Genomic DNA, 56,810 nt, shown 5'->3' with positions numbered 1-56,810 from the left:
CGCGTCTGAAGACGGCCGCCTCACGGCCTGCGTGCCGTCAGTTCGCCGAGCGCAGACGGTCCAGCTCGTCCCCGATCGCCTTGCGCAGCGAGTCGTGCTGCGGACCGAGTGCGAACTGCTCGTCGGTCCACCTGTCGCGGGGATAGAGCCACACCGGCACACCTACCAAGTCGGTCGGCTCCCACTCGAACCGTGGTCATACGTGCGCATGCAAGAACCCGTCGGTGTTGCCCAGGATCTCCAGATTGACCCTTCGGAAAGCCGCATCCATGCGACGGGATGCTCGCTCGACTGCTTCTCCGAGCAGGTCCATGTCGGACAGAAAGGCCAGCCGCTTGTCCCTGGGCAAGTCCGACAGTCTCTCCACCTTGGGATCGTCCACCAGGAGCACCGAGTAGCCCGGTAGAAACGCACATCGCCGATCACTGCGAACCCCGCGTTCAAGCGCCGCAGAACGGCGGGGTTTTCGCCTCGCAGAGCGCTGCCGATCCGATCCCTCCGCGAGTCATCAACCATGGCCAGAACCTACCCGGCCGCGATCCCTCCCCCCTCAGAGGCTGCCTGGGGGCATCACAGTCGACGGGCGTTTCCGAGCACTTCGCAAACGCGGCCACGACGTCGAGGTCGAGCACCTCCGCATCCACCTCCTTCGCGTGCTGAACAAGGCGTCCCCATGACCCGTCACCGGAGTCGCAGGACGCCAGGAGCGCGATCGTCGAAGATCTCGACCAGCCAATCAAACACAGTGGTTCCGCACTCTTCTCTCGCCGCGGCAAGGTCGGCGCTGACAGAGGGACGGTTCGTGGGGTGACAGCGCGACAACCGGATCTCCAACTGGCGAGCTGTCTCCGAATAGCCGAGATGATCGCGAGACACCTGGTGGTCGCGCCACTCAACCACATAGTCCTCGTCGTCGGGCGTCCCGAAGCCACCGCTGAGACAGTCGGCGAAGGCGTCGAGGTTCCGACCGAAGTAGCCCCCGGGACCGTTGATCGCTTCGCCGATGACTCGCCAGAAGTCTTCCAGCGTTCTGATCTGCCTGCCGTCCAGCACATATACCGGTGTCACGGCTCGGAGGATACGTGCGGCTCCGCGCAGTTTATGGATTGGCTTGATCGAGTGGCATAGCCGACGCGGTGGACGAACAACGGCGTCCGGGCTCCGCACAAGCCGCTGCTCCTGCTGTACGCACTCGGTACCTATCAGCCGGATGTCGACACGAGTTGCGCTATGGCGAGGTCGAAGGTGAGCTCAAGCGGTTGCTGACCGAGTACGGGCCATCGCACCCGACGCCCCCCGCATACCCCTTCCATCACCTTGTCAGCGATGGCGTGTGGGAGGTCAGAACCGACCAGGGACCGGGAAGCCCCGGAAGTAGAGTCGGGCTCCTTCGTTCCAGCGGAGCCACCTGGCGCCGCGCGCCCGGTCTAAGGGCCGCGCTCGCAAAGGAGCCGTCACTGCTGAGACGGCTCGCCAGAGTGCTGCTGGACACCCGCTTCCCACCGTCCCTGCACATGGATCTGTGCGAAGCCGCGGGCCTCGACCTGGAGCTCGCCGAGACCGAGTCCGTACACGGCGCGGGCGCCGCGACCCGGCGGCAACGCGATCGACGGATGCGTGAACTCATACTCACCGCCTACGAGTTACAGGCCGATGATCGACCGCTCCGGAGCCGACCGGCGTCGATGGCTGGGGGAGCTGATTCCCGGTCCCACGCGTCTCAGCAGAGGAGTCGAGTGACGGGGGGGGGACCGACGTGACTGTGACACTCGCCTAGGAGATCATGCTGCTGTCGCTGGACGATGAGTCCGGCGCGGTGCGGGAGCGGCAGGCATGCCAGTGGGCGGCGGCGGGCGGGATCGTCCTCGATCTGGTCCTGGCCGGCCGTGTATCCGTGGAGCGCGGACGGATCACCGTGATCGACACGGCCCCGACGGGGTTCGGACTGCTCGACGACCGGCTCAGGATGATCGATCTCTGGGCGGCGGGGAGGAGCGGTCCGCCAAAAGGATCAGCTCCAGGGAGCGGAGGGCGGCCGACAGGGCGCGGTCGTCGCCGTCCCTGACCTGCCGCCGCGAGAGGCTCGGCGTCGGCGTGTTGCGCCCAGGCCGCGGCGGCGTCAGGCGTCCTTCTCCATCGTCGGTCGCAGGCGTTGCAGCAGGGCGTAGAGCGTCGCGCTCTCGGCTTCGTCCAGGGTGTCGAGGGCGCCGTGGGTCTGCTGCATCTCCTCGCGCACGCGGCGGATGATCTCGCGGCCCGCGTCGGTCGCGACGACGTTCTTCACCCGACGGTCCGCGGGGTCGGCTTCGCGGCGGACCAGCTCGCGGGCTTCCAGGCGGTCCACGATCCCCGTGACGTTCGACGCCTCGCACACCAGCAGGGCGGCGAGGCCGCGCATCGGCAGCGGGCCGTCGAGCTGGGCGAGGACCTTGGCCTGCATGGCGGTGAGGCCGTGATGGGCTGCGGCGGCGGCGAAATCGCGCCATTGGGCGGTGCCGATGGCAGCGAGCAGTTCCAGCAGCTGGAGCTTGGTGGGGGCCTGCGAGGTGGTGGCGCTCATAGCTGGAGCGTACCCAAGGTGCTTCATGTCATCAATTATTTACTTGACCACTTTAACTATCTCGGTCTACCGTCTGCGAAGTACTTGATGTCATTAAACATCTATGATCTGAAGCATTGAGAAGGTCCCGCAAGCCATGAGCCACGCCGCCGCATCAGCCCCCGCCGCCGGGCGACGGAACGAGACGGTCATCGTCCTCGCCCTCAGCCTGGCCGCCATGGTCGTGTCGATGATGCAGACCCTGCCCGTCCCGATCCTGGGCCTGATCCAGCGCGACCTCGGCACCTCGACCGCCAACGTCAGCTGGGTGACCACCGCCACCCTGCTGTCCGCCGCCGTCTTCACCCCGCTGCTCGGCCGCTTCGGCGACCAGCACGGCAAGAAGCCCACCCTGGTGGCCGTGCTCGTCGTCATGGTCGCGGGCTCCGTCATCGCCGCGCTCGCCAGCTCGCTGCCGCTGCTGATCCTCGGCCGGGTGCTCCAGGGCGCCGCCACCGCGATCTTCCCGCTGGCCCTTTCCGTCCTGCGTGAAGAGGTCCGCTCGCAGAAGCTGCCCGGCGCCATGGCACTGGTCAGCGGCACCCTCGCCTTCGGCAGCGGGCTCGCGCTCGTCGCCACGGGCCTGCTCACCTCCGGCGCCGACGCCGACTACCGCAACGCCTTCTGGATGGCGACCGGCTTCGCGGTCCTCGCCCTGCTCGCCGTCGTCTTCCTGGTCCCGGCGACCCGGCACAAGACCGGCGGACGCACCGACTTCCTCGGCGCGCTGACCCTCGGCATCGCCCTTCTGCTGCTCCTGCTGCCGATCTCCCAGGGCCACGAGTGGGGCTGGTCCTCCGGCCGAACGCTGGGCGCCTTCGCCGGCGCGGTCGTCATGATCGCCGTCTGGGTCCTGGTCGAACTCAAGGTCCGCGAGCCCCTCGTCGACATGCGGATGTTCGTCCACCGCCCGGTCCTCATGGCCAACCTCGCCGGCATCCTCGTCGGCTTCGGCATGTTCGCGAACTTCCTCGGCGTCTCCTACCTCGCCCAGATGCCCAAGGCGCTCACCGGCTTCGGCTTCAACGCCTCCATCCTGCGCGCATCCGTCGAGTTCCTGCTGCCCGGCGCGATCGTCTCCCTGCTCGCCTCACCCATCGGCGGCCGGCTCGTCCGGCACCAAGGCCCCCGGTACGTGCTCGGTATGGCTGCCGCATTCGGAGCCGTCGGCTTCGGCTGGCTGGCCCTCGACCACGCCCACACCGCCTCGGTCATCGGAGCCGGCCTCCTGACCGGCGCAGCCGTCAGCTTCGGCTACGCCGCCATGCCCGCCGTCATCATGGCGAGCGTCCCGCACCACCAGAGCGGCATCGCCAACGGCATCAACTCGATCTCCCGCTCCACCGGCAGCGCGATCGGCAGCGCCGTCGTCACCACGATCCTGGCCTCCAAGACCATCGAGCACCTGCCGGCGGGCGTTCCGCCGCTGCCCGCCGAATCCGGATTCACCCTCACCTTCGGCATCGGCGCCGCCGCCTTCGCGCTCGTCGCGGTGATCAGCTTGCTCGGCCTGCGCGGACAGCACGGCCCCCGGGTCGACGAGGCAGGCACGGCAGACGCGGACACCTCGTCAACTCCGGTAGCGGAGACGGTCGTTGCCGATCCGGTGGCTGATCCGGTTGCCGGTCCGGTTGCCGGTCCGGTGGCTGATCCGGCTACCGAGCCTGCCGTCCAAGCCGATGCGGTCCAGGTCGATTCCGTCCCGGCCGGTGCCGGGTTCCACGGCCTGGTGCGGGACGCCGCAGGTGAGGTGCTGGGCGGTGCCGCTCTCACCCTCATCTCTCCGGACGGACGGCAGGTGGGCCGCACGGCCTCCCAACCCGACGGCCGGTACGCGCTGCACGCCCCGACAAGCGGCCCGTACGTCCTGATCGCGACCGCCGACGGCCACCAGCCGCAGGCAGCCACGGTCACGGCAACGGACACCCCGGTCCCCTACGGCGTCAGACTCCCCCGCGCCACAGGACCGGCCGGTGTGCAGGTGCGGGGCACCGTACGCGCCGGGGAGGGCGCCCGTCCGCTGCCCGACGCCCGGCTGACGCTGGTGGACGCCGCGGGGAACGTGGTGCGCACCACCCTCACGGACACCGATGGCGCCTACGCCTTCACCGACCTGACCGCGGGCGAGTACTCGATCATCGCCAGCGGCTACCCGCCCGTGGCATCGACGCTGGCCGTCGAGGGCCGCGGTACGGACAGTTTCGACCTGGCGCTGGCACACCCCGCGGCGCAATAGCCGGCGGTGTCCGGGAACGCAGGCGGCCCGCCGGACAGGCGGACTGCCGCGACCTCCCGGACACCCAGCCCCCACACCCATGCAAAGCACGCTGCACACACCTACCGATACCGATACATACAAGGAGCTTCCCCATGACCGCCACGGCACCCGCCGCCTCCCGCGCTGCCGAGATCCTCTCCCGGCCCATCGCCCTGAACGGCCTGACCGTCCCCAACCGCATCGCGATGGCGCCGATGACGCGGATGTTCTCCCCGGGCGGCGTCCCCGGCGAGGACGTGCTCTCGTACTACGCCCGCCGTGCCGCCGCGGGTGTGGGACTGATCGTCACCGAGGGGACCTACGTCGGCCACGCGTCGGCCGGGCAGAGTGACCGTGTGCCGCGCTTCCATGGCGAGGAGCAGTTGGCCGGGTGGGCGAAGGTCGCCGACGCCGTGCACGCCGCCGGCGGCACGATCGTGCCGCAGCTGTGGCACATCGGCATGGTCCGCAAGCAGGGCGAGCCGCCCTTCGCCGACGCCCCCGCCGTCGGCCCTTCCGGCATCCGCGTCGACGGCACCGAGGGCGGTGGCAAGGCCATGACGCAGCGCGATCTGGACGACGTCATCGGCGCGTTCGCCGAGGCCGCCGCGGCGGCCGAGCGCATCGGCTTCGACGGCGTCGAACTGCACGGCGCCCACGGCTACCTCCTCGACCAGTTCCTGTGGGCGGGCACCAACCGCCGTACCGACGCCTACGGCGGCGATCCGGTTGCCCGTACGAAGTTCGCGGCCGAGATCGTGGCAGCCGTCCGCGAGACCGTCTCCCCCGACTTCCCGGTGATCTTCCGCTACTCGCAGTGGAAGCAGGAGGCCTACGACGCCAGGCTCGCCGAGACCCCGCAGGAGCTGGAGGCGATCCTGGCCCCGCTCACCGCGGCCGGCGTCGACGCCTTCCACGCCTCCACCCGCCGCTACTGGCTCCCGGAGTTCGACGGCTCGGACCTGAACCTGGCGGGTTGGACCAAGAAGCTCACCGGCAGGCCCACCCTCACCGTCGGCTCGGTCGGCCTCGACGGCGACTTCCTCCGTGCGTTCGCCGGCGAGGGTGCCGCGGTGGGCAGCATCGACAACCTCCTCGACCGCCTGGAGCGCGACGAGTTCGACATGGTCGCCGTCGGCCGCGCCCTGCTCCAGGACCCGCAGTGGGCGGCGAAGGTCCTGGGCAACCGCATCGAGGAGCTCCAGCCCTACGACGCGGCGGCGCTGAAGACGCTGAGCTAGGTAAGAGGCGCCGGCCAGCGGGCCCGATCGCGAAGGGTTGGGGTGGGTGGGGGGGGAAGTCAGGTCAGTCTGGTTGTCCGGGTGAAGTGCCACGTGCTGGCGGTCAGGAACAGTGCGCACCACGTGGCGGCGCAGGCCCCGGCGGAGGCCCAGTGATCTGTGCGAAGCCGTAGGTCTCGATCTGGAGCTCGCCGGGACCGGCGCCGTGCACGGCGCCGGTCCCGCAGCCCCGCAGCCCCGCAGCCCCGCAGCCCCGCAGCCCCGCAGCCCCGCAGCCCCGCAGCAACGTGATCGACGGATGCGTGAACTCATACTCACCGCCTACGAGTTCCCGTGTGTGTGTTCTGTGGTGACGACGGGGCTCTCCCATCGAGTCGACGTTCGCCACCGTCCGCCTGCGCACCGAGTTCACCAAGGGCGCCGGCAGCCGATCCGCCGCCCTTGCGATGGTCTTCAGCTCTCGAGTCCGCCCAGGACCGCTGGCGGGCCGTGAACGCGCCCCACCTCGTCGCCCTGGTCCGCGCCGGAGCCGTATCGAATGCGGACGCCTTGTGGAACGTCCGCAGCCTTCTGCAGCGTGAACACCCCAGCTGGCCGTGGCACTTGGCAGGCGGGGCGTATCACCGGATGGCTCGGCAGCACACCATCGGCAGCAGTGATCTTCATCGTGGTGACCAGGCCGGAGCAGACGTAGGGTGCCGCGCCATGAACAGCGAGACAGTCAGCGAGCAGTTGTCGGCCATGGCCAGTACCGCCGGGTACGGCGAGGCAGCGGAGGCTCTTGCCGAGCAGTACGAGAGCGTGACCTTCGCCGACGTACACCGCGAGGTGCTGCACCTGTTCCCCTCCCAGCCAAGCTCCGTGTTGGATGTTGGGGCGGGCAGCGGGCGCGACGCGGCGGCACTGGCCGCCCGGGGACACCGGGTCGTCGCTGCCGAACCCACCGCCGAGCTGCGCGCGCTGGGCCGGCGCCTCCATGCCGACCAGGAGATCGAATGGGTCGAGGACGCGCTTCCCGAGCTGCCCGAGCTGACAGCACAAGAGCGCCGCTTCGACCTGATCTTGCTGACCGCGGTCTGGATGCATCTCGACGAACGACAGCGCGCCTCGGCCATGGCCCGCCTGGTCGGCCTGCTTGAGAGTGGGGGCCGGGTGGTCCTCTCCCTGCGTCATGGCCCGGTCCCGGCGGGCCGCCGTATGTTCCCCGTCTCCGCCGAGGAGACCATCGGCCTCGCCCAGAGCTGCGGCCTGGACGTCGTCCACCAAGCTCAGCGCGAGGATCCGCACGGACGCCCGGGAGTGGCCTGGACCTATCTCGGCCTCCAGCTCGATGCGGGACGGGAACCTCCTGGCATCATCACCCGGCAGTAACCACTGTCTCTCCGCGTTTCCGACCATCCACGGGAGGTGACAATTCCTCGACCGCAAAGGCACGGTCTGCTGATGGTGGACACCGAGAATCCCCAGTGGTGGACAAGTTGGGTTTCTGAGCTGTGGCGACGCTCTGTAAGTGTCTTCGTCACGGCACGCTGCTCTCTCCTCTGTCGGGAGGGCTGGGCCTTCCGCTGGTGTCTCACGTGGAGTGCGTCAACTGACCTCCGAACGCGAGTGGTTGAAGGTTTTCCTGGTGCCCGCGTACTTACCGGAGCTGAACCCGGTCGAAGGAGGTGTAGGCGCAGGGCCGCTACGACGACGGGCGACAGCAGCCCGCCCGGCTCCCAGGGTCAGTCCCAATCCAACAGGCACCTGGAGAAGCCGAACGGATCCACGCCGAACATGGCCAGACCGAACAGCCGGGAGCGGAACCCGTCGGGCGGGCCGAAGTCATCCGGATCGGCGCCGCCCCGATCGTCGTCACTCCGATCGTCGTCATCCCCATCGAAGTTCCCCGGACCGACACCGCCCAGACCAGAGCCATCATCGTCACCGCGGCACTCGTCGCACCCGTCGCCCCGATCGCGGGCACTCCGATCGCCGACTCCCCCGCCGACGTCCCCCGGACCGACACCGCCCAGACCAGAGCCATCATCATCACCACGGCACTCGTCACACCCGTCGCCCCGATCGCCGCGGCCGTGGTCACCGTTCGCCCTCACGGCTCGGCCCTGAGGGACGCCCTGGGCCGGGGCGGCGAGCGAGGCGACCATCGCTGCGGCGAGCGCCGCAGCGGCAAGCGAACGGACTATGTACGTGCGCATCGCGTTTTCTCCTGGTCGGGGGGAAATCGGACGCGGGATGAGTACCTCGGCACGCCGGATCTCAGGCAGGCGCGCCGATTTCCCACTCCAATGGCTGGCAAAGTTGCTCCGCTCGTGGCCCTGCGGCTGCTCACCGCGGACCCGTCGCAGACCCTCTGGGAGCTGCACCAGCAGTTCAACGGCCCGATTCCCGGAATCGAGGTGCGGCGTCCAACCCTTGAGGACACCTACCTCGGCATGGTCGGCGCCGACCTTCCCGAGGGGTCCGAAACCGGCCTCACCGCCGCCCGTACGGAGGCGTCGTGAGCGCATTCCGCCTCGGCCTGCACCGCGGCGCCACCGAGCTGCGCCAGGTCCTGCGCACCCGCAAGGACCTCTGCGTATCTGACGACTCCCGTGGTCTTCCGGGGTATCGGCTACTGGCGGGCCGGCGGACACAAGGGCGAGATGACCCAGCTGTCCCTGGCCGGCGGCATCGCCTCGACCATCGTCATGTTCGGCCTGATGACCGTGCCGCAGTTCCTCTTCGGCGACCGGGAGGACGGAACGCTGCTGCGACTGCGTGGCATCCCCGGAGCGATGACGTCCTACCTGACGGGCAAAACGCTCTTCGTCCTGGTCAACTTGACTGCTTCGGCTGTGTTATGGCCGAAACGGCCTACTGATGCGGCGGGGCGGGCCTGCACAGGCTGTTGCCCGTGCAGGCCCGCCCCGGGAGCCCCGTCAAGCGCTGATGTACTGCCGTGCCACGAGGGCGGCTTCGGTTCGACTCGTCACGCCGAGGCGGCTGCGGCGGCCCGACAACCGTGACCGTGCCTGGCGACCGGGCGCGGGCGGTGGTCGTCATGGAGACTGCCAACCGCCCTTGTGCTCCATGGTCGTTCACCCACACCAATGGATAATGTCCTGTCACGGCAGCGATCACGGGATCGCAGGGCAAGGGGGGCATGATGCTGGAAGAACTGATTCTGGCCGGGGGAACCACCGTGGTCGGGGCCATGGCCACGGACTCCTGGGCGGTTGCGCGCGGCGGGATCGCGCGGCTGTTCCGCCGCCGGGGACAGGATCAACAGTCGGCCATCGAGGCCCAACTGGACAGCCACATGGCCCTGGTCGAGCGGGCAGGCGACGCCGAGCGGGTGCGCGAGAGCCTGCTTCCCGTGTGGCAGCTGGAGCTGGAGTCGCTGCTGGACGAGCACCCGGACGCTGCCGGTGACCTTCAAGAGCTGATCAACGAGATCCGGGACCGCCTGCCCGAGGACCAGCGCGCATGGGTGCAGAACAATGTCGCCAAGGACGGCGGCCAGGTCTTCGCTGTCCAGGGTGGCAACGTCATCGTGCACCAGATGCCTCCCGGACCGAGGGGCGGTAGCGGAGCCGCGCATTGAGCCGCATGGGTTCGGGATCCCGGCAAGAGGTCCGCGTCGAGAACGGTTTCGGGTATGGCGTCATCGGTGCCGATCTGCACGTCTTCCCCGACCGGGGCCCGGTCTACCTGCTCTCCGAGTACGGTCCGGCCGCCGCCCCCGCGGGCCAGGATGCCGCGTGGCTCACCGCCCAGCCCAGCCGTCTGCTCAATGCCCGTTTCCAGGTCGTGGACTTCACTGGCCGCGACCGGGAGCGGGCCGGGCTGGCCGCATGGCGGGACGGCGGCGGTCCGCGCCTCGCGGCCACCTGGCTGCACGGCCCCGGCGGGCAGGGCAAGACCCGGCTGGCGGCCCGGTTCGCCGACGACAGTGCCGCAGCGGGCTGGAAGGTCGTCACGGCCACCCATGGCTCCGGGACGATCCAGCCGCACCCGGGAAGCCAGGACTTGCGCCTCGCCGGTGCCGCCGGGCTGCTACTGGTCGTCGACTATGCCGACCGCTGGCCGCTCTCCCACCTGACCTGGCTGCTCAACAACCGGCTGCTCCACCATCCGCTGCCGACCCGGGTGTTGCTGCTGGGCCGGTCGGTCGCCCCCTGGCCCGCCGTGCGGGCCGCCCTTGAGGATGCGGAGGCCGGGACGAGCGACCTGGCGCTGCCCCCGCTCGACGACCGGGGCGGCGAACTCGGTGAACGGCGGGCCATGTTCACCATCGCTCGGGACTGCTTCGCCGCCCGGTACGGACTCGCCGACCCGTCCGTCATCGAACCGCCCGGCTGTCTGCACCGGCCGGACTTCGGGCTCGTCCTGGCGCTGCACATGGCCGCGCTGGTGGCGGTCGACGCCTACACCCGGGGCAGCCGGCCCCCGCAGGACATGGCGGGCCTGTCCGCGTACCTGCTCGACCGCGAACGCCGGCACTGGACCCAGCTCTACGAGAACCGTCTGGAGGGACTGGACTACGCGACACCGCCCGGCGCCATGGGCCAGGTGGTCTTCACCGCAGCCCTCACCGGAGCCACCGCGTACGCGAACGGCACCGCACTGCTGAGCAGTCTCGGCCTGGAGCATCCCGGACGGCTGCTGGCCGACCACACCACGTGCTATCCGGCAGAGGAGTCCGGTGCCGTCCTGGAGCCGCTCTATCCCGACCGGCTCGCCGAGGACTTCCTCGCCCTGAGCCTCCCCGGGCACGAGGCCACCGGCTACCCCGCCGCGCCCTGGGCGGCGGACACCACCGGCACGCTCGTCGCCCGCGACGGGCAGGGCGCGCCGCCCGCGCACACCGCCCGCGCACTGACCTTCCTGGCTTCGGCGGCGGCGCCGCACCGCTGGCCCCACGCGGTCCGGCACCTCGAAGCCGTGCTGCGCGCCGACCCGGCCCTGGCCCTCGCCGCCGGCGCCGCCGCCCTGAGTGCGCTCGCCGCCTGCGACCTCGATACCGCCGTCCTGGAGGCGATCGACGCGCACGTCCCCCCGCACGGCCAAGTGGACCTCGACGCCGGGATCGCGGCCCTCACCCAACGCCTCACCCGCCATCGGCTCGCCGCCACGGACGACCCTGCCGAACACGCCCGGCTGCACCAGAACCTCGGGTTCCGGATGACCCGGGCGGGACACCGAGAGGACGCCGTGGCGGCCACCGATCAGGCGGTCGGCATCTTCCGGCGGCTCGCGGCCACCGACCCTGGCAGGTTCGAACCCGAACTCGCCGGCGCCCTGACCCAGCTGAGCGAGTGCGCCTTCAAGGCGGACCGCATGCAGGCGAGCCGCCGGGCCGCCGAGGAGGCGGTCGGCATCTTCCGCGGACTGGCCGCCTCTGACCACAGGGCCTACGAACCGGGCCTCGCGCTCTCCCTGTCCCATCTGGGACACGGCATGTCGGAGGAGCGCGAGCAGGAGGAAGCTCTGGCCGCCGCGCAGCGGGCCATGGGGATCTTCCAGCGGCTGGCCCCGACCGATCCGGCGGTCCACGAACCGGGCCTGGCCATGACACTGGCTCAAACCGCGGTCTATTCCTGGCGGTTGCGGCGCTGGGAGGATGCCCTCTCCGCGGCGGAGCGCTCGGTCGAGATCATGCGACGGCTGGTGGCCGACGGGCCCGCGGCACCCGTAACCGACCTCACTCGCTCCATGGTGGTGGAGGAGTCCGACCTTGCGACGGGCCTGGGCAACCTGGGGTTCTTCCTGTGGGGCGCACGCCGCCGCGACGACGCGCTGGCCGCCCTGCGCGAGGCGGTCGCGATCGAGCGGCGGTTGGCGGATGTGAACCCGGCCGCCCATGAGCCTTCCCTGGCCGAGACCTTGACGACCCTCGGCACGTATCTCGCGCTCAGCGGGCACGCGAAGGAAGCCCTGGCCGTCGCCGGGGAGGCAGTGGAGATCTTTCGGCGGCTCGCGGAGGTGCGTGCCGCCGAGTTCGAGAAGCCGCTGCGGAAGGCGCGCAAGGCTTACGAAACCGCACGGGACCGACTGGCCGACGGGGGACCCCGGTCCTGGACCATGGAGGAGCACTACGTGACCCTCCTCAACCAGGACGAGGTCTGGCAGGACGCCAAGGACCGCCGCCACCGCCTCGACGACATGGAGCCGCGGTATTGCGGCAACGTGCTGGGCTTCCTCCTCCGGCAGGCCGACGACATCTTCGCGACGCTGGTGAACGGACTTGCCGCCTCCCCCGAAGCACTGGGCCGGTGGGAGGGCGAGGACGCCGGGGCGTGGCTCGCTCGGCAGCCGCTCGCGGTTGCACTGCGCCGTCGCTCCGAGGGCAAGCCCGCCCGGTCAGGGCTCTGCTACTGCGGATACGCGATCCAGCCCGGATGGAATCATGATCATTGCTACCCGGGCATCATCGTCGACTGACACACGCGGCCGGCCGGGCCGGCAAGGGGGGAAACTCGTGGGGGATACGGCCGAGTTCGGCCAGACGGTCGTGGAAGTCGTGCAGGAACGCTGGGGCGTCGCGCTGGAGGGCACCGGGCTCATCGACCGCTTCACCGAACCGGGGTGGAGCTACGAGGAGGAGGTGCCCCGCACCTGCCCGGAGTGCGACGGGCGTATGTACGCGCTCCGCAGACCGTACGAATCGGGCGGGCGCGTCTACCGCTACGTGGCCGTCGTCTGCCCGGTCTGCCCCGCGGCGTACACGCTGGCCGACCTCGGCGTGAAGACCTACGACAAGCTGTGGCCGCGTCCCACGGCGAAGAAGACCGCGGCCCCGCGGCTCAAGGTGACCGGACCGGCGCTCGTCGCCAGCGCCGAGGAGGCGCTCCTCGGCCCCTGTCCCGTGGAGCCCGGTGTCACCATCACCCCCATCACCCCTCTCAGGGTCATCGCCGCTTCCACAGGACCGGCCTGGCCCGCGGACCTCCCGGTGCCCAGGGCTCACGAGCAGCGCCGCCTGATGTGGTGCAAGGTGACCGACCCGGCTTGGCGACCGCCCGAGCAGGCGGTGTCGGCGGCCGACGACGTCCGCGTCATCCTCCCCGAGGGCCCCGCCTTCGACGACCTGCGCGCGCACCTGGCAGTCCGCTGCATACCGTTCCGCAGCGCCCGGCACTGGACGGAGGGCGAACAGGTCGGCACCGTGTCCGACTTCGGCACCGCCACGGCGCTGGTGGCCCACCCGGTCCGCGCGTTCCCCGCCAACGGTTCCCCGATGCCGCCCGCACCCGTCGCCGGTCCCGGGGCCCATGCGGCCCGGGATGCGTTCGAGGCCCAGTGGGACGCCCTGGAGGACCTTCCGGCCGCCGACGACATCCCGTACATACCGGTGGCCGACCTCGTTCCCGAGGACTGGACCCGCCTGCTGCCGTACCCCACCTTCAACCCCGCCCAGGCCGACGCCGTTCCGGCGGTGATGGACGGCGACGACCACCTGATCGTCGTCGCCCCGACGGGAGCCGGCAAGACGCCGATCGGCATGGTCGCCGCACTGCGGGCGCACGCCCGAGGCCGCAAGGCGGCCTGGCTCGTCCCCCAGCGGTCGCTGACCGACGAACTCGACCGCGAACTGGAGAACTGGCGGCGGCACGGGCTGGAGGTCGTCCGGCTCACGGGCGAGTACGCCGTCGACACCCAACTCATCCGCGAGGCCGACGTCTGGGTCGCCACCACCGAGAAGTTCGAGGCGATCTGCCGGAACGGATCGCTCGGCGGCGCCCTCGCCGAGGTCGGCTGCCTGGTCGTCGACGAGATCCACCTACTCGGCGACCCGGGGCGCGGCGCCGTGCTGGAAGCCGTTCTCACGCGGGTGCGCGAGGACAGCGCCCAGACCCGCATCGTCGGGCTCTCGGCGACCGTGGCCAACGCCGACCAGGTCGCCGCATGGCTGGGGGCCCGGCTGATCCCGGACCTCCTGGCGGCCCACCCGGCTGACCTGGCAGATCCCCATGCTCCCCGCGCTGCGCGACGGCGAACGGTCCGCACAGGCCGTCACCGCCCGCACAAACGCGGCCGTGCAACTGGCCCGGGCCTTCACCGACGAGGACGGCAGTGTGCTCGTCTTCTGTAGCAGCAAGCGCGGCGTGCGCGCGACGGCACTCGCCCTCGCCGCGGACCGGGGCGTGCCGACGCGCGGCGTCGACGCGGACGACACGGAACTCGTCGAGCGGCTGTGCACCAGCGCCGGCATGGGGCTGCACTACCGCGACTGGCCGTTCAAACGCGAGGCCGAACGCGCCTTCCGGGCCCGCGAGATCGATGTCCTGGTCGCGACCTCCACCGTGGCCGCCGGAGTGAACCTCCCCGCCCGCGCCGTCGTCGTGCGCGACGTCCGGCTGGGCCGGAACCGGATCGAAGTGTCCATGGTGCAGCAGATGTTCGGCCGCGCCGGGCGGGTCGGCGCGGGAGAACGGGAGGGCTGGGCCTTCCTGCTGGCGGACGAGACGGAGCGCCCGGAGTGGCAGGCCCGGCTGACCGCCGGCTACACCGTGCGCTCCCGCATCGGCGACCGGCTGCCCGACCACCTCCTCGCCGAAGTGGTGCAGGGCCGCGTGGGCTCGATGAAGGAGGCCGAGGACTGGTGGACCGACACATTCGCCTTCCATCAGGGACACGACAGCGTCGAGCCGCTCCATGACGCAGCGCTCTACCTGGCGGAAGCGGGGTTCCTGCGCATCGCCCCCGGCCCCCAGGGCGCGGAATTCCTGGAGGCCACCGAACTGGGCATGCTGACCAGCCGCTTCATGGTCGACGCCGAGCTCGCGCACGAGCTGTCCGAAGGCGTGCGCAGGGTGCAGGTGCCCGAGGACCCCGACCATGCCGAGGCTCTCCTCACCGAGCTACTGAGCATCCAGCTCCCCGAACTGGCGGAAGCGGCCTTCAGCGACCGGGCGCGCGCCACGCTGCGGCGGGTGCTGCACCATCAGGGCCGCGCGGAGCGCCTGGGGCACGACCAGAGCCTCCCGGACAAGGACGAGGGCCTGCTGCCGGGCGAACTGGCCCACGCGGTACTGCTGCTGGTCGCCAGGAGCCCGCAGTTGTTCGCCGCACGTGGCGGATACGTGCTCGGCATCCCGGCCGACAGCCTGACCGGCATCCTGGACGAGAGCCAGCGCTACCTGGCCTGGCTGGGAGCCCAGGGCGAGCTGGGCACCGTCCACCCCTGGGCGGCCGTCGTGGCCGCGGACCTCGCCGAGCGCATCCGCTGGCGCGCCCTCGGGCCCGGCCGCGGCGCCGGTCGGCTGCTGTGGATGTGCGGGCGGATGGCCACGCCGCAGCTCGCCACTCGCCTCGTCCCCCGCATGTGGCGTGCGGCACGGGACCGGGGCGTCGGCGCCCCGGACTGGACGGGCACCACTCCACCGCGCGACAGCGCTCTCTCGCCGGAGCGCTACCAGGCACTGCTGAAACAGCGGGCCACCGGCGCCGCATTCACCTCGCACTCCGGCTCCCTGCGCGTCGAGGCCCCGCACGGTGCGGTGATCTGCCTGTGGGACGGTGCGACGACGGTCCGGTACACGGCGGACGGCTCGTCGGCCCGCCTGGAGCACCCGCTCGCGGACCCCGACGATCCCTCGACGGGCCGACGGGGAGCAGCGGTCTTCACCTGCGGCGACCGCTTCACCGCCGGCTGGCTCGCGGCCTACAACGGGGTCGGGGCTGTAGGGGAATCCTGAAAAGTCGTGTGGACGATGTGGACCTCCTTGCCCATCGGATCTTCCGGTGGTCGACGAACCCGGAGCGCAAGCTCCCCACCGGTATGACACTGAGCGAGCTCGCGCGGTCCAAGGAAGACCTCGAAGAGTACGAGGACCACGCAGACCGCCGACTCGGGAGATTCACTGGGCAGATGGAAGAGAAGGGCGTCCGCTTCGGTCTGCTCTACACGGCCTGCCACGGTGCACTCGCCTGCTCCAGGTGGTGGGCGCACCCCACATGGCCTGATCGCGTTGAGCGTTTCATCACCGTCCTCGACAGCCCAACCGACCCTCATTGGGGGCCGGATGGAGACCGGCGCAAGCAGCTGGAAGCCGAGCCGGCGGCTGTACGTGAGCGAGGCACTTTGCGCGCCGTGCTTCTCCGGTCCCCCTGGAAACTGGGCAGGGATGCCGCTGAGTGGATCACAGACGCCGGCATCGGCTACATGGCATCCACGGAAGGGGCGCCCCTGCACGGTAACGGGTAGGAGAGCGCCCTGTCGGCGATTCCCGGCCGCATCCCAGCTGAGAGACGCTCACTAACCGACCACACAGGTCAACCGCTCTCCCTGCGTGAGCGGACGGCGCGGCAGAGCCCGTCCGAGGGCTCGAACCCGCGGCCAAGCCTTGCGCCAGGTTCTGCGTCAGGGTCTCCGCCGCTCACCCGAGTGCACATCCAGTGCACATCCACAAGGGCACTCCCAGGAACCCGCAGGTCAGAGAAGGATGCCCACCCCAGCCCCCACAAAGGCCCCACCGAAGGCGTTCCCTCTGGTCAGGGCTGGAAAAGCGGACGAGTCGGCCTGTACGCCGGGTTCTGTCTCCGGGCGACCTTGCGGTCGGCCGGGAGGCGGTCATCCATCTAGGGCTGCCGTTGCCGGCAGCCTCGTGCGGTCTACCCGCGGACTCGGGCGGGCAGCCCTCGTGCGTCCGCGCAGGGGCATCTTGCGATGCCCCCTCTTGACCTTGCTCCGGGTGGGGTTTACCTAGCCCTCCGAGTCACCTCGGAGGCTGGTGGTCTCTTACACCACCGTTTCACCCTTACCGAGGACCGAGGTCCCCGGCGGTTTGCTTTCTGTGGCACTGTCCCGCGGGTCACCCCGGGTGGGTGTTACCCACCACCCTGCCCTGTGGAGCCCGGACGTTCCTCGGGGGGATACGGGATCCCCACGCGACCGCCCGGCCGGCTCGTCCGCCGTGGGGACCATGCTACCTGGCGGGCGGTGGGGGCTTGACCTTGCCGTGGCGTCAACGTTTTTCATGGCGGTATGGGGATTGGGGAGGCGGGATGAGGATCGGGGAGCTCGCCGCGCTGGCCGGGGTCAGTACGCGGACCGTGCGGCATTACCACCATGTCGGGCTGCTGCCGGAGCCGGAGCGGCGGGCCAACGGGTACCGGGAGTACGGGCTGCGGGACGCGGTGGCGCTGGCGCGGGTGCGGCGGCTGACGGAGCTGGGGATCGGGCTGGACGAGGTCAGGGATGTCCTGGCCGATGACGCGGGGCGGGAGCTGCGGGACGTACTGGCCGAGCTGGACGCGGATCTGGCGCGGCAGGAGGCGGCGATCCGGGAGCGGCGGGCGCGGCTGGCGGCGCTGCTGCGGCGGGCGGACGAAGTGGGCGGGTTGCCGGAGGAGGGGCCGGTGTCGGAGCAACTGGCGGATCTGTTCGGGGAGATGGCGCGGGCGTCGGCGGCGCTGCCGGGGCCGGAGCCGGCGATGGCGGCGCGGGAGCGGGAGCTGCTGGCTCTGCTGGACGCTTCGGGTGACGACCGGGCGCAGGGGGCGATGGCGGCGGCACTGCGGGAGATGTTCACGGCGCCGGGGTCGATGGAGCGGGCGTATGTGGCGTACGGGCTGCTGGACGCGCTGGCGGGGGCGGCGGTGGACGATCCGCGGGTGGCCCAGGCCGCGCGGGCGATGGTGGAGAGCGTGCCCGAGGGGGCCGTGGCGGCGATCGCCGCCGGGGCCGGGCCGATGGAGGGATCGGGGCGGGAGGCCGAGGTCTGGACGGAGCTGCTGGTGAGGGAGCTGGCGCCGGCGCAGGCGGAGGCGATGCGGATGGCCATGCGGATGATCGGGGAGGGGGCGCGATGAGCGGGCCGGGGGCGCGTGAGGTGGTGCGGCGGCTGGCCCGCCATGAGGTGCGGTGGCAGCTGAGCCTGGTGCACTGGGTGGCGCGGCGGCGGGCCGGGGTGGCGGCGGGTGACCGGGCCCTGGCGTACGCGGGGGCGCAGGCGGCGCTGATGTACGGGCTGACGTTCGTGTGTCTGGTGGAGACGGTGGGGGTGAGTGCGCTGCTGGCGGGCATGCCGGCGCTGCATGCGGTGGCGCTGGTCGCCGATGTCTACACGCTGCTGATGATGCTGGGGTTCCAGGCGTCGGCGGTGACCCGGCCGCATGTGCTCGGGCCGGACTCGCTGCTGCTGCGCGCCGGCGCCCGGGCGGAGCTGCGGATACCGCTGGAGCGGATCGTGGCCGTCCGGTACGACCTGCGGCTGACCCAGGACGCGAAGCAGGGGGACGGGGTGCTGGAGATGGCGGTGGGCGGGCAGACGTCGGCGACCGTGGAGCTGGCCGAACCGGTCGTCGCGGTAGGGGTGTTGGGGCGGCGGGAGGTGGTGCGTACGGTGCGGTTCCATGCCGACGACGCGCGGAGCGCGGTGGCGGCGGTGCGGAGCGCGGTGGCGGCTGCGGCCGGGCGGGCGGCGGTGGACGCGGCGGGGCCCGGGGATCCGGTCACGCCGGTGTGAAGCGGACCGGCTCGCGGCCCGGTTCGGCCTCGGCGAGGCGGACCTGGATGCGGTGGCCCAGGGGCAGCGCGGGGCCGTCGGGGGGAGCCGCGACATGGCCGATGACGGCCGGTTCGTAGAGGTGGACGGTGCCCTGGGTGGGGTCGGCCTCCTGGCGGTCGACGACCAGCGCCTCGAAGGTGTCGCCGACCCGGTCGCGGAGCAGGGCGGCTTCGACGAGGTCGACGCAGGCGCGTTCGACCTGGTTGGCGCGCTGGGTGCCGGTCTCCATCTCGTGCGGGAGGTTGCGCAGCGCGCCGCGGACCCAGTCGGCGGGGCCGTGGCCGGCGGAGGCGGCCAGGCAGAGTTCGGAGGTGTAGCGGTCGACGAGCCGGCGCAGCGGCGCGGTGGCGTGGGCATACGGGGCGGCGACCGCGGCGTGCACGGCCACGGACGCGGGCGGGACGGTGCCGTCGAAGACGGTGTAGCCGGCGCCGCGCAGCAGGGCGGTGCACTCCAGCAGGAACGCGGCGTGCGCGGCGCGGTGCGGGTCGAGGGTGCGGATCAGGGCCGCGTAGGAGGTGTGGTGCGGCCAGTCGACGCCGAGGGCCTGGGCGGTGAGGCGGAGGCGGGCGACCGAGCCGTCGGGGGCGGTGGGCAGGGTGCGCAGGACGCCGGTGCCGGAGGCGAGCATCAGATCGGCGGCGGCCATGCCGGTGAGCAGCGAGATCTGGGCGTTCCAGCCGTAGGCCGGGAGCGGGGCGCGGTATTCGAGGGTGTAGCGGCCGTCGTGCTCGACGATCTCCTGCTCGGGGAGGTTGAGGGAGATCGCGCCCCGGGCGACCTCCAGCTCTTCGCGGCGCAGTCCGATCTCACGGAGCAGGGCGAGCGGCTCCTCGGCGGTGTGGTCGTCGAGGACCCGCTGGACGCCTGTGTAGTCGAGCTTGGCGCGGGAGCGGACCAGGGCGCGGCGTACGGAGGCGAGGGTCAGCGCACCGTCGGCGTCGAGGTCGAGCTGCCACAGGACGGCCGGGCGGTCCTGGTCGGGCAGCAGGCTGGCGGCGCCCTCGCTGAGCACCGTCGGGTGCAGCGGGATCCGCTCGTCGGGGAAGTAGAGGGTGGTCACCCGGTGGTGCGCCTCGGCGTCCAGGGCGCCGCCCGGGGTGACGAAGGAGGCGATGTCGGCGATGGCGTAGTGGACGCGGAAGCCGCCGTTGGGCCGCCGGGACAGGAACATCGCCTGGTCCAGGTCCTGGGAGCCGGGCGGGTCGATGGTGAAGAGGGGCAGGTCGGTGGCGTCGTACAGGGTGTGCTCCGTGGCCACCTCGCCGTCGCCGGCCGGGATGCGCGGGGCCCGGGCGGCGCTGTCCGCCTCGGCCTGCGCGGTGGGCGGGAAGTGGTCCGGGATCTCCAGCCGTACGCGCAGGTCGTGCAGCGCGGCCCGCAGCGGGGCCTCGGCTGCGTCGGTCACATGCATATGGCGACGGGGCATGAGATCGAGCCTATGGCGGGCGGGCGCTCCCGGCGCGGTGTGCGGGCGCCGGGGCCCATCGGTGCGTCGGGGCGGGCGGGGAGGCCGGGACCCGGGGTCCGTCCGGTGGGCCGGGGTCGGAAAGGGCCACGCCGGGCCCTGCCGGACAGACCCTAAGCTTTCGGCGGGGCCGCACCCCCGCTCGTACCGCTGCGAAGGAGAACACCGTGCTCGTGCTGTTGCCGCCGTCCGAAGGGAAGGCCGCGGGAGGGGCCGGAGGGCCGCTGGATCCGGGGGCGCTGTCGCTGCCGGGGCTGGCCGGGGCGCGGGCGGAGGTCCTCGGGGAGCTCGTCGAGCTGTGCGCGGCCGATGCGGGCAAGGCGCAGGAGGTGCTCGGGCTGAGCGACGGCCTCAAGGGGGAGGTCGCGAAGAACGCGGGGCTGCGTACGGCGGGGACCCGGCCGGCCGGGGAGATCTACACCGGGGTGCTCTACGACGCCCTGGGGCTCGCGTCCCTGGACGGGGCGGCGCGGAAGCTGGCCGAGCGGTCGCTGCTGGTGTTCTCGGGTCTGTGGGGTGCGGTGCGGATCGATGACCGGATCCCGTCGTACCGCTGCTCGATGGGGGTGAAGCTGCCGGCGCTCGGCGCGCTGGGGGCGTACTGGCGGGGGCCGATGGCGGAGGTGATGCCGGAGGCCGCCGGGGAGGGGCTGGTGCTCGATCTGCGCTCGGCGGCGTATGCCACGGCGTGGAAGCCCAAGGGGGAGGTCGCCGGGCGGACCGCGACCGTGCGGGTGCTCCAGTCGAAGATCGTGGACGGGGTGGAGAAGCGCTCGGTGGTCAGCCACTTCAACAAGGCGACCAAGGGGCGGCTGGTGCGGGATCTGCTGACCGCGGGGATCGAGCCGGCGGGTCCGGCGGAGCTGGTCGAGGCGCTGCGCGGGCTGGGGTACGCGGTCGAGGCCGAGGCGCCGGCGAAGGCGGGCAAGGCGTGGGGCGTCGATGTGATCGTGACGGAGCTGTGAGCCGGCGGAGCCGGTAGCGCGGGGGCACAGGGAGACGTCGTTGCAACATATGCAACGGGCGTTGCAAGGGATGGCGCGGCGGGCGCAGTATGGGCGCCGTGACCAGCGCCGCCTCCTCCCCCGTGCCCTCCCCCCGGCTCTCCACTCCGTCCGGGCAGGGGGGACCCCCGTCCCCTTCGGTCCTCGGCCTCGCCCCCGTCATCCCGGTCGTCGTGCTCCAGGACGCCGCCGACGCCGTGCCGCTCGCCCGGGCGCTGGTCGCGGGCGGGCTGCCGGCGATCGAGATCACCCTGCGGACGCCCGCCGCGCTGGACGCGATCCGGGCCGTCGCCGCCGAGGTGCCGGAGGCGGTGGTCGGCGCCGGCACCCTGCTCACCCCCGAGCACGTCGCCGCGGCCGGTGCGGCCGGCGCCGCGTTCCTGGTGAGCCCCGGCTGGTCGCCGCGGCTGCTGCACGCCATGCGGGACTCCGGCCTCCCGTTCCTGCCGGGCGTCTCCACGGCCTCGGAAGTGGTGACCCTGCTGGACGAGGGCATCACCGAGATGAAGTTCTTCCCGGCACAGGCGGCGGGCGGCACCGCCTATCTGAAGTCGCTGGCCGCACCGCTGCCGCAGGCCCGCTTCTGCCCGACCGGCGGCATCGGCCCGGCGACCGCGCCGTCCTATCTGGCGCTGCCGAACGTCGGCTGCGTCGGCGGAAGTTGGATGCTGCCGGACGACGCGCCGGCCGCGAAGGACTGGGGCCGGGTGCGCCAACTCGCCCGGGACGCCGCGGCGTTGACGCCCTGAGCCGCCCCACCCGGCCGACCCGCCCGGCAACGGACCGGGCCCGGCGCATCGGTGACGATGTGCCGGGCCCGGTCGCGTACGGAACGTGCGTCCCGCTAGCGCAGGTGCGCGGTGTCGTTCAGCAGCCGCAGCGAGGCGTTGCCGTCCGCGTAGTACGCCACCGCCGACAGCGACGCCGCCGACAGCTCCATGCGGAACAGCGATTCCGGCGGGGCGCCCAGCGCCAGCCGGACCAGGGTCTTGATCGGCGTGACGTGGGTGACCAGCAGGACGGTCCGGCCCGCGTACCGGGCGATGAGCTTGTCGCGGGCGACCGCGACCCGGCGGGCGACCGCCGCGAAGGACTCGCCGCCGCCGGAGGGCGCCGCCTTGGCGGAGCCGAGCCAGGCGTCCAGGTCCTCGGGGAAGCGCTCGCGGACCTCGGCGAAGGTCAGCCCCTCCCAGGCCCCGAAGTCGGTCTCGCGGAGCCCGTCCTCGACGCGGACGTCCAGGCCGAGCCGGGCCGCGACCGCGTCGGCGGTCTCCCGGCAGCGGCGCAGCGGTGAGCTGACGACGGCCTGGATCGTGCCGCGCGCGGCGAGCGCGGCGGCGGTCGCCTCGGCCTGGCGGCGGCCGGCGGCGGAGAGTTCGGGGTCGGTGCCGCCGCTGCCGGAGAAGCGCTTCTCGGGGGTCAGCGCGGTCTCGCCGTGCCGCAGCAGGACGAACGTCGCGGGCACGCCGAGGTCGGGCGCGCCCCAGCCCACCGGCGGGGCGGCGGGCGCCTGTTCGGCGGTCTCGGCGGCCCGGTCGGCGGCGCGGGCCGCGGCGCTGCGGGCGGGCGCACCGGCGGTGGCCAGTGCCGCGCGGGAGTCGCGCGGCTCCCACTGCTTGCCGTTCTTGCCCGCGTCCATCGCCTCGTTGGCGAGCCGGTCGGCGTGCTTGTTCTTCTCCCGGGGGATCCACTCGTAGGTGACACGGTCCGCGGGGAAGACCGTCTTCGCCTCGGCGGCCAGCGGCTTCATGTCCGGGTGCTTGATCTTCCAGCGGCCCGACATCTGCTCGACGACGAGCTTGGAGTCCATCCGGACGTGGACAGTGGCCTGCGGGTCCAGCGCGTGCGCGGCGCGCAGCCCGGCCAGCAGGCCCTTGTACTCGGCGACGTTGTTGGTCGCGGTGCCGATGAACTCGGCGGCCTCGGCCAGCGCCTCGCCCGTCGCCGGGTCGAGGACCACCGCGCCGTAGCCGGCCGGGCCCGGGTTGCCCCGGGAGCCGCCGTCCGCTTCGACGATCAGCTTGCGCGCCATGGCCTACAGGCCCGAGTCGGGCGTACGGACCAGGATGCGGCCACAGTTCTCGCACCGTACGACGGTGTCGGCGGCGGCGGCCCGGACGTCGTTGAGCTCGGTGATGTTCAGCTCCAGCCGGCAGCCCTCGCAGCGGCGCTGGTAGAGGCGGGCCGCGCCGACGCCGCCCTCCTTGGTGCGGATCCGGTCGTAGAGCTTGACCAGCGCCTCCGGGATGTCGGCGACGGTCAGCTCACGCTCCTTGGTGACCGTGGCGGCCTCGGCGTCGATCTCGGCGTACACGGCGTCCCGGCGGGCGGTGGCGTCGTCGGCCTTGGCCTGGATGGCCTCGACCCGGCCGGTCAGCTCGGCGACCCGCTCCTGCGCGGACTCGCGGCGCTCCATGACCTCCAGGACGACGTCCTCCAGGTCTCCCTGGCGCTTGGCCAGCGAGGCCAGTTCGCGCTGGAGGTTCTCCAGGTCCTTCGGGGAGGCGACGGCGCCGGAGTCCAGGCGCTTCTGGTCGCGGGCGGCGCGCTGGCGCACCTGGTCCACGTCCTGCTCCGCCTTGGTCTGCTCGCGGCTGGTGTCGCTCTCCTCGGTCTGCGCGGCGACGAGCAGGTCGCGCTGCTGGGTGAGGTCGGCCTCCAGGGTCGTCAGCTCGGCCAGCTCGGGGAGGTTCTTGCGCCGGTGCGCGAGCTGGGTGAGCCGGACGTCCAGGCTCTGGACGTCGAGAAGGCGGATCTGGTCGGCGGGCGCGGCGTTCAGCGTGGGGCTCCTGTGGTGTGGGAATTGTCAGGGGGGCTGGTGAGCGGGGCGGACGCCGCGTGGGCGGTCCAGGGGTCGGTGACCGTACGGGAGACATGCGTGCGCAGTCCCCAGCCGTGCCGGTCGGAGACCGCGTCGAGCTGGGCCGCGGCCTGCTCGCACCACGGCCATTCGGTGGCCCAGTGGGCCGCGTCCAGCAGCGCCAACGGGCTGTTCCGCCCGGTGGTCTGGATGGCCTCGGAGGCCGGGTGGTGGCGCAGGTCGGCGGTGAGGAACGCGTCCACGCCGGCCGCCCGTACGTCGTCGAAGAGGCTGTCGCCGGAGCCGCCGGAGACCGCCAGGGTGCGGATCTCGCGGTCCGGGTCGCCGGCCGCCCGGATGCCCTGCGCGGTGGCCGGCAGGCGGTCCGCGGCGTACCCGGCGAGCTCGGACAGCGTCATCGGGTGCGGCAGTTCGCAGATCCGGCCCAGGCCGCGGCGGCCGGCCGGATCGCTCGGGTCCGGCACCAGGGGGCGCAGGATCCGCAGGTCCAGTGCGCCGGCCAGGGCGTCGGAGACGCCGGGGTCGGCGGTGTCCGCGTTGGTGTGCGCGACGTGCAGGGCGATGTCGTGCTTGATGAGGGTGTGCACGACCCTGCCCTTGAAGGTGGAGGCCGCGACCGTCGTCGTCCCGCGCAGGTAGAGCGGGTGGTGGGTGACGAGGAGGTCGGCGCCGAGCTCCACCGCCTCGTCGGCGATCTCCTGGACCGGGTCGACGGCGAACAGCACCCGGCGGACCTCGGCGCCGGGGTCGCCGCAAACGGTGCCGACGGCGTCCCACCCCTCGGCCCGCTCGGGGGGCCAGAGGACGTCGAGCGCGGCGAGGACTTCAGACAGTGCGGGCACGGGGGAAGGTTACCTCTCACCCGTGCCGCCGCACCGCCCCGCGGTCCGCGGAGGGCACCCGGCACCGGGTCCGCTCGGGCCGGTGCCGGACCGTCGGTGCCGGACCGTCGGTGCCGGACGGTCGGTGCCAGGCGAGGAAGCCGCGCAGATCGTCCGGGACGCCGTCGGCGGCGGTGACGCCGGGGCCCAGGTACCAGGTCTCGTCCTTCACGTTCTCGGCGTGGCCGTCCCCGACCGCCCTCAGGTACTTCCGGAGCGGGTTCTGCCCGGCGGTGTCGCGCCTGGTGGGCTTCGGGTCGCCGTGGACGCCGGTGAAGATCCACTCGGCGTCGGCCTGGCCGGTGTTCTCCGGGCCGGCCTCGGTGGCGGGATCGTCGGCCTGCCGACGGCCTTCTTCTCGGCCGCCGAACGGCCGCGAAGCCGCCGGTGAACCGCGGCATCCGGCACCCCCGACGGCAACTTGGGGCGCCCACGGCTTTACCCATCCCTGGATCAGGGAGCACAACCACCCCACCCAGCACCGGCGAACCGGACAATCGCCACCCTTATGCGTGAAGTGCGGTAACTCTCGTCGATCGGCCGGAAATGCGAAAAGTAACGTCCCTGCACTGGAGGTGGCCACCGATGACGATCTGTGCCAGTGAGGACGCCACTGCGCTCGGCAGCCCGCACCGCGCGGCGCTGACGATCGCCGCCGACGGCTCGTACGCCGCCCGGCTCGCCCGTCACGACGACGCCGCCGGGAGCTGGTTTCCGGAGCGCTGGACGATCGGCGGCCCGGAGCCGTACGCGGTCCCCCTGCCGGGCAGCCAGCCCGAGGAGCCGGACAGCGAACTGCTGCCGCTCGCGGACGGCCGGGTGCTGATCCTGCGCCGGGTCGCCGACCGCTTCACCGTCTCCCTGCTCTACCCGACCGGCCCGGGGACCCGGGAGGTCCTGCTCGGCGCCGTGCCGGCGGACACCCTGACACTGCTGCCGCCCACCCCGCGCGGGACGCTCGGCTATGCGCTGGCGCCCGGCGCGCAGGGCACCGCGCTGTGGCTGGTGCACGGCGGCGCGGCCGGGCCCGAGCGGGTCGCCGTGGTGCCGGGGCGCTGCACCGGCGGCGCCTGGCTGGACCACGAAGGGCGACTGCTGGCGCTGGACCAGGAACTGGACGGCCGGACCAAGGCCGTGGTGGTCGATCTGGCGCACGGCGGCCCGGCCAGTCCGCTGCTCCAGATCACTGAGGAGAGCAACGACCGCCTGCTGCTGGCCGATCCGGACAGCGGGCTGCTGCTCGTGCGGTCCGACGCCCCCGGGCACGACCGGCTGGGCTGGGGGGTGCTCGGCAGCAGCCTGCCGGTGCGCTTCCCGGAGTGCCTGCGGGCTCCCGACATGGCGGTGACGCCGTTCGCGGTGCAGCCGGGGCGGATGCTGCTGCCGGATAGCTGTGCGGTGGCGTTCCGGATCGATGCCGCGAGCGGGACGTGGCTGGGCGTATGGCGGCCCGCGGGGCGGCAGTTGCGGCAGCTCCGGGTGCCGGACGGCTGGCTGGCGGGCGCCGGGCTGTGGACGCGGGACGGCGAACTCCTGCTGCCCTACGCGACGGACGCGGTGCCGTGCGGGGTGGCGCGGATGGCCATACCGCTGGGGCCGGCCGCGGCGGAGGAAGCCGCGGGGCCGGCGGAGGCCGTGCGGTCGGCGGCGACTGCGGAGCCGGTCGCGATGCCGGACGGGATGCCGATCGCGGTGCCGCCCGCTGTGGCGGGCGGATCAGGAAGCACGGATTCCGGGGGCGGGATTGTCCCGGATGCTGCGGGTACCTGTATCGGCTCCACAGCATCTCCACATCCGAAGGTCATCGACACGGAACCGCACAGCAGTTCCCCGCATCCCCGATTGTGCAGGCCAGTGCCCTTGCAACAGGCACCTCTTGCGGCCCGGGAGGCCCTGTGGAGCGCTCATTCCCGCCCAGTTACTATTCGGGCGGGGGCTACGCAGCCGGTTGACCCGGCCACCGACAGCGCCGCACGGGTTTCCCCCCGGCGGTAGCTGGGGGAGGTCCCGACGCGTACAGCTGTAAGCGATCTGACGGAGTGACTCTTTCCATGTCCGAAGCCCGAACCGACACGACCCAGGCGCGCCCCCAGGAGGCATCCGCCCAGGCCGCCGAGGCCGCATCCGGCAGGCACCGCGGCCAGGCTTCCTCGTCCGAGGAGGCCCAGGCCGCCGTGCACGGCCGGCACCGCCGGGACCAGCAGGCACAGACCGCCTGAGGACCCACCCGACGCCGACGGCCGTGGCCACCGCACCGCTTCCCGCGGACGGCGGCCACGGCCGTTTCCGCGCGTGCACCGGTCCGCACCCGAACGGGCCGACCGTCAGCCGCGCTTGAGGCCCAGCACCTCGGCCGCCGCGAAGGTCTCGTGCGCCGGGCGCTCGGCGTAGTACGGCGTCAGCAGGCCGTCCAGCTCCTCGTAGCTGAAGACCTCCTTGGCGGTGTCGAACTTGGCGGCGATCCGAGGGCGTTCGGCGATCGCGACCATCCCGCCGTGGACGACCAGCAGCTGGCCGTTGACCCGGGCGGCGGCCGGCGAGGCCAGGTAGCCGACCAGCGGCGCCACGTGCTCGGGCGCCAGCGGGTCGAGACCGCCGTCCTCGGGGACCTGGAACCCGGCGAAGACGTCCTCGGTCATCCGGGTGCGGGCGCGCGGGCAGATCGCGTTCGCGGTCACGCCGTACTTGGCCAGCGCCAGCGCCGTGGAGGTGGTGAGGCCGACGATGCCGCCCTTGGCCGCCGCGTAGTTGGGCTGGCCCGCCGAGCCGGCGAGGAACGCCTCGGACGAGGTGTTGACGATCCGCCCGAAGACCGGGCCGCCGGCCTCCTTGGAGCGGGCGCGCCAGTGTGCGGCGGCGAAGTGGGTGGTGTTGAAGTGCCCCTTGAGGTGGACGCGGATCACCGAGTCCCACTCGTCCTCGGTCATCGAGAACACCATCCGGTCCCGCAGGATTCCCGCGTTGTTGACCAGGATGTCCAGTCGGCCGTAGGTGTCGATCGCCAACTGGACGAGTTCCTCGGCCTGTCGGTGGTCGGCGACATCGCCGAGGTGGGCGACCGCCTGCCCGCCGGCCGCGCGGATCTCGGCGGCGGCCTCCTCGGCGGGGGCGGCACTGGCCGCGCCCGTCCCTCCCCCAAGCTCTCGACTTCGCTCGAGCAGGGGGGACCCCCATCGCCCCGGCTCCCCGAGGTCGTTGACGACGACCCGGGCGCCGAGGCGGGCGAGTTCCAGGGCCTCCGCCCGGCCCAGACCGCGTCCGGCGCCGGTGACGATCGCGGTCAGGCCCTCCAGTGGCTGTCCCATACGTGTCCCCTCTTGTCCCGTCCCAACCTGTCCTGTCGTCCCGCACGGCGGTGCGGTGTCAGATCTCGATGCAGGTGCGGAGCGACGTTCCCGAACGCATCTGGTCGAGGGCGTCGTTGATCTCGGCGAGCCGGACGCGATGGGTGATCAGCCCTTCGAGGTCGATCCGGCCGGCCCGCCACAGCGCGATGGCCCGCTCGTAGGACCGCAGCACGTCGGCGCCTCCGTACAGCGACGGCAGGATCCGCTTCTCGTCGAAGAACAGCTCGAACATGTTGACCTGGAAGGCGTCGTCCAGCGCGCCCGCGCCGACCACGCACAGGGTGCCGCCGCGCCGGGTCGTCTCGTACGCGGTACGGGCGGTCGCGGACCTGCCGACGACCTCGAAGACGTAGTCGAAGCCCTCTCCCCCGGTGATCCGCACCTTGGCGTCGGCGAGTCCGTCGGGCGCGACGGCCTCGGTGGCGCCGAAGCGGAGGGCGGCCTCGCGGCGGGTGGCCACCGGGTCGACGGCGATGATCTGGGCCGCGCCGCAGGCCCGTGCCCCCTGGATGACGGAGATGCCGACGCCGCCGCAGCCGATCACCGCGACCGAGGACGCGGCCTCCACCTTCGCGGTGTTGAGGGCCGCGCCGAGCCCGGTGGTGACACCGCAGCCGATCAGCGCGGCGATCTCGTACGGGACGTCGTCCGGGATCGGGACCGCGCAGTTGGCGGCCACCACGACCTCCTCGGCGAAGGTCCCGGTCCCGGCGAATCCGAAGACCTCCCCGCCGGGACGCCTGAAGTTGGGCGTGCCGGCGTTCATGAACCCGGCCAGGCACAGGTGTGTCTGGCCGCGCTTGCAGGACGGGCAGTCTCCGCAGGCGGGCAGCCAGCACATCAGGACCCGGTCGCCCTGCTTCAGCCCGGTGACCCCGTCGCCGACGTCGAGGATCTCGCCGGCGCCCTCGTGCCCCGGGACGAAGGGGGCCGGCTGCGGCAGCACCCCGTTCATCGCGGAGAGGTCGGAGTGGCACAGCCCGGTGGCCCGGATGCGGATCCGGACCTTCCCGGGACCGAAGCCCACCGTCTCGACGTCGTCGAGCACTTCGAGCTTGTCCTGTCCTGTCTCGTGCTGTACGGCTGCGCGCATGCCTCTCACGGCTCCTCTCGCGGCTTCACGGCAACAAGATGTCCCGGTGACAACGGGCGGCGGCGGGGCCGCCGAGTCTCCCCGGTGGCCGGGGCCTGTCCGACGGGTCGGGGTCGGAGCGGCCCTAGCTGTACGCGATCACGGTGTCCGCCAGCACCGGCGCGTCGTCGCGGTCGGCGGAGGTGACCGACACCTGGAGGCGGCCCTCCTCGGGGGCGTCCCGCCAGACGCGGATGCGCAGCGTCTCCCCCGGGAAGACCACCCCGGCGAAGCGGGTGGTGTACGAGCGGACCCGCGCGACGTCGCCGCCCAGTGCCGTGTCGACGACCGCCTTCAGCGTGACCCCGTACGAGCACAACCCGTGCAGGATCGGCCGGTCGAACCCGGCGAGTGCGGCGAACTCCGGGTCGGCGTGCAGCGGATTCCAGTCGCCGGACAGCCGGTAGAGCAGCGCCTGGTCCTCGCGGACGAGCCGCTCGGTGGTCAGATCGGGGGCCCGCTCGGGCAGTTCGAGGCGCGCGGAGGGCCCGCGTTCACCGCCGAAGCCGCCCTCGCCGCGGACGAAGATCTGGGTGTCGCAGGTCCACAACGGGCCGTCGCCGTCGGCCACTTCGGAGCGCAGCACGATGACGGCGGCCTTGCCTTTGTCGTAGACGGCGGGGACGGTCGAGGTCTGGGTGGCCCGGCCGCGGACGGGCAGGGCGCGGTGCACGGTGACGGTCTGCCCGCCGTGCAGGACGGCGGCCAGGTCGACGTCGATGCCGGGGGCGGAGAGCCCGCCCGCGAGCGCCATGCCCCCGCCGGCGACGGTGGCGAAGCCGGGCAGGACGTGCAGCACGCTCTCCAGGGTGTAGCGGAGCTCGTCCGGGTCGGTGGCGGGGTGCGGCTTCTCGGGGGTGGGCGCGCCGGCGCCGATGCCGAGGTGGTAGAGCTGGACGTCCTTGTGGTCCCAGGCGAGTTCGGTGGTCCGCGGCTCGGCGGAGGTGGCCTTGGCGGCGTCGATGGGCATCGGGGGTGCTGCTCCTTCACCACGGTGTGAGACCCCGGCCCGGCCGTCCGCACCGTCGGCCGTGCCGGGGTCGTATCGGGTCGGCGGGGCCGCGCCCGGTCGGCGCACGGGGCGCACTTCTAGAACGCGTTCTAGCCGATGACCCTCATGTATAGCCGATGCGCGCCGCACCCGGAAGGCCTCTGACGGATTGTCAGATCTGGCGGTCACCGGGGCAACGCGGCCAGCGCCCCGTGGAGGACCCGGGGCGGGCCGCGGGGCGGGATCGCCGGGTCGGTGGCGGGGTGCCGCCCGGCGGACCGTGACATTTGTCAGGGCGGATCCTGCACATTCGCATCTGCCGCCCGGCGGCGGCCCTCCGTAGCGTCATGGGCACGACGTCGGTGGACGTCGTGCGACGAGGAGGACGACCGGCGCGGTGCGCGCCGGCGCGACGGGGAGGACAGTGATGGCAGGGACGGCGGTGCCGAGAGGCACGGCGGTGGGATTCTCCGGGGTCACCCGGAACTTCGGCGCGGTGCGTGCCGTGGCCGGGCTGGATCTGGAGATCGCCCAGGGCGAGACCGTGGCGCTGCTCGGGCGCAACGGGGCGGGCAAGTCCACCACCATCAACATGCTGCTGGGCCTGCTGCCGCCCGGCTCGGGCACGGTGCGGCTGTTCGGCGACGAGCCGGCGGCGGCGGTGCGGGCGGGCCGGGTGGGGGCGATGCTCCAGGACGGCAAGCCCGTCCCCCGGGTCACCGTCCGCGAGCTGATCGGCTTCGTCGCCGCCACGTACCCGCACCCGATGGACGTCTCCGAAGCCCTGGAGCTGGCCGGTCTCGCCGACTTCGGCGGGCGCCGGATCGACCGGCTCTCGGGCGGCCAGGCGCAGCGGGTCCGGTTCGCGGTGGCGCTGGCCGGCAACCCCGAACTGCTGGTGCTCGACGAGCCCACGGCGGCGCTGGACGTCGAGGCGCGCCGGGCGTTCTGGCACTCCATGCGCGGCTATGCGCGGCGCGGCAACACCATCCTGTTCTCCACCCACTATCTGGAGGAGGCGGACGACCACGCCGACCGGATCGTGGTGATCGACCGCGGCCGAGTGGTCGCCGACGGCAGCGGCGCGGCGATCAAGCGGCGGGCCGGCGGCTCGCTGGTCTCCTTCGACCTCGCGGGCGCGGGCACCGGCCCGCTGTCCGGACTGCCCGGCGTGACCGCCGTGGAGATCCGCGGCGACCGCGCCCTGCTGCGGACGTCGGACTCCGACGCGACGGTGCGGGCGCTGGCCGGCCTGGACCTCATCCGCGGCCTCCAGGTCTCCCCCGCCGGCCTGGAGGACGCCTTCCTCCTGCTGACCGGTGCCGGCGGTGACACGGACCCCGGCGCCGAGAACGCCCGTACGCCCGCCGACCACGGTGTGCTGCCCCCGAAGGAGACGGTGTGATGCTCGACTACCTCCGCCTGGAAGTGCGCCGCACGCTGCGCGACAAGAGCTTTGTGATCTTCGGTATCGGGATGCCGGTGCTGATGTACCTGCTGTTCACCACGCTCGGCGCGGGCTCCGGCGGCGCACCGATGGAGTGGCGGGTCTCCGCGATGGTCGGCCTGGCCGCGTACGCAGGGCTGGGCGCGGCGATCGGGGTGGGCAACGGCCTGGCCGAGGACCGGAGCCTGGGCTGGCTGCGGCAGCTGCGGATCACCCCGCTGGGCCCGGTGCAGGTGGTGGTGGGCCGCGGGCTGACCGGGACGGTGACGGTGCTGCCGGCCGTCGGGGCGGTGCTGCTGGTGGGCGCGCTGGTCAACGGCGTACGGCTGGCGGCCTGGCAGTGGGCGGCGCTGGTCGTGCTGCTCTGGCTGGGGACCGCGCCCTTCACCCTGCTCGGCCTCGGCAACGGCTACCGCCTCTCCTCGCAGACCACCGGACTGGTCAACACCGGCTGCCTGCTGCTGCTTTCGGTCGTCGGCGGCCTGTGGTTCCCGGCCGACGCGTTCCCCGGCTGGCTGCGCGCGCTGTCCTCCTGGACGCCCGCCAACCGCTTCGCCGATCTGGGGCTGAGCGTCACCCGCGGCGGCGCGCCGGGCCTGACGACGGTGGCGGTGCTGGCCGCCTGGCTGGCAGTCTTCGGCGGCTACGCGGTGTACGCGTACCGCCGGGCGGCCCGCTCGGTATGAGGAACGACGTGAGGCAGATGACAGAGCAGCGGACACGGGGCGCGGACCCCAAGGACGGCAGCGACGGCAGCGACGGCAGCGGCAGCAGCGAGGACGGCCAGTGGTCGTGCGCGGCGCGGCCGAAGTGGGGCCGGCGGCAGATGAAGGGCCCCAACCGGTACACCTTCCTGCCCTGGCTGCTGATGGGACTGGGCGCGTTCTCCAACGTCATCCAGGGCAAGACCGACCATCCGGTGCTGGCCGGCGCCGGACTCCTGGCCTTCAACTCCCTTTACGTCAGCGTCGTCTTCTCCTCCTTCAGCCCCCGGAGGCGCGACACCCGCTATCCGCTCTACGCCCTGGGCGGGCTGACCGCCGTCACCTTCGCCATCGCGCTCGGCTTCCGCGGCGACTGGTTCCTGTTCTTCCCGCTGCTGTCGCTGGCCTCCGGTACGGTGCGCCCGCTGCGCGGCAAGCCCCTCGGCGTCTGGCTGATCGCGCTCAGCGGCACGGCCGGCTTCCTGTCCGGATGGGGCGATCACGACCCGACGGGCTCATTCGGCGTCGGCTACGCCACGTTCCTGTCCGGCATGGTGACGGCGACGGTCCTCAGCCTCTTCGACACGATCCAGGAGCTGCGGAGCACCCGTCAGGAACTGGCGCGCAGCGCCGTGGAGCGGGAGCGGCTGCGGTTCTCCCGCGATCTGCACGACCTGCTGGGCCACACGCTGTCCGTGGTGGTGGTCAAGGCCGAGGCGGTCCGCCGGCTGGCGCCGCGCGACCTCGATGCCGCGCTGGCCCAGGCCGCCGACATCGAGGCGGTCGGCCGGCAGGCGCTGACCGAGATACGCGAGGCGGTCACCGGCTACCGCGAGGGCAGCCTCACCACCGAGCTGGACCGGGCCCGTTCGGCGCTGGAGGCGGCCGGCATCGAGCCCGTCGTACGGCTGTCCGGGCCGCCGCTGCCCGCGCAGGCCGAGGCGCTGCTGGGCTGGGTGGTCCGCGAGGGCGTGACCAACACCGTGCGGCACAGCGGCGCCACCCGCTGCGAGATCGAGGTGCGCGCCGACGGCGACCGGGCCCGGCTGACGATCACGGACGACGGCCGCGGTCCCGTAGGCTCCGGTGCCGCGGGGCCCGACGGTGCCGCCGGTACGCGGGGCGGCTCGGACGAACCGGACGAGCTGGACGACCCGGCCGGCGGCAACGGCCGCGGCCCGGTGGGCGGTACGGGCCTGAAGGGGCTGGCCGAGCGGCTGGCCGCGGCGGGCGGCACGCTGCGCAGCGGTCCCGACGGCCGGCGCGGCTTTCGCGTGAGCGCCGAACTTCCGGTGGGCGCGGGTGATGTGGCGGATGCGGAGGAGTTGACCAGGTGATCAAGGTCCTGCTGGCGGAGGACCAGCGAATGATGCGGGGCGCGCTGGCGCTGCTGCTCAACCTGGAGGAGGACATGGAGGTCGTCGCCCAGGTCCCGGCGGGCGACCAGATCGTCGATGCGGCGCTGGCCGCCCGGCCCGATGTGGCGCTGCTGGACATCGAACTCCCGGGCCGCAGCGGGCTGGACGCCGCCGCCGATCTGCGCGCGCAGCTGCCGTCGTGCAAGGTGCTGATCGTGACGACGTTCGGCCGGCCCGGCTATCTGCGCCGCGCCATGGAGGCCGGGGCGTCCGGTTTCCTGGTGAAGGACGGCCCGGTGGAGGACCTGGCGGCGGCGATCCGCCGGGTCCTCGCCGGTGAGCAGGTCATCGACCCCGGGCTGGCCGCGGCGGCGCTGAGCGCCGGCCCCAATCCGCTGACCCAGCGCGAACGCGATGTGCTCACCGCGGCCGTGGACGGCGCGACGGTCGCCGACATCGCCGGCAAGCTGCACCTCTCCCAGGCCACCGTGCGCAATTACCTCTCGGCGGCCATCGGCAAGACCGGCACCCGCAACCGCATGGAGGCCGTACGGGCGGCCCGGCGCAACGGCTGGCTGTAGGGCGCCCGGTGGGCCGCACCGCGCGCGGGGGCGGGCACGCGGCCCCCGGCCGGGCGGTCAGCTCGGGGCGGCCCCCGCCCGGCGGCGCGGCAGGGCGAGCAGCATCAGCGCGACGGAGGCCGCCAGCACGATCGCGCCGGATCCGAAGGCGAGCCCGTAACCGCTCGCCAGCGCCGTCCGGCCGTGGCCCTCGGCGATACGGGCGGCGGCGATGGTGGAGAGGACCGACAGGCCCAGCGCGCCGCCCATTTGACGGGAGGTGTTGATCAGGCCGGAGACCAGGCCCTGGTCGGCCGGGTCCGCGCCGGAGGTGGCGATGGCGGCGGTCGGTGTCGCGGTCAGCCCGGCGCCGAGCGCCATCAGGACGCCGGGGCCGAGGATCGTGCCGAGATACGTCCCGTGGGCGGTCATCGTGCTCTGCCACAGCATGCCGGAGAGCGAGATCACCGCGCCGGTGACGGCCAGCGTCTTGGCTCCGACCCGGTTCATCAGCCGCGGCGCGAGCTTCGAGCCCAGCACGATGCTGAGCGAGTGCGGGATGAAGGAGAGCCCGGCCTCAAGTGGCGTGTAGGAGAGGACGTTCTGGACGTAGAGGGACAGGAAGTACCACATGGAGAACATCGCGGCGCCGGCCAGCACCATCGCCGCGTTCGCCGAGGAGACCGAGCGCAGCCGGAAGAGTCCCAGCGGCATCAGCGGGGCCTTGGTGCGCGCCTCGACGGCGACGAAGACCGCGACCACCAGGAGCCCGGCGGCCAGCGGCAGCAGCGCGGCGGCCGACCCCCAGCCGTGCGTCTCGGTCTGCACGATCCCGTACGCCACCAGCCCGAGCCCGCAGGTCACCAGCAGCGCGCCGGGCACGTCCAGCCGCCGCGCGGCGCCCTGCCGGCTCTCGGTGAGCCAGGTCACCGCCCCGGCCAGGACCAGCGCCCCGACCGGCACGTTGATCAACAGCACCCAGCGCCACGACAGGTACTGGGTGAGCACCCCGCCGACCAGACCGCCCACCGCGCCGCCGCCCGCGCCGACCGCGGTCCAGGTGGCGATGGCCCGCGTACGGGCCGGGCCGGCCGGGAACGACGTGGTGAGGATGGTCAGCGTCGCCGGGGAGAGCACCGCCGCGCCGACGCCCTGGACGGTGCGGGCCGCGATCAACTGCCAGGGCTGCTGGGCGAGTCCGCCGGCCAGGCTCGCGACGGTGAAGAGCGCCAGCCCGAGGACGAAGATCCGCTTGCGGCCGAAGAGGTCGGCGGCCCGGCCGCCGAGCAGCATGAAGCCCGCGAAGGTGATCACATAGGCGTTGACGATCCACTGGAGGCCCAGCTCCGACAGTCCCAGACCGGAACGCATGGCGGGCAGCGCCACGTTCACGACGGAGACGTCCAGGACGACCAGGAACTGCCCGGCGCAGACCAGCAGCATCACCAGCCAGGACGGCGCCGCCGCCCTGCGTTCGGCGGCGGACAGCGTGGAAGAGGTGGCTATCGGGGGCATGCGGACCATGCTCGCACTCGGCGCTCGCCCGGCGCATCGGGATATCGGTGCATTGGACATCTGTCGCACGGCCTAGTCCCGGAGGCGTAGGACACCCCTCCCCGCTTCCCCTCCCTCCTTTCCCCTCACTTCCGCAGCAGCGTCACCACCGCCGCGCCGCCCAGGCCGATGTTGTGGGCCAGGCCGACCCGGGCGCCGGGGACCTGGCGCTCGCCCGCCGTTCCGCGCAGCTGCCATACCAGTTCGGCGGTCTGGGCCAGGCCGGTCGCGCCCAGGGGGTGGCCCTTGGAGATCAGGCCGCCGGACGGGTTGACCACCCAGCGCCCGCCGTAGGTCGTGGCGCCGTCGGCGACCAGCTTGCCCGCGTCGCCGTCCGCGCACATGCCCAGCGCCTCGTATGTCAGCAGCTCGTTGATGGAGAAGCAGTCGTGCAGCTCGATGACGTCGACGTCCTCGATGCCGAGGCCGCCGGCCGCGTAGACCTGCCGGGCCGCGGCCCGGGACATCGGCTTGCCGACGACATCGATGCAGGAGCCGGAGGCGAAGCTGGCCTCGGTGTCCGTCGTCATGGCCTGGGCGGCGATCTCCACCGCCCGGTCCGCCAGGCCGTGTTCGCGCACGAAGCGCTCGGAGGCGAGCACCGCCGCCGCGGCGCCGTCGGAGGTCGGCGAGCACTGGAGCTTGGTCAGCGGGCGGTGGACGGTCCGGGCGGCGAGGATCTCCTCGACCGTGTAGACGTCCCGGAACTGCGCGTAGGGGTTGTGCGCGGAGTGCCGGTGGTTCTTCGCGCCGACCGCGGCGAGCTGTTCGGCCGTCGTGCCGTAACGCTCCATGTGCTCGCGGGCCGCGTTGCCGAAGATCTGGGCGGTGGGCGGGGTCGCCTCGAAGCCGTGGGCGGCGGCCATCACCCCGTAGTGGCGGGCCACCGGAGAGGTCGCGAAGCTTCCGCCGTCCGCGCCGCCGCCGAGTGCGCCCCGCTTCATCTTCTCGAAGCCGAGGGCCAGCACGCAGTCGTTGAGGCCCGAGGAGACGATCTGACGGGCCATCATCAGTGCGGTGGAGCCGGTCGCGCAGTTGTTGTTGACGTTGTATACGGGGACGCCGGTCAGCCCGAGTTCGTAGGCGGCGCGCTGGCCGGCCGTCGACGCCTGGTAGCAGTAGCCGACCGGCACCTGCTCGACCGCCTCGTAGCCGATCCCGGCGTCCGCGAGGGCCGCGCCGCCCGCCTCCTTCACCATGTCCCAGTACTGCCAGTCGCGGGTCTCGGGCTTCTCGAACCGGGTCATCCCGACGCCGATGATGTACGCCTTGCCGGCCATGCGAATCCTCCTGGGGTCAGATGAGGGGGCGGGGCTCCGGATCCCGCGGCAGGCCCAGCAGCCGTTCCGCGACGACGTTGCGCTGCACCTGGGTCGTCCCGCCGGCGATGGTCAGGCAGCGGGACATCAGAAAGCCGTGCAGGGCCCGTTCGCCGGCGCCCTCGCGGACCGCGCCGGCCGGGCCGAGGAGTTCCAGCGCCAGTTCGGCGACCTTCTGCTGGTGGGCGGTCTGCACCAGCTTGCGGATGCTGGCGCCGGGGCCCGGCTCCAGGCCCGACACCTGCTGGAGCGTGGTGCGCAGCCCGATGCAGCCCAGCGCATGCGCCTCGGCGGCCAGCGCGCCGATCCGCGCCCGCACCGCGCCGTCCTGTTGGGCGGTGCGGTCGAGGAGCGATTCGAGCCCGGTGTCGAAGGTCAACTGGTCGGCCATGTGGACGCGTTCGTTGTCCAGGGTGGTACGGGCGACCCGCCAGCCGTTGCCGGTCCCGCCGACCACCGCGTCCGCCGGCAGCAGCACATCGTCGAAGTAGACCTCGTTGAAGAGGGCGTCCCCGGTGATCTCCTTCAGGGGGCGGACGTCGATGCCGGGTGCCTTCATGTCGACGACGAAGAACGTCAGGCCGCGGTGCTTGGGCGCGTCCGGGTCGGTGCGGGCGAGCAGGATGCCGTGGTCGGCCCACTGGGCGGCCGAGGTCCAGACCTTCTGGCCGTTGATCCGCCAGCCGCCGCCCTCGGCCGGCGTCGCGCGGGTGCGCAGCGACGCCAGGTCCGATCCGGCCTCCGGCTCGGAGAAGAGCTGGCACCACAGGAGGTCGCCGCGCAGCGTCGGCAGCAGATAGCGCCGCTGCTGGGTGGCGGTCCCGTGGGCGAGGAGCGAGGGGACCACCCAGGTGGCGATGCCGAGATCGCTGATCCGCACGCCGGCGGCGGCCAGTTCCTGCTGGATGGCCAGCTGCTGGACGGGGCCCGCGCCCAGTCCGTAGGGCTCGGGGAGGTGGGGTGCGGCATGGCCGGTGGGGGCCAGGGCGCGGCGCACGGCGGCCGGGTCCAGGCCGCGGACGCCGTCGATGACGCCGCGGGCCTGCTCCCGGAACGCGTCCGCGGCGGCGGGGAGTTCCAGCCGCAGGGCGCGGCGGGCGCCGTCGGCGGCGTGCCGGGCGGCCCGCAGCCGGTGGGTGTCGCCGCCGCCGAGGAGCTGGCGGGCGGTGACCGCGCGCCGCAGGTGGAGGTGGGCGTCGTGCTCCCAGGTGAAGCCGATGCCGCCGAGGATCTGGATGCAGTCCTCGGCGCAGCCGACCGCGGCGTCCAGGGCGGTCGCGGTGGCCAGCGCGGCGACCAGCCCGCGCACCGCGGGCGCCTCGTCCGCCGCGCGGGCCGCGTCCCAGACCAGCGCGCGGGCCTGTTCGCAGCGCACGAGCATGTCGGCGCAGAGGTGCTTGACGCCCTGGAACTGGCCGATCGGCCGGCCGAACTGCTCGCGCACCGCGGCGTGTTCGGCGGCGGTGTGCAGCGCCCATGCGGCGGTGCCGCAGCACTCCGCGGCGGTCAGCACGCCGGCCAGGTCGCGGACCAGGGCGCCGTCGACCGCCAGCCGCCGGCCGCCGGGGACCGGCACGCCGTCCGCGCGCACCTCGGCGACCGGCCGCGTGGGGTCGGCGCTGTCCTGGGCGCGGACGGTGAGGGGGGCGGCGTCGACGGCCAGCCAGACCTGGCCGGCTGAGCTTTCCTCGCCTTCCGCGGCGAGGACGAGCAGATCGGCGCCGGCGCCGGCCAGGACCGGCGGCGCGGTGCCGTCGAGGACGTAGCCGTCGGCGTTCGCCGCGGCGGTGAGCGAGCCGGCGCCGAGGGCGACGGCGGCGACGCGTTCGCCGGTGGCCAGGGCCCGTACGAGGTCCCGGGGCGCGCCGCCGCGGTGCAGCAGCGCGGCGGCGAGGACGGTGGGCAGATACGGCCCGGGGAGGGCGGCGCGGCCGAACTCCTCCAGGACGACGGCGAGATCGAGCAGGGTGCCGCCGCCTCCGCCGTCGGCCTCCGGGAGGTGCGGGCCGAGCAGGCCCTGGGCGGCGAGCCCGTCCCAGTACGCGGGCCGGCCCGGGCGCGCGGGCGCGGCGTCGAGGAGCTTGCGGACTTCGTCGGGTGGCACGGTGCGGGCGGCCCAGCCACGGGCCGCCTCGGCCAGGTCACGGTGGTCCTGCGTGATTCCGATGCCCATGGCGGGCAGAGTAGAACACGTTTCAATCTGATGGAAGGTCAGATGACGGAGAGGGGCGGGCGCCGGGCGGGCGGCGACAGCGGTCCGGTCCGGAGCGGACGGGGCAGGAAACGGTTCGGATGCGAACGGGAGACGTGTGCCGATGAATTCTCGTACAGACCGTTCCGCTATTCCGTTCGCCCGCCGGGTCCGCGGCGACCGGCGGGCGAATTCGCGGCATTCCCCGGTCCCGCCGCGCGCCCCCGAAACACCCGCCGATAAAACGTCCGGCCGACGAAATGGGAACCCCCGTTCCGATATCGCTCCCGGCATACGGCACGATGAGCCACTGACCGCCGCCGCACACCAGGAGGAAGCGCATGACCGCCCCCACGGCTCCGACAGCCCCCCGGCCGGAGATTCTCGCCGCGTTCGAGGCGGCGAAGGGCTTTATGCCGGCGGACGAAGGGCTCGCGCTGTACGCGGCGGCCACCGAGGCGGCGGCGCTCGGGCTGCCGCTGGTGGAGGTCGGCACGTACTGCGGGCGCTCCACGATCCTGCTCGCCGACGCCGCCCGCGCGGCCGGCGTGACGGCCGTCACCGTGGACCACCACCGGGGCAGCGAGGAGCAGCAGCCGGGCTGGGAGTACCACGACCCCACGGTCGTCGACCCGGCGGTCGGGCGGATGGACACCCTGCCCACCTTCCGCCGGACCCTGCACGCCGCGGGCTTGGAGGACCACGTGATCGCCCTGGTGGGCCGGTCGCCGCAGGCCGCGGCCCTCTGGCAGGCGCCGGCGGGCCTGGTCTTCATCGACGGCGGGCACACCGACGAGCACGCCACCGCCGACTACGAGGGCTGGGCCCCGCACGTCGCGCCCGAGGGCCTGCTGGTCATCCACGACGTCTTCGCGGACCCGGCGGACGGCGGCCAGGCCCCGTACCGGATCTACCGCAGGGCCCTGGCGTCCGGCGCGTTCACCGAGGTCGCGGCGCACCGCTCGCTGCACGTCCTGCGCCGCACCGGCCCCGGAATCTGAGGGGGCTACGATCGCGAACGTGTCGAACGGCAGCACTTTCCCCCCGCCCCGCCGCCTGCGCCGCACCCTGCTGATCGCGCTGGCCGCGGTGGTGGCCCTCGGTGCCGCGGGCTGGCTGGTCTGGCGGGCGCCGGGCGGCGGCCCGTCGCGCACCGGGACGTCCGCCGCCGGCTCCCCGGCACCCGACCCCAAGGGCGACACCGGAGTCCCGTCGACCGGCGCCCCCTCCGTCCGCCCGGGCAACCCGCACGGCAGCCTCAAGGGCAGGACAGTGCTCCTCGACCCCGGTCACAACCCGACCAACCACGACCACACCCGGCAGATAGCCCGCCTCGTGGACATCGGCAACGACCGCAAGGAGTGCGACACCACCGGCACCTCCACCGACGACGGCTATGCCGAGGCGTCCTTCAGCCTCGACGTCGCCCGGCGCGCCCGGACGCTGCTCCAGGCGGAGGGCGCCAAGGTCGTCCTCACCCAGGACGGCGACCGGCCGTACGGCCCGTGCGTGGACGAGCGCGCCGCCATCGGCAACTCCGCGCACGCCGACGCTGCGGTCTCCGTCCACGCCGACGGCTCGGACGTGGGCCACCGCGGCTTCCACGTCATCCTCCCGGACCGGGTACGGGCCGGCGCGGCCGACACCTCAGCGATCGTCGGCCCCTCGCGGGATCTGGGCGAGCGGCTGGCCGGGCGGTTCGTGGCGGCAACCGGAAGCGCCCCGTCCAACTACGTCGGCCACGGGACGGGCCTCGACGTACGCTCCGATCTCGGCGGCCTCAACCTGTCGACGGTGCCGAAGGTGTTCATCGAGTGCGGCAATATGCGCGACCCGAAGGACGCCGCGGAATTGACCGACGCGCAGTGGCGGCAAAAGGCGGCGCGCGGGATCACGGAGGGCATTACGGACTTCTTGACGCGCTGACCGGACTTCTTGACGCGCCCCGCACCGCCCCGCCGCGCCCTTCCGTCATCGCGATAGCCGCGCCGTTACCGCGGGACGGTCCACAGGATTCAGCGCTAGGTTCCCCTTTACGATGGGGGCTCACCGCCGTGCCTCGCACCGCGCGCGCCAGCGACAGCGTCGACCGGAAACGCGAAGTCGACCAGAACACGAAACCGACAAAGGACCTTTACGTGAACATCCGCTCCCTCAGTCGAGGCGATGGCGTGGTGATCGGAGCAGCGGTGCTGCTGTTCATCGCCTCGTTCCTCAGCCTCGACTCGTCCGGCGTCATGAACGCCTGGCAATCGCTGCACCTGCTGATGAGCGTCTTCCTCGGGGGTGTCATCGCCGCCGCGCTGATCGTGGTGGCCCGGGCGCTGCCGCAGCCGCGCAAGATCGCCGGACTGGACCTCGGCCAGTTCGGTACGGCGCTGGCCGTGTTCGCCGCCTGGACCGCGTTCTGGACGCTCATCGACAGCGCGGGACCGGGCGCCGGACTGATCCTCGGCCTGCTCGGCGCGCTGGTCCTGGCGGGCGCCGCGGTGGCCACCCCGCTCGTCCCGCCGCTCCAGGCCGCGCTGGTCAGCGCCCCCCGGCCGCAGGTCGCCCCGTACGGTGGCGCCGGCGCCACCCAGGGGTACGGCTACCCGGGCGCCCAGCAGCAGGGCGGCTACGGCTACCCGGCCGGCCAGCAGCAGCCGCAGTCCGGCCAGACCTACGGCCAGCAGGCCCCGGCCGCGGACGCCACGGCCGGCGGCGCGGCGGGCGCCGGCAGCCCGGCCGACTTCGCGCCGTTCTGGTTCGCGGTGCCGGTCGCCCGCCCGCTCTACAGCGAGGACGGCACCCCGTCGCCGATCGCCGAACTGGCGCCCGGCACCTGGTACCTCGCGGTGGAGCAGCGCGGCCAGGCGCTGATCGCGCAGACCCAGGACGGCCGGCGCGGCGTCCTCCAGGACACCACCGGCATCCAGCGCGGCTGACGCCGGGCACCCGCACCGCGGTCCTTTCCGGCCTCCCGGCCGGACGGCCCCTCGCCCTCCAGGGCGGGGGGCCGTTGCCATGTCCGCGGCACGGCCGTACAGTTCGCCGGACCGCACGAGTACCTGACACGACATCAGATGACTCACCGTCGGAGGGCGGGCACCATGCGACTCGGTCTGGCACTCGGCTACTGGGGGCGCGGCCCCGACCCCCGGCACCTCGAACTCGCCCGCGAGGCCGAGCGCCTGGGCTACGACTCGGTGTGGACCGCGGAGGCATGGGGTTCGGACGCGTTCACCGCGCTCACCTGGATCGCCGCGCACACCTCCCGCATCAAACTGGGCACCGGCATCGCCCAGATGGCCGCCCGCACCCCCACCGCCACCGCGATGCACGCCCTCACCCTCGACCACCTCTCCGGCGGGCGGGTGCTGCTGGGCCTGGGGCTGTCGGGCCCGCAGGTCGTCGAGGGCTGGTACGGGCGGCCGTTCCCCACGAGCCCGCTGACCGCCACCCGGGAATACGTGGACGTGATCCACCAAGTCCTGCGCAGGCAAGGCCCGGTGGAGGCGGACGGGCGCTTCCATCCGCACCCGTACCGCGGCCCGGACGGCACCGGCCTCGGCAAGCCCCTCAAGCCCATCACCCATCCGCTGCGCGCCACGCTCCCCGTCCTGCTGGGCGCCGAGGGCCCCCGGAACATCGCCCAGACCACCCGGATCGCGGACGGCTGGCTGCCGCTGTACTGGTCGCCGACCCGCACCGAGGTCTACCGGGAGTCGCTGGCGAAGGCCCCGGACGGCTTTCTGATCGCCCCCATGGCCCGCGCCACGGTCTGCGACGACCTCGCCGAGGGGCTGCTCCCCGTCAAGGCGATGCTCGGCTTCTACATCGGCGGCATGGGGCACGCGGCCAGGAACTTCCACGCCGACCTGATGGCACGGATGGGGTACGAGGAGGAGGCCCGCCGGATCCAGGAGCTGTTCCTCCAGGGCCGCAAGGAGGAGGCGGTACGCGCCGTACCGGACGCCTTCGCGGACGAGATCTCGCTGGTCGGCCCGCGCGAACGGATCGCGGAACGGCTGGAGTTGTGGCGCGCGGGGCCGGTCACCGACCTCCTGGTGACCGCCCCCGACCTGCGGACGCTGCGGGTGCTGGCGGAGCTGAACTAGACGCTGCGCTTCCGCTGCGCTTTGCCTCGCCGTACGTCTTCGGCTTTCCCGCCGTGGGGGTGTTTCGCCGTTGCGCGTCCGCTGCGCTTTGCGTCGCCCTACGTTTTCGGCTTTCTCGCCGTGGTGGTTTGCCGCCGTTGCGCCTGCGGCGGGCGGGTCCGCTGCGCGGGGCTGTCGGGTGCGGTGACGGTCCTCCGGGGCAGGGTGTCCGGACTGCTTCGCTTTACGTCCGGACACCCAGCCCCTCCGGCCCGCCCCCTCCCGTGAGTGGGTGGAAAAACCAGTAGGGGTCCACGTGAGTGGGACCGTGCCGGTTCATGCGTGGAAAGAGACCGTTACCGGACCACTCACCTTGGCCCCCACCCACCGTTTCTCCCCACCCCCCACGGGAGGGGACGGGCCGGAGGGGGCGGTGTGCAGGACGTAAAGCGCAGCAGTCCTGCACACCGCCCCCGCAGGACCGTCACCGCACCCCGAAAGCCCCGCGCAGCGGACAACACCCCGCGCCGAAGGCGCAAAAGACAGCAACCCCCACGGCGGGAAAGCCGACAACGTGGGAAGCAGGCGAAGCGCAGCGGAACGGCGGGACAGCCGACAACGTCGGGCAGGCCCCATCGGCTCAGATGGGACGCCAGCCAATCAGCCTCCCAATTGGGAGGTGCTCGGCACCTGGTCCTTCACCTCGGCGCCGTTCTTCTTGCCCGCGTCCTTGACGTTGTTGATGACGTTCTGGAACTGGTCGACCTCGCCGGTTCCGGCCTCGCCGCTGCGCAGCTTGGTGCCCAGGTTCTTCAGCGACTCGATGCCGCTGCTGAGGGGGGCCAGGGCCTTGGAGAGCGCCGGGTCGCCCTGGGCGTTGCGCACCGCGGCCTTGAGCCGGTTGTAGGTGAAGACCCCGGCCAGGCCCGCCTTGACCAGCGCGGTCTTGCGCCCCTTGGCGCCCTTCTTGAAGGTGCCCGCCTTGTACGGCTTGATGATCCACTGGTAGGTGGCGCCGGCCGCCAGCCCGGCGTTGGCGACGAAGCGGGTCTTGGCGAACTTCTGCTTCTCGAACGAGCTGGTGGGGCTGGGGCTGGCACCGGTGGCGGTGCCGGTGGCGGCGCCGGGCGAAGCGGCGGAGCCGCCCTTGCTCTTGTTCGAGCCGCCGCAAGCCACGGCGCCCACGGTCAGGCTGCACGCCAGCAGCAGCGCGACGACGGACCGGCGGAGGGCCGCGCGGTTGCGGGTGGGGGACGACAGGACGGTCACGGCGCGCCTCCGGCGGGCTCGGGTCGGCTGAGGAGCATTCGTCCGCAGCCTGACCCGCCCGCCGGAGGGCCGCCACCCGGAACCGGCCGTATGGGGGTGTCCGGTGCCGGCCCGCGCCCGTACGGGGCTAGCGGCAGCAGTCCGGGGCGAGCCCGGCCGGCAGCCGCTCACCGCCGAAGACTGCCGTGGTGGCTTCGTCACCGCCCAGCGCGGCCACCGCCAGCAGCAGCGAACCGGCCGTCCAGGAGGTCAGCTCCTGCGGCCAGATCGCATCGTCGTCGAAGACATAGCCGGTCCAGTACATCCCGTCCTCGGCGCGCAGGTGCTGGATCCACTTGAGGATCTGCACCGCCCGCTCGGACTCCCCCATCGCCCAGAGCGCCAGCGCCAGTTCGGCGCTCTCGCCGCCGGTGACCCAGGGGTTGGGCAGCACGCAGCGCACCCCCAGTCCCGGTACGACGAAGCGCTCCCAGTCCGCGTCGATCCGCTCCCGGGCCGCCGCGCCGCGCACCGCGCCGCCCAGGACCGGGTAGTACCAGTCCATGGAGTAGCGGGACTTGTCCAGGAACCGCTCCGGGTGGTGGCGTATCGCGTGCCCCAGGCGGCCGACCGCCAGTTCCCAGTCCGGCTGCGGCTCCTCGCGCTGCTCGGCGAGCGCCAGGGCGCAGCGCAGCGCCTGGTAGACGGAGGACGAGCCGGTCAGCAGCGCGTCGTCGACAGGGGTGCCGTCGTCCTCGCGCTTCCAGCCGATCTCGCCGCCGGGCTGCTGGAGTTCCAGCACGTACTCGATCGCCGCGTGGACCGCCGGCCACATCCGGTCGAGGAAGGTCTCGTCCCCGGTGGACAGGAAGTGGTGCCAGACGCCGACCGCGATGTACGCGCAGAAGTTGCTCTCCCGGCCGCGGTCGGTGGGCGCCGTCGCATCGCCGTCGGCGTAGGCCGCGTACCAGGAGCCGTCCGGGTTCTGGTGCCGGGCCAGCCAGTCGTACGCGGCCTCGGCGCGCTCGTGCTCCCCGGCCGCGTCCAGCGCCATGGCCGCCTCGGTGTGGTCCCACGGGTCGAGGTGATGGCCGCGGAACCAGGGGATCGCCCCGTCCGCGCGCTGGGTCGCCAGGATGCCCGCGACCGTGCGGGCCGCCTGTTCGGCGGTGAGCACCCCTGGCAGGACCAGCCGTTCGGTACGCCCGGGAGTCGTCACTTGGCGGCCCCGGAAGCGGACGTGGTGGCGGACTTGGCGGTCTTCGTGCCCTTGGCTGCGCGCCGGGCGGGCTTCCCGGCAGCCGCCGCGGTCCCGGCACCGGCCGCCGCGTCCGTCTCCGCGTCCGTCTCCGCCTCGGCCGCCGCCTGTCCCTCCGCCTCCACCTCCGGCAGTCGCGGCTTCGTGGCGTAGGCGACGAAGCTCTTGCCGATGAGCGGGTTGAGCGCCTGCTCGGCGAGCCGGGTGGCCAGCGGCTTCTTCATGATGTCCCAGACCAGCAGCTTGTGATACGCCTTCACCGGCAGCGCCTGTTCGTTGTCCACCCCGAAGGCGCACTTCAGCCACCAGTACGGGCTGTGCAGTCCGTGCGCGTGGTGGGTGCCGTACGGCTCCAGTCCGGCCTCCCGCATTTTGCCGAGGAGTTCGTCCCCGCGGTAGATGCGGATATGGCCGCCCTCGACCTCGTGGTAGGCGTCGCTGAGCGCCCAGCAGATCTTCTCCGGGCCGTACCGGGGCACGGTGACCGCGATCCGGCCGCCCGGCCGCAGCACCCGGACCATCTCGGCGAGCACGCCCTTGTCGTCCGGGATGTGCTCCATGACCTCGGAGATGATCACGACGTCGAAGCTGTCGTCCGGGAACGGCAGCGCCAGCGCGTCACCCTCCATGGCGACGGCGGAGGCACCCGCCGGAGCCTCCCCGGCCTCCTTCATCGCGGCGAACCACTTGGCGACCTCGCGGATCTCCTCGCCGTTCTGGTCGAGGGCGACGACCTGCGCGCCGCGCCGGTAGCACTCGAAGGCGTGCCGGCCGGCGCCACACCCCAGATCGAGTACGCGGTCGCCCGGAGCGAGCGGGAAGCGGGAAAAGTCGACGGTCAGCACAGCGTTCTGCTTTCGTCCGGCGGTGGGTGGCGGTGAGGGCTGCGGTACGGGGTGAACGGCTAGCGGGGAAGGGTGCGGGCGGCGGCCCGGCCGCCCTGGAGGGCGATCGCCTCGCGGTAGCGCTCGGCGGTGCCGATGGCGGCCTGCCGCCAGGTGAAGCGGGACAGCACCCGCTCCCGGCCGGCCGCGCCGAGACGGCGGCGCAGCGCGTCGTCGCCCAGCAGGCGGAGCAGCCCGGCGGCGAGCGCCCCGGCGTCGCCCGGCGGCACCGCGAGGCAGGTCTCGCCGTCCGGCCCGGCGACCTCCGGGATGGCGCCGCCGGTGGTGGCCAGCAGCGGCGTCCCGGTGGCCATCGCCTCGGCGGCGGGCAGTGAGAAGCCCTCGTAGAGAGAGGGGACGCAGGCGATCTGTGCACCGCGGACCAGGTCCACGAGCTCGGCGTCGCTGATGCCCTTGACGAATTCGACGGCACCGGAGAGGCCGAGCCGCTCGATGGCGGCGGCGACCGGTCCGTCGTCGGCGCGCTTGCCGACGACCACCAGATGCGCGTCCGGGTTCTCGGTCCGCACCTTCGCCAGCGCCTCGACGAGGTGGATCAGGCCCTTGAGGGGCACATCGGCGCTGGACGTGGTGACGATCCGGCCGGTCACCTCCGGGACGGCGGGGTCCGGCGAGAAGAGGTCGGTGTCGGCGCCGATGTGCACGACATGGATCCGGTCGGTCCGTACACCGAGGTCGTCGACGATCTCCTGGCGGGAGGAGCCGGAGACGGTGAGCACCGACGGCAGCCGGCGGGCGACCCGCTTCTGCATACGGGTGAAGCCGTACCAGCGGCGGACCGAGGCGCGGCGCTTCCAGTCGTGCGCGGCGGCCAGGTCCAGCCGCCGGTCGACGGTGATGGGGTGGTGGATGGTGGTCACCAGGGGGGCGCCGAGCGCGCCGGGGCCGCCGAGCAGGCCGTAGCCGAGGGTCTGGTTGTCGTGCACGACGTCGAACTGGCCGCGGCGGGCGGCGAGATGGCGCCGGGCGCGCAGCGAGAACGTCAGCGGCTCGGGGAAGCCGCCGGTCCACATCGTGCCGACCTCAAGGGCGTCGATCCAGTCGCGGTACTCACCGCGCCGGGGCGTGCGGAACGGGTCGGGCTGGCGGTAGAGGTCGAGGCTCGGCAGCTCGGTCAGCGTCACCCCGTCGTCGAGGACGGGATAGGGCTGGGCGCCGATCACCTCGACGGTGTGGCCGAGGCGGGCCAGCTCGCGCGAGAGGTGGCGTACGTAGACGCCCTGTCCACCGCAGAACGGGTTCCCCTTGTACGTGAGCATCGCGATGCGCAGGGGACGCCCGGGGTCCGTCGGGGCGGAGGCCGAGGGGGCCTCTGCCGGGCGGGGCGCGGCTGCCTGGACGGCCTCTGCGGTCACGCTCGGCCCCCTTCTCACTGGACTTTCGCCGGAGCGTAACCGCTGGCGATAATCTAGAACAAGTTGCAGAACTGCAAAGCTACTGATCAGTTCGACGAAGTTCGAATCTACCGGCCGGGAACGGGGCGAGAAGAGCCGCACCAGGTGATTCGCGCCACCACACACCCCCCTGCCATGCTGTGCCGATCGCACCACCGACACTCACCGCATCGCGGATGGAAAGCCATGGAATGGGATATATGACTACGGAATCCAAGGCGGTCCGGCCGGCGCTTCCCGAGAGTCCTCCCCTGACCGAGCGTCAGGAGGCCCGGCGCCGCCGCATCCTGCACGCCAGCGCCAAACTGGCCGGCCGCGGTGGCTTCGACGCCGTCCAGATGCGCGAGGTGGCGGAGTCCTCCGGGGTCGCGCTCGGCACCCTCTACCGCTACTTCCCGTCCAAGGTGCACCTGCTCGTCGCCACCATGCAGGACCAGCTCCAGCACATGCACGAGACGCTGCGCAAGCGTCCCCCGTCGGAGGAGGACCCCGGCGCCCGGGTCGCCCAGACCCTGATGCGGGCCTTCCGCGCGCTCCAGCGCGAACCGCACCTCGCCGACGCGATGGTGCGCGCACTGACCTTCGCCGACCGCTCCGTCAGCCCCGAGGTCGACACCGTCTCCCGGCTGACCACCGCCATCATCCTGGACGCCATGGGGCTGGACGTCCCGCCCACCCCCGAACAGCTCTCCGCGGTCCGGGTCATCGAGCACACCTGGCACTCGGCGCTGATCACCTGGCTGTCCGGACGGGCGTCGATCGCCCAGGTGAAGATCGACATCGAGACGGTCTGCCGGCTGATCGACCTCACGGCCCCCGGCGCCGGGGCGAGGGACTGAGGGTCCCCCGCCCCGCGCGCCGCTCACTCCTCGGGCGGGAAGACCGCCTCACCGCTCGCCACCGAGGTGATCGTGATCGCCTCCACCGGGCAGCCCTCGGCCGCCGCCAGCACGCCCTCCCCGGCGTCCGTCTCCGCCACCACGGGATGCGACTGCCGCGCCGCGTCCAGCCGGAACCCGTCGGGCGCCGCATCGACGCACAGCCCGGACCCGATGCAGACCCCCCGGTCCACCGCCACCCGCCAGCGCTCCCCCATCAGGCACCCGCCGGCAGGTGGATCATCTTGTGCTCCAGGTACTCGGCGAAGCCCTCCGGCCCGAACTCCCGCCCGATCCCGGAGTTCTTGTAGCCGCCGAACGGCCCGAGCATGTCGATGCCGAACGTGTTCACCGAGTACGTCCCCGTCCGCACCCGCCGCGCGACCTCGATCCCCCGCTCCACATCGGCCGTCCACACCGACCCCGACAGCCCGTATTCCGAGTCGTCGGCGATCCGCACCGCCTCCGCCTCGTCCTCGTACGGCAGCAGGCAGATCACCGGCCCGAAGATCTCCTCGCGTGCGATCCGCATCGCGTTGCCGACCTCGCCGAACAGCGTCGGCTCGACATACCAGCCCGTCGGCAGGTCCTTCGGACGCCCGCCGCCCGCCAGCACCTTGGCGCCTTCCTGCTGCCCCAGCGCGATGTAGTCGAGCGACCGCTGCCGCTGACGGCGGGCCACCAACGGCCCCACCTCGGTGGCCGGATCCAGCGGATCGCCGACCCGCAGCGCGTCCGCCGCCGCGGCGAACCGCTCCGCGATCTCGTCGTAGCGGCTGCGCGGCGCGAGGATCCGCGTCTGCGCCACACACGCCTGCCCGTTGATCATCCAGGCGAACGGCGCGATCCCGGCCACCGCCGCGTCCAGATCCGCGTCCGGCAGGATCACCGCCGCCGACTTGCCGCCCAACTCCAGCGTCACCCGGCTGAGATTGCGGGCCGCGACCTCCATGACCCGCTTGCCGGCCGCCACCGACCCGGTGAACGACACCTTGTCCACGCCCGGGTGCCCGACCAGGTACTCACTCACCTCCCGGTCCGCCGGCAGGATCGACAGCACTCCCTCCGGCAGCCCCGCCTCCGACGCGATCTCCGCGAGCAGATACGCGTCCAGCGGGGTCTCCGGCGACACCTTCAGCACCACCGAGCACCCTGCCAGCAGCGCCGGCGCGAGCTTGGCGGCGGCGGTGAACTGCGGGACGTTCCACGGCACCACGGCCGCGACCACCCCCACCGGCTCCCGGCGGATCAGCAGCGGCCCCAGCACCCCCGCCCGCCGCTCCTCGAACGCGAACCCCCCGGCCACCGTGATCGCCGCGTCCCACACCATCATCGCGGCCAGCGACTGCACCATGACCCCCGAGGTCACCGGCGTCCCGTTCTGCGCGCCGATGACCCGGGCGAACTCCTCGCTGCGCACCGCGAAGGCGTCCTTGATCCGGCTCACCACCGCGATCCGGTCCGCCAGCGGCGCGTCGGCCCACTCCCCCGCCGCGAACGACCGGCGGGCCGCGGCCACCGCCCGGTCGACATCGGCCCGCGACGCGTGCGGCACCCGGCCGATGACCTGTTCGGTGTGCGGCGAGACGACCTCGATCGTGTCCGCACCGGCCGGGTCGACCCACTCACCGCCTACGTAGAGCTTGCCGTGCTCGACGAGGTCGCTCATCTCTGCCGCCTCCCGAAGGTTTCTGACGCTCCATCAGAACTGATACCAGTTCCACTTACCGGAGTCCACGACACCGACCGAATCCCAACTACCCAACCCCGGAAGCCCACTTCACGCAGCCCTGAAACCCGTTCTAGTTATAGTCGGTGCCCAGACCAGGCAACGAGGGGACGGGACATGACACCGCGGGTGATCGACCACAAGGGCGGCGTATGGAGCATCGCCGTCCCCATCCCGGACAACCCCCTCGGCCACACCCTCGTCCACCTCCTGGAAACCGACCGCGGACCGGTCCTCGTCGACACCGGCTGGGACGACCCCGACTCCTGGGACACCCTCACCGCCGGCGTCACCGCCTGCGGCTTCGCCCTCGCCGACATCCACGGCGTACTGATCACCCACCACCACCCCGACCACCACGGCCTCTCCGCCAAGGTCCGGGGGACCTCCGGCGCCTGGGTCGCGATGCACGCCGCGGACTCCGCGGTCGTCCGGCGCACCCGCGAGGCCCGACCGGGCCAGTGGCTCGACTACCTCCTGGCCAAACTCACCGCGGCCGGCGCCCCCGACGACCACCTGGCCCCCCTCCGCGAGGCCCGCGCCGCCGGCCGCGGCCGGCGCCTCCCCGGCCGCCGGGCCGCCCTCCCCGACCGCGCGATCGCCCCCGGCGAACTCCTCGACCTCCCCGGCCGCCGCCTCCGCGCCATCTGGACCCCGGGCCACACCCCCGGCCACGTCTGCCTCCACCTGGAAGAGGAACATCCCGCCCGTACCCCCGGCTCCGGCCGCCTCTTCTCCGGCGACCACCTCCTCCCCGGCATCACCCCGCACATCGGCCTCTACGAGGACCCCGACGACACCACCCCCACCGACCCCCTCGGCGACTACCTCGACTCCCTCGAACGCATCGCCCGCCTCGCCCCCGCCGAGGTCCTCCCCGCCCACCAGTACGCCTTCACCGACGCCGACACCCGCGCAGAGCAGCTCATCGCCCACCACGAAGAACGCCTCTCCGACCTGCGAGCACTGCTCCGCGAACCCCGCACCCCCTGGCAACTGGCCACCGCCATGCAGTGGAACCGCCCCTGGGACCAAATCCCCTACGCCTCCCGCAACATCGCCGTCTCCGAAGCCGAAGCCCACCTCCGCCGCCTGGTAAAACTCGGCCACGCCGAACTCCTCCCGGGCAACGCGCCGCAGCGGTACCAGGCGGTGTAACCCCCACCGCAGGGACCGCCGCCTGCGGGCCAATGGCACGAAGCGGTGTCCGCGACGGTCGGAGCCACCGTCCGTCGGTCGGCGACGGCGCAGGGCCGGAGGGATGTACCGGAGTGCGCCCGCAGGACCTGGAGCGAACGCCGGGGTATTCGTCATCTACACACCAGATGCGCCCGCGCCGTGGGGGCGCCTCCCGGCCGAAGGCTGGGGGAGTATTCCGGTGCAGCCCTCCGGCCCCCACCCACCGGACAGCAACCGAGGCCACGCCAGCCCCCACCGGACAGCAACCGAGGCCACGCCAGCCCCCACCGGACAGAACCCGGAAACCAGGTTCGCCCCACCCACCGGGCAGCCAACAACGAGCCCCACCACCACATCGGCGCCCCCAAGCGGAGCGTTAAGGTGTGCGGGACAACTTCATCCGTACCCGATCGGGGAAAGCCGGTGGAAATCCGGCGCTGACCCGCAACCGTGAGCACGGCCCACATACCCCGTATGCACCGCCGTACAAGCCGGAGCACCCGAAAGGCACGGCACGACCAAGGCTCCCGCCACCGCCCCCGTCCGAGCGGACGGCCGGTGCGCGGCACCGTCGAGGTATACGGAGCTGAGCCCGGTGCCACCGCGCCCCGCCCCCAGGGCGCGCGGCCGGCCGAGCCGCGGCTGCGTACACCGCCGCGAACCGACCCGAGAGGCACCGACCCGATGGCCACCACGGCCCCCATGGCCCCCCTGGCTCCCCAGGCCCCTTCGCCGCAGACGCCCCCCGTCGCCGTCCGGGCCCCCCGCGCCCGCACCGCCGCGGCGCTGGCCGCCACGGCCGTACTGGCCACGGTCCTCACCTCGTACACCACCACCGCCTACGCCGCCCCCCACCCGGCCGCGCCCGCCACCCCCTCCGCCCCCGCCAAGCTGCCGCCCGGCCTCTACGGCACCAAGGACCCCCAGTACGACGGCGTCTGGCGCCAGTCGCTGGCGCTGCTCGCGCAGCACACGGTCGGGGTGCGGCCCGCGACGTCGGCCGTCGACTGGCTCGCGGGGCAGCAGTGCGCCGACGGCTCGTTCGCCGCGTTCCGGCCCGACCCGGGCGCCGCATGCGACGCCAAGACGATGCGGGACACCAACCAGACCGCCGCCGCGGTGCAGGCGCTGGCCGCGCTCGGCGGGCACGGCAGCACCGTGCAGAAGGCCGTCACCTGGCTGAAGTCCGTCCAGCACGACGACGGCGGCTGGGGCTCGATGGCCGGCTCGGACAGCGACGCCAACTCCACCGCCGTCGTCATCGGCGCACTCACCGCGGCGGGCGAGCGGCCCGAGTCCGTGACGTCGAAGAAGGACGGCAAGAATCCGTACGACGCGCTGCTGGGGTTCCAGCTGGGCTGCGACGCGAAGGACGGCGAGCGCGGCGCGTTCGCCTTCCAGCTCAAGAATGCGGCACCCAACGCCGACGCGACCGCAGCCGCCGCCACCGGCGCGCTGGGGAAGGGCTTCGTCGTCGACCCGGCCGGCAAGGACGCCACCGCCCCGGTCAAGGCGCTGGCCTGCGGCGAGGACCAGGGCAGCGGCGGCGCCAAGGGAGGCACCGAGGGGGCGGACGGCGCAGACCGGCGGGCACGCGCCGCGGACGCCGGCAACGCGTACCTGGTGGCCCAGCTGGACGCCAACGGCCAGCACCTGCGTTCCGCGATGCCGGGCGCCGAGCAGCAGCCCGACGTGGGCAACACCGCCGACACCGTGGTGGCGCTGGCGGCCGGTGCGCACGGCGCCGCCGCGCAGAAGCCGCTCCAGTGGTTGGAGAAGAACGCCGCGGGCTGGGCGAAGCAGAACGGCCCGGCCGCGTACGCCCAGTTGGTGCTGGCCGCGCACGCCACCGGCACCGACCCGCGCTCCTTCGGCGGCACCGACCTGGTGGCCGCGCTCAATGCGACCGGCCCGGCACCGGAGGGCAGCGCACCGTCCGCCACCCCGGAGAAGGGCGCCAAGAACACCGACGACACCGGCGGCGGCATCAACGTGTGGTGGGTGGTCGGCGTCGGGCTGGCCTTCGGCGCCGGCATCGGCTTCCTGATCAGCGCCCGCAAGAACAAGAACGCGCTGTGATGCGGGGCAGCCGCAGCGGACGGGGCGCCGCGGCCCTGCTGCTGGCCGGTGCGGTGGCCGGGCTGTCCGCCGGGCCCGCGCAGGCGCAGGAGTACCGCTACTGGTCGTTCTGGGAGGGCAAGAGCGGCAGCGCCGGCGGCTCGTGGGCGTACGCCACCGAGGGGCCGGCCACACTGCGGCCGGCCGACGGCGCCGTCGCGGGCTTCCGCTTCACCGTCAGCACCGACTCCGCCAAGGCCGGCTCGCCGCGCACCGCCCCCGACTTCGCGGCGATCTGCCGCACCACCCCGGCGAAGCCGGGCAGCAAGCGCATCGCTGTCACCCTCGACTTCGGCACCGCGGCGGACGCCCCCGCCGGCGAGCAGCCGCCGCCGGCCCGCACGGCCTGTGCCCAGGTACCCGAGGACGCCTCGGCGGGCGATGCGCTGGCGGCGGTCGCCAAGCCGCTGCGCTATGACGCCAACGCGCTGCTGTGCGCCATCGCGGGCTACCCGCGGTCCGGCTGCGCGGAACAGGTCGCCGACGGGTCCAAGGGCGGCGCGAAGGACGGGGCACAGCAGGGCCCCGGCACATCGGGCACGTCGCCCGCGGCGGACAGCGGCGGCTCCGGCGGCCCCTCCGCCGGACTCCTCGGCGGCATCGCCGCCGTCGTCGTACTGGGCGCGGCCGGCGTGTGGCAGGCCCGCCGCCGGCGCGGATGAGCGCCCCGCAGGCGACCCGCACCACCGCGCTGCACGCGGGCGCCTGGTGGCTGTGGGCGCTCGGCCTGGCGACCGCGGCGTCGCGGACCACCAATCCGCTGCTGCTGGGACTGCTGGTCGGGGTGGCCGGATATGTCGTGGCGGCCCGCCGTACGACCGCGCCGTGGGCCCGCTCGTACGGGGCGTTCGTCAAGCTCGGGCTGCTGGTGCTCGGCATCCGGCTGGTGTTCGCGTTCGTGCTCGGCTCACCGGTCCCCGGTACGCACGTCCTGGTCACGCTCCCCGAACTGCCGCTCCCCGACTGGGCGAAGGGCGTACGGGTCGGTGGCCGGGTCACCGCGGAGGGGATGGTCTTCGCGGCGTACGACGGTCTGAAGCTGGCCACGCTGCTGATCTGCGTGGGCGCCGCCAATGCGCTCGCCAACCCGGCCCGGCTGCTGAAGTCGCTGCCGGGCGCGCTCTACGAGGCGGGGGTGGCGGTGGTCGTCGCGATGACGTTCGCGCCGAATCTGGTCGCGGACGTCCAACGGCTGCGCGCCGCCCGGCGGCTGCGGGGCCGCCCGGACCGGGGCGCCAGGGCGCTCCTCCAGGTCGGGCTGCCGGTGCTGGAGGGCGCGCTGGAGCGCTCGGTGGCGCTGGCCGCGGCGATGGACGCGCGCGGCTACGGCCGTACCGCCCAAGTGCCGCGCGCCGTACGGCACATCACCTCCGCACTGACCCTCGGCGGACTGCTGGGTGTCTGCGCGGGCACGTACGGACTGCTGGGCGACACCGGGGGCGGCTACGGGCTGCCGCTGCTGCTGGCCGGGCTCGCCGCCGCGCTCGCCGGGCTGTGGCTGGGCGGCCGGCGAGCGGTGCGCACCCGCTACCGGCCCGAGCGGTGGGGCGTGCGCGCCTGGCTGGTGGCCGGTTCGGGCATCGCCGTCGCCGCTCTCATGATCGCCGCCAACGGCTACGCACCGGCGGCCCTGCACCCGCCCGCGGTGCCGCTGACCGCGCCCGTACTGCCGCTGTGGCCGGCGCTGTCGCTGCTGGTGGGGCTGGTGCCCGCAGTGGCTGCGCCGGTCCCCGTGCCGGTGCCCGCGGGCGGCGAGCGCGGGGCGCGCCGGCCGGACCGCGCCAACGCCCCCGCCCGTACGGCCACTTCCGATCCGTCCACGAAGGAGCCCGCCCAGTGATCCGCTTCGAGCAGGTCTCGGTCACCTACGGGGATGCCGCCGCGCCCGCCGTCCAGGGCGTCGATCTGACCGTGCCCGAGGGCGAGTTGTGCCTTCTCGTCGGCCCGTCCGGCGTCGGCAAGTCCACCCTCCTGAACGCGGTGTGCGGGCTCGTCCCGCACTTCACCGGCGGCACCCTGCGCGGCCGGGTGACCGTCGACGGCCGGGACACCCGCACCCACCCGCCGCGCGAACTGGCCGATGTCGTGGGCACGGTGGGCCAGGACCCGCCGGCACACTTCGTCACCGACACCGTCGAGGACGAACTCGCCTACGGGATGGAGTCGCTGGGCCTCGCCCCGGACGTGATGCGCCGCCGCGTCGAGGAGACCCTGGACCTGCTGGGCCTGGCGGAGCTGCGCGACCGGGCCATCACCACGCTGTCGGGCGGCCAGATGCAGCGGGTGGCGATCGGCTCGGTGCTGACCACCCATCCCAAGGTGCTGGTCCTGGACGAGCCGACCTCGGCGCTGGACCCGGCCGCCGCCGAGGAGGTGCTGGCGGTGCTCCAGCGGCTGGTCCACGACCTGGGGACGACGGTGCTGCTGGCCGAGCACCGGCTGGAGCGGGTGGTCCAGTACGCGGACCAGGTGATCCTGCTGCCCGGCCCCGGCGCGGCCCCCGTGATGGGCGACCCGGCCGAGGTCATGGCCGTCTCGCCGGTCCATCCGCCGGTCGTCTCGCTGGGGCGGCTCACCGGCTGGTCCCCCCTTCCGCTCTCCGTGCGCGACGCGCGCCGCAAGGCAGCCCCGCTCCGCGACCGGCTGGCCGC

Annotated in this window: 48 protein-coding genes, 1 other RNA gene and 6 pseudogenes; 34 read left to right on the top strand and 21 right to left on the bottom strand. The window is 73.0% G+C overall.

What is annotated here, in order from left to right; translation table 11 throughout:
• Positions 1 to 37: 37 nt before the first annotated feature.
• Together IEZ17_RS07870 and IEZ17_RS07865 are read right to left on the bottom strand one after the other, a co-directional pair.
• Positions 38 to 516 (bottom strand): annotated as a pseudogene (locus IEZ17_RS07870) (HIT family protein).
• Between the two features lie 165 nt (positions 517 to 681).
• A complete protein-coding gene (locus IEZ17_RS07865) occupies positions 682 to 1,068 on the bottom strand; it encodes a barstar family protein (RefSeq protein WP_189297865.1) in 387 nt (128 codons plus the stop codon).
• 33 nt (positions 1,069 to 1,101) lie between these two features.
• On the opposite strand from IEZ17_RS07865, the pseudogene IEZ17_RS42120 reads away from it, so the two are divergent.
• Positions 1,102 to 1,649, top strand: a pseudogene (locus tag IEZ17_RS42120) (phosphorothioated DNA-binding restriction endonuclease family protein); the annotation flags it as partial.
• A 134-nt stretch (positions 1,650 to 1,783) separates the two neighbouring features.
• Entirely contained in the window at positions 1,784 to 2,065 is a 282-nt protein-coding gene (locus tag IEZ17_RS07860) for a GPP34 family phosphoprotein (RefSeq protein WP_189297863.1), read from the top strand.
• 54 nt (positions 2,066 to 2,119) lie between these two features.
• On the opposite strand, the gene IEZ17_RS07855 is transcribed toward IEZ17_RS07860, so the two are convergent.
• Entirely contained in the window at positions 2,120 to 2,560 is a 441-nt protein-coding gene (locus tag IEZ17_RS07855; protein ID WP_189297861.1) for a MarR family winged helix-turn-helix transcriptional regulator, read from the bottom strand.
• A 136-nt stretch (positions 2,561 to 2,696) separates the two neighbouring features.
• Here IEZ17_RS07855 and IEZ17_RS07850 point away from each other — a divergent pair, with 136 nt between their 5' ends.
• The 12 genes and pseudogenes from IEZ17_RS07850 (at position 2,697) to IEZ17_RS07805 (ending at position 16,289) form a co-directional block, all read left to right on the top strand.
• Entirely contained in the window at positions 2,697 to 4,835 is a 2,139-nt protein-coding gene (locus IEZ17_RS07850; protein WP_189297859.1) for an MFS transporter, read from the top strand.
• Positions 4,836 to 4,969: 134 nt separating this feature from the next.
• On the top strand, positions 4,970 to 6,097 hold the full coding sequence (locus tag IEZ17_RS07845) for an NADH:flavin oxidoreductase (RefSeq protein WP_189297857.1): 1,128 nt from the start codon (positions 4,970 to 4,972) through the stop codon (positions 6,095 to 6,097).
• Between the two features lie 154 nt (positions 6,098 to 6,251).
• Positions 6,252 to 6,463 (top strand): annotated as a pseudogene (locus tag IEZ17_RS44390) (hypothetical protein); the annotation flags it as partial.
• Positions 6,451 to 6,678: pseudogene (locus tag IEZ17_RS07840) on the top strand (IS256 family transposase); the annotation flags it as partial. The pseudogenes IEZ17_RS44390 and IEZ17_RS07840, both read left to right, overlap by 13 nt.
• 124 nt (positions 6,679 to 6,802) lie before the next feature.
• A complete protein-coding gene (locus tag IEZ17_RS07835; RefSeq protein ID WP_229852024.1) occupies positions 6,803 to 7,468 on the top strand; it encodes a class I SAM-dependent methyltransferase in 666 nt (221 codons plus the stop codon).
• Between the two features lie 959 nt (positions 7,469 to 8,427).
• Positions 8,428 to 8,601 (top strand): annotated as a pseudogene (locus IEZ17_RS42115) (ABC transporter ATP-binding protein); the annotation flags it as partial.
• 90 nt (positions 8,602 to 8,691) lie between these two features.
• Positions 8,692 to 9,105 carry a hypothetical protein gene (locus IEZ17_RS07825; protein WP_194505900.1) on the top strand — a complete coding sequence of 138 codons (414 nt, stop codon included), beginning with the start codon at positions 8,692 to 8,694 and terminating at the stop codon, positions 9,103 to 9,105.
• A 140-nt stretch (positions 9,106 to 9,245) separates the two neighbouring features.
• Positions 9,246 to 9,683, top strand: coding sequence for a hypothetical protein (locus IEZ17_RS07820; RefSeq protein ID WP_189297853.1), 438 nt, complete (start codon positions 9,246 to 9,248; stop codon positions 9,681 to 9,683).
• A 5-nt stretch (positions 9,684 to 9,688) separates the two neighbouring features.
• A complete protein-coding gene (locus tag IEZ17_RS07815) occupies positions 9,689 to 12,523 on the top strand; it encodes a tetratricopeptide repeat protein (RefSeq protein ID WP_189297851.1) in 2,835 nt (944 codons plus the stop codon).
• Between the two features lie 37 nt (positions 12,524 to 12,560).
• Positions 12,561 to 14,174: a DEAD/DEAH box helicase gene (locus tag IEZ17_RS42110; protein ID WP_229852022.1), complete on the top strand. Its 1,614-nt coding sequence runs from the start codon at positions 12,561 to 12,563 to the stop codon at positions 14,172 to 14,174.
• On the top strand, positions 14,119 to 15,780 hold the full coding sequence (locus tag IEZ17_RS42105; RefSeq protein WP_229852021.1) for a helicase-related protein: 1,662 nt from the start codon (positions 14,119 to 14,121) through the stop codon (positions 15,778 to 15,780). Before IEZ17_RS42110 ends, IEZ17_RS42105 begins: the two co-directional genes overlap by 56 nt.
• Positions 15,781 to 15,788: 8 nt before the next feature.
• Entirely contained in the window at positions 15,789 to 16,289 is a 501-nt protein-coding gene (locus tag IEZ17_RS07805) for a hypothetical protein (protein WP_189297849.1), read from the top strand.
• 302 nt (positions 16,290 to 16,591) lie between these two features.
• On the opposite strand, the gene rnpB is transcribed toward IEZ17_RS07805, so the two are convergent.
• An RNA gene (gene rnpB / locus IEZ17_RS07800) (RNase P RNA component class A) lies at positions 16,592 to 16,992 on the bottom strand.
• A 97-nt stretch (positions 16,993 to 17,089) separates the two neighbouring features.
• Here rnpB and IEZ17_RS07795 point away from each other — a divergent pair.
• Positions 17,090 to 17,896 carry a MerR family transcriptional regulator gene (locus IEZ17_RS07795; RefSeq protein WP_189297847.1) on the top strand — a complete coding sequence of 269 codons (807 nt, stop codon included), beginning with the start codon at positions 17,090 to 17,092 and terminating at the stop codon, positions 17,894 to 17,896.
• The gene (locus tag IEZ17_RS07790; protein WP_189297845.1) at positions 17,893 to 18,552 is read left to right on the top strand and encodes a hypothetical protein; all 660 of its coding nucleotides are present in this window, start codon (positions 17,893 to 17,895) and stop codon (positions 18,550 to 18,552) included. Before IEZ17_RS07795 ends, IEZ17_RS07790 begins: the two co-directional genes overlap by 4 nt.
• Here IEZ17_RS07790 and IEZ17_RS07785 read toward each other — a convergent pair.
• Complete coding sequence (locus IEZ17_RS07785) at positions 18,539 to 20,023, bottom strand: RNB domain-containing ribonuclease (protein ID WP_189297843.1); 1,485 nt, start codon at positions 20,021 to 20,023, stop codon at positions 18,539 to 18,541. The genes IEZ17_RS07790 and IEZ17_RS07785 overlap by 14 nt on opposite strands.
• Positions 20,024 to 20,229: 206 nt before the next feature.
• Here IEZ17_RS07785 and yaaA point away from each other — a divergent pair, with 206 nt between their 5' ends.
• Both yaaA and eda read left to right on the top strand, forming a co-directional pair.
• Entirely contained in the window at positions 20,230 to 21,027 is a 798-nt protein-coding gene (gene yaaA, locus IEZ17_RS07780) for a peroxide stress protein YaaA (RefSeq protein WP_189297841.1), read from the top strand.
• 89 nt (positions 21,028 to 21,116) lie between these two features.
• Positions 21,117 to 21,815 (top strand): bifunctional 4-hydroxy-2-oxoglutarate aldolase/2-dehydro-3-deoxy-phosphogluconate aldolase, encoded by a 699-nt coding sequence (gene eda / locus IEZ17_RS07775; RefSeq protein ID WP_189297840.1) that lies wholly within the window; start codon positions 21,117 to 21,119, stop codon positions 21,813 to 21,815.
• A gap of 95 nt (positions 21,816 to 21,910) precedes the next feature.
• Here eda and IEZ17_RS07770 read toward each other — a convergent pair whose 3' ends face one another.
• The 4 genes and pseudogenes from IEZ17_RS07770 to IEZ17_RS07755 all read right to left on the bottom strand — a co-directional run.
• A complete protein-coding gene (locus IEZ17_RS07770) occupies positions 21,911 to 23,098 on the bottom strand; it encodes a bifunctional RNase H/acid phosphatase (RefSeq protein WP_189297838.1) in 1,188 nt (395 codons plus the stop codon).
• A gap of 3 nt (positions 23,099 to 23,101) precedes the next feature.
• Complete coding sequence (locus IEZ17_RS07765) at positions 23,102 to 23,845, bottom strand: zinc ribbon domain-containing protein (RefSeq protein WP_189298324.1); 744 nt, start codon at positions 23,843 to 23,845, stop codon at positions 23,102 to 23,104.
• Entirely contained in the window at positions 23,842 to 24,729 is an 888-nt protein-coding gene (locus IEZ17_RS07760; protein ID WP_189297836.1) for a Nif3-like dinuclear metal center hexameric protein, read from the bottom strand. The genes IEZ17_RS07765 and IEZ17_RS07760 overlap by 4 nt, the downstream gene beginning before the upstream one ends.
• Positions 24,730 to 24,862: 133 nt before the next feature.
• Positions 24,863 to 25,114 (bottom strand): annotated as a pseudogene (locus IEZ17_RS07755) (ABC transporter substrate-binding protein); the annotation flags it as partial.
• Between the two features lie 239 nt (positions 25,115 to 25,353).
• On the opposite strand from IEZ17_RS07755, the gene IEZ17_RS07750 reads away from it, so the two are divergent.
• Together IEZ17_RS07750 and IEZ17_RS07745 are read left to right on the top strand one after the other, a co-directional pair.
• Positions 25,354 to 26,763 (top strand): hypothetical protein, encoded by a 1,410-nt coding sequence (locus IEZ17_RS07750; protein ID WP_189297825.1) that lies wholly within the window; start codon positions 25,354 to 25,356, stop codon positions 26,761 to 26,763.
• Between the two features lie 56 nt (positions 26,764 to 26,819).
• Positions 26,820 to 26,987 (top strand): hypothetical protein, encoded by a 168-nt coding sequence (locus IEZ17_RS07745; RefSeq protein WP_189297823.1) that lies wholly within the window; start codon positions 26,820 to 26,822, stop codon positions 26,985 to 26,987.
• Between the two features lie 105 nt (positions 26,988 to 27,092).
• Here IEZ17_RS07745 and IEZ17_RS07740 read toward each other — a convergent pair whose 3' ends face one another.
• From IEZ17_RS07740 to chsH3, 3 genes are all read right to left on the bottom strand, one after another.
• Entirely contained in the window at positions 27,093 to 28,073 is a 981-nt protein-coding gene (locus IEZ17_RS07740) for a 3-oxoacyl-ACP reductase (RefSeq protein ID WP_189297821.1), read from the bottom strand.
• Positions 28,074 to 28,131: 58 nt separating this feature from the next.
• Positions 28,132 to 29,208, bottom strand: coding sequence for a Zn-dependent alcohol dehydrogenase (locus tag IEZ17_RS07735; protein WP_189297819.1), 1,077 nt, complete (start codon positions 29,206 to 29,208; stop codon positions 28,132 to 28,134).
• Positions 29,209 to 29,332: 124 nt separating this feature from the next.
• On the bottom strand, positions 29,333 to 30,217 hold the full coding sequence (chsH3, locus tag IEZ17_RS07730; protein WP_189297817.1) for an enoyl-CoA hydratase ChsH3: 885 nt from the start codon (positions 30,215 to 30,217) through the stop codon (positions 29,333 to 29,335).
• Positions 30,218 to 30,665: 448 nt separating this feature from the next.
• Here chsH3 and IEZ17_RS07725 point away from each other — a divergent pair, with 448 nt between their 5' ends.
• Genes IEZ17_RS07725 through IEZ17_RS07710 form a run of 4 tightly spaced genes read left to right on the top strand, consistent with a single transcriptional unit; the run spans position 30,666 to position 34,328 of the window.
• Entirely contained in the window at positions 30,666 to 31,643 is a 978-nt protein-coding gene (locus tag IEZ17_RS07725) for an ABC transporter ATP-binding protein (RefSeq protein ID WP_189297815.1), read from the top strand.
• Entirely contained in the window at positions 31,643 to 32,371 is a 729-nt protein-coding gene (locus tag IEZ17_RS07720; protein WP_189297813.1) for an ABC transporter permease, read from the top strand. Before IEZ17_RS07725 ends, IEZ17_RS07720 begins: the two co-directional genes overlap by 1 nt.
• A 17-nt stretch (positions 32,372 to 32,388) precedes the next feature.
• Positions 32,389 to 33,726: a histidine kinase gene (locus tag IEZ17_RS07715; protein WP_189298322.1), complete on the top strand. Its 1,338-nt coding sequence runs from the start codon at positions 32,389 to 32,391 to the stop codon at positions 33,724 to 33,726.
• On the top strand, positions 33,723 to 34,328 hold the full coding sequence (locus IEZ17_RS07710; RefSeq protein WP_189297811.1) for a response regulator transcription factor: 606 nt from the start codon (positions 33,723 to 33,725) through the stop codon (positions 34,326 to 34,328). Before IEZ17_RS07715 ends, IEZ17_RS07710 begins: the two co-directional genes overlap by 4 nt.
• 57 nt (positions 34,329 to 34,385) lie before the next feature.
• On the opposite strand, the gene IEZ17_RS07705 is transcribed toward IEZ17_RS07710, so the two are convergent.
• The 3 genes from IEZ17_RS07705 to IEZ17_RS07695 form a co-directional block, all read right to left on the bottom strand.
• A complete protein-coding gene (locus tag IEZ17_RS07705; protein ID WP_189297809.1) occupies positions 34,386 to 35,831 on the bottom strand; it encodes an MFS transporter in 1,446 nt (481 codons plus the stop codon).
• A gap of 116 nt (positions 35,832 to 35,947) precedes the next feature.
• Complete coding sequence (locus tag IEZ17_RS07700; RefSeq protein ID WP_189297807.1) at positions 35,948 to 37,141, bottom strand: lipid-transfer protein; 1,194 nt, start codon at positions 37,139 to 37,141, stop codon at positions 35,948 to 35,950.
• Between the two features lie 16 nt (positions 37,142 to 37,157).
• A complete protein-coding gene (locus IEZ17_RS07695) occupies positions 37,158 to 39,353 on the bottom strand; it encodes an acyl-CoA dehydrogenase family protein (RefSeq protein WP_189297804.1) in 2,196 nt (731 codons plus the stop codon).
• Positions 39,354 to 39,712: 359 nt separating this feature from the next.
• Between IEZ17_RS07695 and IEZ17_RS07690 the strand changes: the two genes are divergently transcribed.
• The 4 genes from IEZ17_RS07690 (at position 39,713) to IEZ17_RS07675 (ending at position 43,471) form a co-directional block, all read left to right on the top strand.
• Positions 39,713 to 40,372, top strand: a complete 660-nt coding sequence (locus tag IEZ17_RS07690) for a class I SAM-dependent methyltransferase (RefSeq protein ID WP_189297802.1) — start codon at positions 39,713 to 39,715, stop codon at positions 40,370 to 40,372.
• A gap of 19 nt (positions 40,373 to 40,391) precedes the next feature.
• The gene (locus IEZ17_RS07685; protein ID WP_189297800.1) at positions 40,392 to 41,297 is read left to right on the top strand and encodes an N-acetylmuramoyl-L-alanine amidase; all 906 of its coding nucleotides are present in this window, start codon (positions 40,392 to 40,394) and stop codon (positions 41,295 to 41,297) included.
• Between the two features lie 212 nt (positions 41,298 to 41,509).
• Positions 41,510 to 42,298: a hypothetical protein gene (locus IEZ17_RS07680; RefSeq protein WP_189297797.1), complete on the top strand. Its 789-nt coding sequence runs from the start codon at positions 41,510 to 41,512 to the stop codon at positions 42,296 to 42,298.
• A gap of 165 nt (positions 42,299 to 42,463) precedes the next feature.
• Positions 42,464 to 43,471, top strand: a complete 1,008-nt coding sequence (locus IEZ17_RS07675; RefSeq protein WP_189297795.1) for an LLM class F420-dependent oxidoreductase — start codon at positions 42,464 to 42,466, stop codon at positions 43,469 to 43,471.
• A gap of 639 nt (positions 43,472 to 44,110) precedes the next feature.
• Here the strand turns inward: IEZ17_RS07675 and IEZ17_RS07670 are convergent.
• The 4 genes from IEZ17_RS07670 to IEZ17_RS07655 form a co-directional block, all read right to left on the bottom strand.
• Positions 44,111 to 44,719, bottom strand: coding sequence for a hypothetical protein (locus IEZ17_RS07670; RefSeq protein ID WP_189297793.1), 609 nt, complete (start codon positions 44,717 to 44,719; stop codon positions 44,111 to 44,113).
• 127 nt (positions 44,720 to 44,846) lie between these two features.
• Positions 44,847 to 45,917 carry a prenyltransferase/squalene oxidase repeat-containing protein gene (locus IEZ17_RS07665; protein ID WP_189297792.1) on the bottom strand — a complete coding sequence of 357 codons (1,071 nt, stop codon included), beginning with the start codon at positions 45,915 to 45,917 and terminating at the stop codon, positions 44,847 to 44,849.
• A complete protein-coding gene (locus IEZ17_RS07660; protein WP_189297790.1) occupies positions 45,914 to 46,801 on the bottom strand; it encodes a class I SAM-dependent methyltransferase in 888 nt (295 codons plus the stop codon). Before IEZ17_RS07660 ends, IEZ17_RS07665 begins: the two co-directional genes overlap by 4 nt.
• Before the next feature lie 59 nt (positions 46,802 to 46,860).
• On the bottom strand, positions 46,861 to 48,216 hold the full coding sequence (locus IEZ17_RS07655; RefSeq protein ID WP_189297788.1) for a glycosyltransferase family 4 protein: 1,356 nt from the start codon (positions 48,214 to 48,216) through the stop codon (positions 46,861 to 46,863).
• Positions 48,217 to 48,455: 239 nt separating this feature from the next.
• Here IEZ17_RS07655 and IEZ17_RS07650 point away from each other — a divergent pair, with 239 nt between their 5' ends.
• The gene (locus IEZ17_RS07650) at positions 48,456 to 49,094 is read left to right on the top strand and encodes a TetR family transcriptional regulator (protein ID WP_189297778.1); all 639 of its coding nucleotides are present in this window, start codon (positions 48,456 to 48,458) and stop codon (positions 49,092 to 49,094) included.
• A gap of 23 nt (positions 49,095 to 49,117) precedes the next feature.
• Here the strand turns inward: IEZ17_RS07650 and IEZ17_RS07645 are convergent, their stop codons facing one another.
• A complete protein-coding gene (locus IEZ17_RS07645; protein WP_189297777.1) occupies positions 49,118 to 49,351 on the bottom strand; it encodes a ferredoxin in 234 nt (77 codons plus the stop codon).
• Positions 49,351 to 50,802: an aldehyde dehydrogenase gene (locus IEZ17_RS07640; protein ID WP_189297774.1), complete on the bottom strand. Its 1,452-nt coding sequence runs from the start codon at positions 50,800 to 50,802 to the stop codon at positions 49,351 to 49,353. Before IEZ17_RS07640 ends, IEZ17_RS07645 begins: the two co-directional genes overlap by 1 nt.
• Before the next feature lie 177 nt (positions 50,803 to 50,979).
• On the opposite strand from IEZ17_RS07640, the gene IEZ17_RS07635 reads away from it, so the two are divergent.
• The 5 genes from IEZ17_RS07635 to IEZ17_RS42100 form a co-directional block, all read left to right on the top strand.
• A complete protein-coding gene (locus IEZ17_RS07635) occupies positions 50,980 to 52,020 on the top strand; it encodes a Strvi_7410 family MBL fold metallo-hydrolase (protein WP_189297773.1) in 1,041 nt (346 codons plus the stop codon).
• Positions 52,021 to 52,743: 723 nt separating this feature from the next.
• Complete coding sequence (locus IEZ17_RS07630) at positions 52,744 to 54,120, top strand: SCO2321 family membrane protein (protein WP_189297771.1); 1,377 nt, start codon at positions 52,744 to 52,746, stop codon at positions 54,118 to 54,120.
• Entirely contained in the window at positions 54,120 to 54,821 is a 702-nt protein-coding gene (locus tag IEZ17_RS07625) for an SCO2322 family protein (RefSeq protein ID WP_189297768.1), read from the top strand. The genes IEZ17_RS07630 and IEZ17_RS07625 overlap by 1 nt, the downstream gene beginning before the upstream one ends.
• Positions 54,818 to 55,999 (top strand): CbiQ family ECF transporter T component, encoded by a 1,182-nt coding sequence (locus tag IEZ17_RS07620; protein ID WP_189297766.1) that lies wholly within the window; start codon positions 54,818 to 54,820, stop codon positions 55,997 to 55,999. Before IEZ17_RS07625 ends, IEZ17_RS07620 begins: the two co-directional genes overlap by 4 nt.
• Positions 55,996 to 56,810, top strand: an 815-nt coding sequence (locus IEZ17_RS42100) for an ABC transporter ATP-binding protein (protein WP_229852019.1), incomplete at its 3' end; no start/stop codon positions are given. The genes IEZ17_RS07620 and IEZ17_RS42100, both read left to right, overlap by 4 nt.

Source organism: Streptomyces albospinus (assembly GCF_014648695.1).
GTDB classification, from domain to species: Bacteria; Actinomycetota; Actinomycetes; order Streptomycetales; family Streptomycetaceae; genus Streptomyces; species Streptomyces albospinus.
The sequence above is the reverse complement of the archived record's forward strand: the minus strand, read 5'-3'. Positions and strand labels throughout refer to the sequence as shown.

Coding starts and splice junctions, on each gene's coding strand:
- IEZ17_RS07860 (WP_189297863.1), top strand. CDS start 1,784: ATGCTGCTGTCGCTGGACGATGAGTCCGGCGCGGTGCGGGAGCGGCAG.
- IEZ17_RS07855 (WP_189297861.1), bottom strand. CDS start 2,560: ATGAGCGCCACCACCTCGCAGGCCCCCACCAAGCTCCAGCTGCTGGAA.
- IEZ17_RS07850 (WP_189297859.1), top strand. CDS start 2,697: ATGAGCCACGCCGCCGCATCAGCCCCCGCCGCCGGGCGACGGAACGAG.
- IEZ17_RS07845 (WP_189297857.1), top strand. CDS start 4,970: ATGACCGCCACGGCACCCGCCGCCTCCCGCGCTGCCGAGATCCTCTCC.
- IEZ17_RS07835 (WP_229852024.1), top strand. CDS start 6,803: ATGAACAGCGAGACAGTCAGCGAGCAGTTGTCGGCCATGGCCAGTACC.
- IEZ17_RS07820 (WP_189297853.1), top strand. CDS start 9,246: ATGCTGGAAGAACTGATTCTGGCCGGGGGAACCACCGTGGTCGGGGCC.
- IEZ17_RS07815 (WP_189297851.1), top strand. CDS start 9,689: ATGGGTTCGGGATCCCGGCAAGAGGTCCGCGTCGAGAACGGTTTCGGG.
- IEZ17_RS07795 (WP_189297847.1), top strand. CDS start 17,090: ATGAGGATCGGGGAGCTCGCCGCGCTGGCCGGGGTCAGTACGCGGACC.
- IEZ17_RS07790 (WP_189297845.1), top strand. CDS start 17,893: ATGAGCGGGCCGGGGGCGCGTGAGGTGGTGCGGCGGCTGGCCCGCCAT.
- IEZ17_RS07785 (WP_189297843.1), bottom strand. CDS start 20,023: ATGCCCCGTCGCCATATGCATGTGACCGACGCAGCCGAGGCCCCGCTG.
- eda (WP_189297840.1), top strand. CDS start 21,117: ATGGGCGCCGTGACCAGCGCCGCCTCCTCCCCCGTGCCCTCCCCCCGG.
- IEZ17_RS07770 (WP_189297838.1), bottom strand. CDS start 23,098: ATGGCGCGCAAGCTGATCGTCGAAGCGGACGGCGGCTCCCGGGGCAAC.
- IEZ17_RS07750 (WP_189297825.1), top strand. CDS start 25,354: ATGACGATCTGTGCCAGTGAGGACGCCACTGCGCTCGGCAGCCCGCAC.
- IEZ17_RS07745 (WP_189297823.1), top strand. CDS start 26,820: ATGTCCGAAGCCCGAACCGACACGACCCAGGCGCGCCCCCAGGAGGCA.
- IEZ17_RS07740 (WP_189297821.1), bottom strand. CDS start 28,073: ATGGGACAGCCACTGGAGGGCCTGACCGCGATCGTCACCGGCGCCGGA.
- IEZ17_RS07735 (WP_189297819.1), bottom strand. CDS start 29,208: ATGCGCGCAGCCGTACAGCACGAGACAGGACAGGACAAGCTCGAAGTG.
- chsH3 (WP_189297817.1), bottom strand. CDS start 30,217: ATGCCCATCGACGCCGCCAAGGCCACCTCCGCCGAGCCGCGGACCACC.
- IEZ17_RS07725 (WP_189297815.1), top strand. CDS start 30,666: ATGGCAGGGACGGCGGTGCCGAGAGGCACGGCGGTGGGATTCTCCGGG.
- IEZ17_RS07720 (WP_189297813.1), top strand. CDS start 31,643: ATGCTCGACTACCTCCGCCTGGAAGTGCGCCGCACGCTGCGCGACAAG.
- IEZ17_RS07715 (WP_189298322.1), top strand. CDS start 32,389: ATGACAGAGCAGCGGACACGGGGCGCGGACCCCAAGGACGGCAGCGAC.
- IEZ17_RS07705 (WP_189297809.1), bottom strand. CDS start 35,831: ATGGTCCGCATGCCCCCGATAGCCACCTCTTCCACGCTGTCCGCCGCC.
- IEZ17_RS07700 (WP_189297807.1), bottom strand. CDS start 37,141: ATGGCCGGCAAGGCGTACATCATCGGCGTCGGGATGACCCGGTTCGAG.
- IEZ17_RS07695 (WP_189297804.1), bottom strand. CDS start 39,353: ATGGGCATCGGAATCACGCAGGACCACCGTGACCTGGCCGAGGCGGCC.
- IEZ17_RS07690 (WP_189297802.1), top strand. CDS start 39,713: ATGACCGCCCCCACGGCTCCGACAGCCCCCCGGCCGGAGATTCTCGCC.
- IEZ17_RS07675 (WP_189297795.1), top strand. CDS start 42,464: ATGCGACTCGGTCTGGCACTCGGCTACTGGGGGCGCGGCCCCGACCCC.
- IEZ17_RS07650 (WP_189297778.1), top strand. CDS start 48,456: ATGACTACGGAATCCAAGGCGGTCCGGCCGGCGCTTCCCGAGAGTCCT.
- IEZ17_RS07645 (WP_189297777.1), bottom strand. CDS start 49,351: ATGGGGGAGCGCTGGCGGGTGGCGGTGGACCGGGGGGTCTGCATCGGG.
- IEZ17_RS07640 (WP_189297774.1), bottom strand. CDS start 50,802: ATGAGCGACCTCGTCGAGCACGGCAAGCTCTACGTAGGCGGTGAGTGG.
- IEZ17_RS07635 (WP_189297773.1), top strand. CDS start 50,980: ATGACACCGCGGGTGATCGACCACAAGGGCGGCGTATGGAGCATCGCC.
- IEZ17_RS07630 (WP_189297771.1), top strand. CDS start 52,744: ATGGCCCCCCTGGCTCCCCAGGCCCCTTCGCCGCAGACGCCCCCCGTC.
- IEZ17_RS07625 (WP_189297768.1), top strand. CDS start 54,120: ATGCGGGGCAGCCGCAGCGGACGGGGCGCCGCGGCCCTGCTGCTGGCC.
- IEZ17_RS07620 (WP_189297766.1), top strand. CDS start 54,818: ATGAGCGCCCCGCAGGCGACCCGCACCACCGCGCTGCACGCGGGCGCC.